At 67.4% G+C, this 42,961-nt stretch carries 43 protein-coding genes (1 of these 43 only partly in view); 33 read left to right on the forward strand and 10 right to left on the reverse strand.

Annotation, left to right across the window (positions count from 1 at the left end):
* The 4 genes in view from QRM96_RS18365 to QRM96_RS18380 are tightly spaced (each overlapping or abutting the next) and all read left to right on the forward strand, a layout consistent with a single transcriptional unit that may run on beyond the window.
* Positions 1 to 722, forward strand: partial view of a CoA transferase subunit A gene (locus tag QRM96_RS18365; protein WP_285320535.1) — the 3' portion only. Its footprint begins 85 nt before the window's first position; 722 of the gene's 807 nt are visible here — the last part of the coding sequence; the start codon falls outside the window, past its left edge; it ends in the stop codon at positions 720 to 722.
* Positions 719 to 1,498: a CoA transferase subunit B gene (locus QRM96_RS18370; protein ID WP_502934907.1), complete on the forward strand. Its 780-nt coding sequence runs from the start codon at positions 719 to 721 to the stop codon at positions 1,496 to 1,498. Before QRM96_RS18365 ends, QRM96_RS18370 begins: the two co-directional genes overlap by 4 nt.
* The gene (locus QRM96_RS18375; protein WP_285320517.1) at positions 1,495 to 2,061 is read left to right on the forward strand and encodes a MaoC family dehydratase; all 567 of its coding nucleotides are present in this window, start codon (positions 1,495 to 1,497) and stop codon (positions 2,059 to 2,061) included. The genes QRM96_RS18370 and QRM96_RS18375 overlap by 4 nt, the downstream gene beginning before the upstream one ends.
* Entirely contained in the window at positions 2,058 to 2,897 is an 840-nt protein-coding gene (locus QRM96_RS18380; protein ID WP_285320518.1) for an HpcH/HpaI aldolase/citrate lyase family protein, read from the forward strand. The genes QRM96_RS18375 and QRM96_RS18380 overlap by 4 nt, the downstream gene beginning before the upstream one ends.
* Here the strand turns inward: QRM96_RS18380 and QRM96_RS18385 are convergent.
* On the reverse strand, positions 2,894 to 4,360 hold the full coding sequence (locus QRM96_RS18385; RefSeq protein ID WP_285320519.1) for a lipase maturation factor family protein: 1,467 nt from the start codon (positions 4,358 to 4,360) through the stop codon (positions 2,894 to 2,896). The two genes, QRM96_RS18380 and QRM96_RS18385, sit on opposite strands and share 4 nt — an antisense overlap.
* Before the next feature lie 73 nt (positions 4,361 to 4,433).
* Here QRM96_RS18385 and dxr point away from each other — a divergent pair, with 73 nt between their 5' ends.
* The 8 genes from dxr (at position 4,434) to QRM96_RS18425 (ending at position 11,476) form a co-directional block, all read left to right on the forward strand.
* A complete protein-coding gene (dxr, locus tag QRM96_RS18390) occupies positions 4,434 to 5,618 on the forward strand; it encodes a 1-deoxy-D-xylulose-5-phosphate reductoisomerase (RefSeq protein ID WP_285320520.1) in 1,185 nt (394 codons plus the stop codon).
* Positions 5,619 to 5,635: 17 nt separating this feature from the next.
* Positions 5,636 to 6,964 carry a M50 family metallopeptidase gene (locus QRM96_RS18395; protein ID WP_109044929.1) on the forward strand — a complete coding sequence of 443 codons (1,329 nt, stop codon included), beginning with the start codon at positions 5,636 to 5,638 and terminating at the stop codon, positions 6,962 to 6,964.
* A gap of 79 nt (positions 6,965 to 7,043) precedes the next feature.
* Positions 7,044 to 7,781 carry a hypothetical protein gene (locus QRM96_RS18400; RefSeq protein WP_026265062.1) on the forward strand — a complete coding sequence of 246 codons (738 nt, stop codon included), beginning with the start codon at positions 7,044 to 7,046 and terminating at the stop codon, positions 7,779 to 7,781.
* Positions 7,778 to 8,260 (forward strand): hypothetical protein, encoded by a 483-nt coding sequence (locus QRM96_RS18405; protein ID WP_018763460.1) that lies wholly within the window; start codon positions 7,778 to 7,780, stop codon positions 8,258 to 8,260. Before QRM96_RS18400 ends, QRM96_RS18405 begins: the two co-directional genes overlap by 4 nt.
* Positions 8,261 to 8,331: 71 nt before the next feature.
* Positions 8,332 to 8,625 (forward strand): YciI family protein, encoded by a 294-nt coding sequence (locus QRM96_RS18410; protein ID WP_018763461.1) that lies wholly within the window; start codon positions 8,332 to 8,334, stop codon positions 8,623 to 8,625.
* A gap of 34 nt (positions 8,626 to 8,659) precedes the next feature.
* On the forward strand, positions 8,660 to 9,826 hold the full coding sequence (ispG, locus tag QRM96_RS18415) for a flavodoxin-dependent (E)-4-hydroxy-3-methylbut-2-enyl-diphosphate synthase (protein ID WP_018763462.1): 1,167 nt from the start codon (positions 8,660 to 8,662) through the stop codon (positions 9,824 to 9,826).
* Positions 9,789 to 10,679, forward strand: coding sequence for a GNAT family N-acetyltransferase (locus QRM96_RS18420; RefSeq protein ID WP_109044927.1), 891 nt, complete (start codon positions 9,789 to 9,791; stop codon positions 10,677 to 10,679). The genes ispG and QRM96_RS18420 overlap by 38 nt, the downstream gene beginning before the upstream one ends.
* A 38-nt stretch (positions 10,680 to 10,717) precedes the next feature.
* Complete coding sequence (locus QRM96_RS18425; protein ID WP_018763464.1) at positions 10,718 to 11,476, forward strand: hypothetical protein; 759 nt, start codon at positions 10,718 to 10,720, stop codon at positions 11,474 to 11,476.
* Here QRM96_RS18425 and QRM96_RS18430 read toward each other — a convergent pair.
* The 3 genes from QRM96_RS18430 to QRM96_RS18440 form a co-directional block, all read right to left on the reverse strand.
* Positions 11,469 to 12,035 carry a TetR/AcrR family transcriptional regulator gene (locus QRM96_RS18430; RefSeq protein WP_285320521.1) on the reverse strand — a complete coding sequence of 189 codons (567 nt, stop codon included), beginning with the start codon at positions 12,033 to 12,035 and terminating at the stop codon, positions 11,469 to 11,471. The genes QRM96_RS18425 and QRM96_RS18430 overlap by 8 nt on opposite strands.
* 143 nt (positions 12,036 to 12,178) lie before the next feature.
* Positions 12,179 to 12,934, reverse strand: a complete 756-nt coding sequence (locus QRM96_RS18435) for an ABC transporter permease (protein WP_165837995.1) — start codon at positions 12,932 to 12,934, stop codon at positions 12,179 to 12,181.
* Positions 12,934 to 13,749 (reverse strand): ABC transporter ATP-binding protein, encoded by an 816-nt coding sequence (locus tag QRM96_RS18440; protein ID WP_018763467.1) that lies wholly within the window; start codon positions 13,747 to 13,749, stop codon positions 12,934 to 12,936. Before QRM96_RS18440 ends, QRM96_RS18435 begins: the two co-directional genes overlap by 1 nt.
* A 437-nt stretch (positions 13,750 to 14,186) precedes the next feature.
* On the opposite strand from QRM96_RS18440, the gene QRM96_RS18445 reads away from it, so the two are divergent.
* From QRM96_RS18445 to QRM96_RS18455, 3 genes are read left to right on the forward strand one after another with little or no spacing between them, the layout of a single operon-like run.
* The gene (locus tag QRM96_RS18445) at positions 14,187 to 15,998 is read left to right on the forward strand and encodes a proline--tRNA ligase (protein ID WP_285320522.1); all 1,812 of its coding nucleotides are present in this window, start codon (positions 14,187 to 14,189) and stop codon (positions 15,996 to 15,998) included.
* Positions 15,995 to 16,789 (forward strand): sulfite exporter TauE/SafE family protein, encoded by a 795-nt coding sequence (locus QRM96_RS18450; RefSeq protein ID WP_285320523.1) that lies wholly within the window; start codon positions 15,995 to 15,997, stop codon positions 16,787 to 16,789. The genes QRM96_RS18445 and QRM96_RS18450 overlap by 4 nt, the downstream gene beginning before the upstream one ends.
* Before the next feature lie 55 nt (positions 16,790 to 16,844).
* Complete coding sequence (locus tag QRM96_RS18455) at positions 16,845 to 18,236, forward strand: pyridoxal phosphate-dependent decarboxylase family protein (protein WP_285320524.1); 1,392 nt, start codon at positions 16,845 to 16,847, stop codon at positions 18,234 to 18,236.
* Positions 18,237 to 18,275: 39 nt separating this feature from the next.
* On the opposite strand, the gene QRM96_RS18460 is transcribed toward QRM96_RS18455, so the two are convergent.
* The 3 genes from QRM96_RS18460 to QRM96_RS18470 all read right to left on the reverse strand — a co-directional run bounded on the left by QRM96_RS18460 (position 18,276) and on the right by QRM96_RS18470 (position 21,277).
* Entirely contained in the window at positions 18,276 to 19,307 is a 1,032-nt protein-coding gene (locus QRM96_RS18460; RefSeq protein ID WP_018763471.1) for an aminoglycoside phosphotransferase family protein, read from the reverse strand.
* A 4-nt stretch (positions 19,308 to 19,311) separates the two neighbouring features.
* Complete coding sequence (locus QRM96_RS18465) at positions 19,312 to 20,079, reverse strand: VIT1/CCC1 transporter family protein (RefSeq protein WP_285320525.1); 768 nt, start codon at positions 20,077 to 20,079, stop codon at positions 19,312 to 19,314.
* Positions 20,080 to 20,176: 97 nt separating this feature from the next.
* A complete protein-coding gene (locus tag QRM96_RS18470) occupies positions 20,177 to 21,277 on the reverse strand; it encodes a DUF4439 domain-containing protein (protein WP_285320526.1) in 1,101 nt (366 codons plus the stop codon).
* A 106-nt stretch (positions 21,278 to 21,383) separates the two neighbouring features.
* Here QRM96_RS18470 and rimP point away from each other — a divergent pair, with 106 nt between their 5' ends.
* From rimP to rbfA, 5 genes are all read left to right on the forward strand, one after another.
* On the forward strand, positions 21,384 to 21,998 hold the full coding sequence (rimP, locus tag QRM96_RS18475) for a ribosome maturation factor RimP (protein WP_018763474.1): 615 nt from the start codon (positions 21,384 to 21,386) through the stop codon (positions 21,996 to 21,998).
* Positions 21,998 to 22,978 carry a transcription termination factor NusA gene (nusA, locus tag QRM96_RS18480; protein WP_018763475.1) on the forward strand — a complete coding sequence of 327 codons (981 nt, stop codon included), beginning with the start codon at positions 21,998 to 22,000 and terminating at the stop codon, positions 22,976 to 22,978. Before rimP ends, nusA begins: the two co-directional genes overlap by 1 nt.
* 180 nt (positions 22,979 to 23,158) lie before the next feature.
* On the forward strand, positions 23,159 to 23,506 hold the full coding sequence (locus tag QRM96_RS18485) for a YlxR family protein (protein ID WP_285320527.1): 348 nt from the start codon (positions 23,159 to 23,161) through the stop codon (positions 23,504 to 23,506).
* A 152-nt stretch (positions 23,507 to 23,658) separates the two neighbouring features.
* The gene (gene infB, locus QRM96_RS18490; RefSeq protein WP_018763477.1) at positions 23,659 to 26,544 is read left to right on the forward strand and encodes a translation initiation factor IF-2; all 2,886 of its coding nucleotides are present in this window, start codon (positions 23,659 to 23,661) and stop codon (positions 26,542 to 26,544) included.
* 288 nt (positions 26,545 to 26,832) lie between these two features.
* Positions 26,833 to 27,333: a 30S ribosome-binding factor RbfA gene (rbfA, locus tag QRM96_RS18495; RefSeq protein ID WP_018763478.1), complete on the forward strand. Its 501-nt coding sequence runs from the start codon at positions 26,833 to 26,835 to the stop codon at positions 27,331 to 27,333.
* Between the two features lie 116 nt (positions 27,334 to 27,449).
* On the opposite strand, the gene QRM96_RS18500 is transcribed toward rbfA, so the two are convergent.
* Positions 27,450 to 28,577 (reverse strand): ScyD/ScyE family protein, encoded by a 1,128-nt coding sequence (locus tag QRM96_RS18500; RefSeq protein ID WP_285320528.1) that lies wholly within the window; start codon positions 28,575 to 28,577, stop codon positions 27,450 to 27,452.
* 173 nt (positions 28,578 to 28,750) lie between these two features.
* Between QRM96_RS18500 and QRM96_RS18505 the strand changes: the two genes are divergently transcribed.
* Together QRM96_RS18505 and trxA are read left to right on the forward strand one after the other, a co-directional pair.
* Complete coding sequence (locus tag QRM96_RS18505) at positions 28,751 to 29,233, forward strand: nucleoside deaminase (RefSeq protein WP_018763480.1); 483 nt, start codon at positions 28,751 to 28,753, stop codon at positions 29,231 to 29,233.
* 2 nt (positions 29,234 to 29,235) lie between these two features.
* Complete coding sequence (gene trxA, locus QRM96_RS18510) at positions 29,236 to 29,673, forward strand: thioredoxin (protein WP_285320529.1); 438 nt, start codon at positions 29,236 to 29,238, stop codon at positions 29,671 to 29,673.
* Positions 29,674 to 29,701: 28 nt separating this feature from the next.
* Here the strand turns inward: trxA and QRM96_RS18515 are convergent, their stop codons facing one another.
* The gene (locus QRM96_RS18515; protein WP_285320530.1) at positions 29,702 to 30,859 is read right to left on the reverse strand and encodes a pyridoxal phosphate-dependent aminotransferase; all 1,158 of its coding nucleotides are present in this window, start codon (positions 30,857 to 30,859) and stop codon (positions 29,702 to 29,704) included.
* 78 nt (positions 30,860 to 30,937) lie between these two features.
* Between QRM96_RS18515 and truB the strand changes: the two genes are divergently transcribed.
* The 10 genes from truB (at position 30,938) to QRM96_RS18565 (ending at position 41,081) form a co-directional block, all read left to right on the forward strand.
* Positions 30,938 to 31,873, forward strand: coding sequence for a tRNA pseudouridine(55) synthase TruB (truB, locus tag QRM96_RS18520; protein ID WP_285320531.1), 936 nt, complete (start codon positions 30,938 to 30,940; stop codon positions 31,871 to 31,873).
* 2 nt (positions 31,874 to 31,875) lie between these two features.
* Complete coding sequence (locus tag QRM96_RS18525; protein ID WP_285320532.1) at positions 31,876 to 32,229, forward strand: hypothetical protein; 354 nt, start codon at positions 31,876 to 31,878, stop codon at positions 32,227 to 32,229.
* Positions 32,230 to 32,248: 19 nt separating this feature from the next.
* Positions 32,249 to 32,698 (forward strand): hypothetical protein, encoded by a 450-nt coding sequence (locus tag QRM96_RS18530; RefSeq protein WP_018763485.1) that lies wholly within the window; start codon positions 32,249 to 32,251, stop codon positions 32,696 to 32,698.
* 78 nt (positions 32,699 to 32,776) lie between these two features.
* Positions 32,777 to 33,760, forward strand: a complete 984-nt coding sequence (locus QRM96_RS18535; protein WP_285320533.1) for a bifunctional riboflavin kinase/FAD synthetase — start codon at positions 32,777 to 32,779, stop codon at positions 33,758 to 33,760.
* 36 nt (positions 33,761 to 33,796) lie between these two features.
* Positions 33,797 to 34,651, forward strand: a complete 855-nt coding sequence (gene kynA, locus QRM96_RS18540; RefSeq protein ID WP_018763487.1) for a tryptophan 2,3-dioxygenase — start codon at positions 33,797 to 33,799, stop codon at positions 34,649 to 34,651.
* A complete protein-coding gene (locus QRM96_RS18545) occupies positions 34,648 to 35,907 on the forward strand; it encodes a kynureninase (protein ID WP_018763488.1) in 1,260 nt (419 codons plus the stop codon). The genes kynA and QRM96_RS18545 overlap by 4 nt, the downstream gene beginning before the upstream one ends.
* A 212-nt stretch (positions 35,908 to 36,119) precedes the next feature.
* Positions 36,120 to 36,389 carry a 30S ribosomal protein S15 gene (gene rpsO, locus QRM96_RS18550; RefSeq protein ID WP_018763489.1) on the forward strand — a complete coding sequence of 90 codons (270 nt, stop codon included), beginning with the start codon at positions 36,120 to 36,122 and terminating at the stop codon, positions 36,387 to 36,389.
* 244 nt (positions 36,390 to 36,633) lie between these two features.
* Positions 36,634 to 38,892 (forward strand): polyribonucleotide nucleotidyltransferase, encoded by a 2,259-nt coding sequence (locus QRM96_RS18555; protein ID WP_109044966.1) that lies wholly within the window; start codon positions 36,634 to 36,636, stop codon positions 38,890 to 38,892.
* Between the two features lie 109 nt (positions 38,893 to 39,001).
* Positions 39,002 to 40,345 (forward strand): M16 family metallopeptidase, encoded by a 1,344-nt coding sequence (locus QRM96_RS18560; protein WP_018763491.1) that lies wholly within the window; start codon positions 39,002 to 39,004, stop codon positions 40,343 to 40,345.
* Positions 40,346 to 40,562: 217 nt separating this feature from the next.
* Positions 40,563 to 41,081, forward strand: a complete 519-nt coding sequence (locus tag QRM96_RS18565; RefSeq protein WP_081624209.1) for a DUF1579 family protein — start codon at positions 40,563 to 40,565, stop codon at positions 41,079 to 41,081.
* On the opposite strand, the gene QRM96_RS18570 is transcribed toward QRM96_RS18565, so the two are convergent.
* Positions 41,078 to 41,359, reverse strand: coding sequence for a hypothetical protein (locus tag QRM96_RS18570; protein ID WP_109044909.1), 282 nt, complete (start codon positions 41,357 to 41,359; stop codon positions 41,078 to 41,080). The genes QRM96_RS18565 and QRM96_RS18570 overlap by 4 nt on opposite strands.
* Positions 41,360 to 41,500: 141 nt before the next feature.
* On the opposite strand from QRM96_RS18570, the gene QRM96_RS18575 reads away from it, so the two are divergent.
* The gene (locus QRM96_RS18575) at positions 41,501 to 42,622 is read left to right on the forward strand and encodes a helix-turn-helix transcriptional regulator (RefSeq protein ID WP_133832592.1); all 1,122 of its coding nucleotides are present in this window, start codon (positions 41,501 to 41,503) and stop codon (positions 42,620 to 42,622) included.
* Positions 42,623 to 42,961 lie beyond the last annotated feature (339 nt).

Genomic DNA, 42,961 nt, shown 5'->3' on the forward strand with positions numbered 1-42,961 from the left:
TGTGCGGCATCCCGGTGGCCCTGATCGACGCCCTGCACCGCGCCGGAACCTCCGGCCTGGAAACGGTCAGCAATAACTGCGGCGTGGATGACTGGGGCTTGGGCATCCTGCTCCGCGACGGCCGCATCCGCCGCACCATCAGCTCCTATGTGGGGGAGAACAAGGAGTTCGCCCGCCAGTACCTTGCCGGTGAGCTCGAGGTGGTGTTGACACCGCAGGGCACCCTGGCCGAGAAGCTGCGCGCCGGCGGCGCCGGCATCCCCGCGTTCTACACCAAGGCGGGGGTGGGGACCCAGGTGTCCGACGGCGGCCTGCCGCAGAAGTACGACGCCGACGGCGGCATCGCGATCGCCTCCGCGGCCAAGGAAGTGCGTTCCTTCGGGGGAGTGGACTACGTCCTGGAAGAATCCCTCACCCCCGACTACGGGCTGGTGCACGCCTGGAAGGGTGACCGGCACGGCAACCTGGTCTTCCATGCCACGGCCATGAACTTCAATCCGCTCTGCGCCATGGCCGGACGCATCACCATCGCCGAGGTGGAGGAACTCGTCGAACCCGGCGAACTGGACCCCGGACACATCCACACCCCCGGGATCTTCGTCCAGCGGGTGGTCCTGGCGTCCGGCGGGGAAAAGCGCATCGAAAAGCGGACGGTGGCCCTGGCGGCCCCGGCCGCGGCGGGCGGGAACCCCGCCGGCAGTGACCAGCAGGCAGGAGCATGACCATGGATCCCAACAGCCCCGAGGCGCCCCGCCCGGAAGCGGTCCGTCCGGAATACCGGCGCGGCGGCGGGCACCAGCCCGGGCCCGGCGGGGCCGCCGCCGCAGCAGGCGGCAAAGGCTGGACGCGGAACGAACTGGCCGCCAGGGTTGCCCGGGAACTCCGCAACGGCCAGTACGTCAACCTGGGCATCGGCATGCCCACCCTGATTCCCAACTACATTCCGGCCGGGGTGGAAGTGGTGCTGCACTCGGAGAACGGGATCCTGGGCGTCGGCCCCTACCCGGCAGAGGATGCGGTGGATCCGGACCTGATCAATGCCGGCAAGGAGACCGTGACGGTCAACCGGGGTGCGGCGTTCTTCGACTCGGCGACGTCGTTTGGCATGATCCGCGGCGGCCACGTGGACCTGGCCGTCCTGGGCGCGATGGAAGTGGCCGCCAACGGAGACCTCGCCAATTGGATGGTCCCGGGAAAGATGGTCAAGGGAATGGGCGGCGCCATGGACCTGGTGTTTGGCGCCAAGCGCGTGATCGTGATGATGGAGCACGTGGACCGGAACGGCAATCCCAAGATTGTCAGGGAGTGCTCGCTCCCGCTGACCGGCAAAGGCTGCGTGGACCGGATCATCACCGACCTCGCCGTGATCGACGTCGTCCGGGACGGCGGCCCCTCCCGGCTGGTGCTGCGCGAGCTGGCCCCCAACGTTTCCGTCGAAGACGTGGTGGCCGCCACCGGCGCGGAATTGTACGAAGAAGACCAGGAACTTACCGTATGACCGGCACCGACCCCACTGATAGGCTCCCGGCCGGCCCAGCGGCCCCAGGGGGCGGCCGGCGCGTCATCGAGCAGCGCGGGCTCTACTTCGACGAGCTGGAGGAGGGCGTGCTGTATGCCCACCGGCCTGGACGCACCGTGACGGAAACGGACAACGTCCTTTTCACCACCCTCACCATGAACACGCAGGCGCTGCACCTGGATGCTGCCTGGAGCGCGGGGCAGCCTTTTGGCCAGCGGCTGATGAACTCGATGTTCACCCTCGCCACCATGGTGGGGCAGTCCGTCACCCAGTTGACCCAGGGGACCATCATCGCCCAGCTCGGGCTGACCGATGTCTCCTTTCCGCACCCGCTCTACCACGGGGACACGCTCTACACAGAGACCGTGATCACCGGCAAACGGCTTTCGGCCTCCCGGCCGGGCCAGGGCATTGCCGCCATGGAGCACACCGGGCGCAACCAGGACGGAGCCGTGGTGGCACGGGCCACGAGAAGCTGCCTGATGTGGACCCGGGCCGCCCACCAGGACCAGCCCGACGCACAGGGGAGAATGCCCGTATGACATTTGTGATGGGCCCGGCCCTGCTCTTTTGCCCCGCCGACCGCCCCGAGCGCTACCTGAAAGCCGCAGCGCGGGCGGACGCCGTGATCCTGGACCTCGAGGACGCCGTGGCGCCACCGGACAAGCAGCGGGCGCGCGGGGCAATCCTGGCCCAGGCGGGCGCTGCAGGAGACGATCCCGAACTTGACCCCAGCCGGACCATCGTCCGGGTCAACCCGGTCGGCACGGACGACTTCGCGAAGGACCTGCACTGCCTGGCGCACACGCCGTACCGCACGGTGATGCTCGCCAAGGCGGAATCGGCTGAACAGCTCAAGGCGCTGGAAGGCTACCAGGTCATTGCGTTGTGCGAAACGGCCCTGGGCGTGCTGAACGCCCCCGCCATTGCGGCTGCCCCCAACGTGGTGGCCCTGATGTGGGGAGCAGAGGACCTCGTGGCCACGTTGGGCGGCACCTCCAGCAGGAAGGACGACGGCGGCTACCGGGCGGTCGCCCTGCACGCCCGCTCCTCGGTGCTGCTGGCCGCCAGGGCCTTGGGCAAGGAAGCCATCGACGCCGTGTACACCAACATCCCCGACCTCGACGGGCTGGCGGACGAAACCGCCGACGCCGTGGCCTCCGGGTTCGGCTCCAAGGCGTGTATCCATCCCGGCCAGGCTGCCGTGGTCCGCAAAGCCTTCGCTCCCTCCGGGGAGGAGGTGGCCGCGGCGCGTGAACTGCTGCACGCTGCCGCGGCGGCCGGGAGCGGGGTCTTCCAACACCACGGAAAGATGATCGACGGGCCAATCCTGAAGCACGCCGAAGGCATCCTGCGCCGTGCAGGCAGGGACGCCTAGCTGCCCTTCCGTCCCGTCGGCCGGCGAAGGGACGTGGGCGGAATGGGCTCGTACAGCAGCGTCCGCACCCAGCGGTTCCCGGTCTCCCGGAGCTCCTTCCGGGTGGCGAAGCGGTAATGGAAACTTCGCACGCGCACCAGGCGCGGCGCGGCGCCGTCGAACGGGTCATGCCGGAGCAGCCGCAACACCTGCCGGTCCGCCACGAGCAGTTTGCCCAGGAAGGCATAGAACCATTCCTCGTGCACGCTCCGCAGCGGCAGGAACCACATCAGCCAGTCCAACCGCAGGTGGTACGGAGCCCACTGCCGGGGAATGCGGCTGACATCGCCGGGTTTGCCCTTGAAGCCATACTCGCGCCAGTCCGACGCGTCCCCGGGGTTCCCGTCCAAGGTTCCTTCCACCACGATCTCGATGCGCTGCCTGGTCACCGTGCCGAAGGCGCCGTAGGCATTGACCAGCTGCCACCGGTTGAAGCTGGCATTCATGAGCTGCCGGCGGGAGAAGAGGTTCCGCAATGGCCAGTAGCTAAGGACCAGCAGCAGGAGGGACGCCGCCAGCGTTATGGCCAGCCACCACAGGGGAGTGGCCGGTGCTGCGCCGGCGTGCCAGTCCGCCGGGACGGCCGGGATCACGGCGTGGGCCACGGGATCGCTGACCGCGGCAAACGCCAGGATGATCGCCATCCAGTTCAGCCATGCAAAGTTGCCGCTCGCCACCAGCCACAGCTGGGTGGCCACGACGACGGCCGCCGCCACGCCCGCCACCGGCTGCGGGGCGAACAGCAGGAACGGCACCACCAGCTGGGCGATGTGGTTGCCCACCACTTCGATCCGGTGCAGCGGCTTCGGCAGCAGGTGTGCCTGCCTGCTGAGGGGGCCCGGCATGGGCTGGGTTTCATGGTGGTAGTACAAGGCCGTCAGGTCCCGCCACTCGCGGCCGCCGCGGATCTTGATCATGCCTGCCCCGAATTCCAGCCGGAACACCAGCCACACCACCAGGATCAGGATGGTCCGCGGCGGTTCCGTCTGGTCCGATCCGAGGAAGGCCACGGTGAAACCGGCCTCCAGCAGCAGCATCTCCCAGCCGAACCCGTAGAAGGTCTGCCCCACGTTCACGATGGACATGTACAAAAGCCACAGGGCAAGGAACGCAAGCAATGGAACCCAGGGCGGTCCGGCCTGGGGGAGCCCGGCGACGAGCAGCGCCGAGACCGCCAGGCCTGCGGCGCAGACACCGCGCAGCAGCCGGTCGGAATACCGCCAACGGAACAGCGTGGGCCGGGACAACCGGGAAAACGCGGCCAGGAAGTCCGGCACCGGAAGGAGGCCGCGCTCTCCGAGCAAGGCCGGGAACTGGTTCAGCGTGGACAGGAACGCAACAAAGTACAACGCTGCGACGCCCCGTTGCAGCACCTGCCGGGCAAATTCATACTCCGGCGCATCGAACCAGGTGAGCCAGTCCACGGTTTCCACGTTACGCCCGGCCGCCCGGCGGTCAAGGCGCAGCAGGCCCGGCCGCGTGCGGGATACTTAACGGATGCAGCCACGCAGAATCGTCTTCCTCGGATCCACCGGTTCCATCGGCACCCAGGCGATCGACGTCGTCGACGGCGCCCCGCACCTGTTCGAGGTGGTGGCACTCAGTGCCGGTGGCGGCAACCTTGAACTGCTGGCCCGCCAGGCGGTCCACACCGGTGCCGCCGTGGTGGGCATCGCCGCCGGTGACCCCGGCCGGCTGGAATCCCTTATCCGGGAAGCAGCAGCCGCCGCCGGCCGTCCCGGGTACCGCCCGGAAATCGTGGCCGGACCTGACGCCTCGGCCCGGATCGCCGCGGTGGAAGCGGATGTGGTCCTCAACGGCATCACCGGTTCCATTGGCCTGGCGCCCACCCTTGCGGCACTCCGCTCCGGGGCCACCCTGGCCCTGGCCAACAAGGAATCGCTGATCGTTGGCGGCAGCCTGGTCAAGGCTGCGGCCAAGGAAGGCCAGATTGTGCCCGTTGACTCGGAACACTCGGCGATCGCCCAGTGCCTGCGCGCAGGTACGGCAGCCGAGGTGGACCGGCTCATCCTGACGGCCTCGGGGGGGCCTTTCCGCGGCAGGAGCCGGGAGCAGCTGCATTCCGTCACGCCACGCGAGGCGCTGGCGCACCCCACCTGGGACATGGGGGTCATGGTCACCACCAATTCGGCCACCCTGGTCAACAAGGGACTGGAAGTCATCGAAGCCCACCTGCTGTTCGATATCCCGCTCGACCGGATCGATGTGGTGGTGCACCCGCAGTCCGTCGTCCATTCGATGGTCCAGTTCGTTGACGGCTCCACCATTGCCCAGGCCTCCCCGCCGGACATGCGGCTTCCGATTGCCCTTGGCCTGGGCTGGCCGGCCCGGGTACCCATGGCCGCGCCCGCCTGCGACTGGACCCAGGCCGCCACCTGGACCTTTGAACCCCTGGATGCTGCAGCCTTCCCGGCCGTTGACCTTGCCAAGGACGCCGCCAAGCAAGGCAGCACCTTCCCTGCTGTTTTCAATGCGGCCAACGAAGAGGCCGTTACGGCGTTCCATGCGGGCCGGATCCGGTTCACCGACATCGTCGATACCGTGGACGGGGTGCTCAGCGAACACTCAGGTTCCTCCGGGCTGACAGTGGAGTCGGTGCTGGATGCTGAAAGCTGGGCACGCGCCCGCGCCCACGAACGTTTAGCAGTCAGCAGTCTCTAGGAAGCAGCAGCACCTCCATGACCCCTGTCCTACTTTTCATCCTCGGCGTCGTCTTCGTGGCCGTCGGCATTGCCGTGTCCATCGCCCTCCACGAGGTGGGGCACCTGGTGCCGGCCAAGCTCTTCAAGGTGCGCGTCACCAAGTACATGATCGGCTTCGGGCCCACCCTCTGGTCACGCCGCAAGGGTGAAACCGAGTACGGCGTGAAAGCCGTTCCGCTGGGCGGCTACGTCTCGATGATCGGCATGTACCCGCCCAACAAGGAGGACGGCTCGGTCCGGCCCTCCAGTACCGGGATGTTCCAGACGCTGGCTACGGAAGCCCGGTCACTAGCCCACGAAGAGGTAGGACCCGGCGACCACGACCGCGTCTTCTACCGGCTGCCGGTCTGGAAAAAAGTGATCGTGATGCTGGGCGGGCCGGCCATGAACATGGTCCTTGGGGTGGTGCTGACGGCCGTCCTCCTGATGGGATTTGGCATTGCCACCGCCACCACCACCATCTCCGACGTCTCCAAATGCCAAGTGGCCGCAGGGCAAACCGTCGATCCCGACTCTGCCGACTGCCAGCTGACCCCCGCGGCAGCGGCGGGACTCAAACCCAATGACACCATCACCTCCTTCGACGGCAAGGCCGTCACCAGCTGGGACCAGCTGACGGAGTGGATCCGCGCCTCTGCCGGCAAGGAAGTGGCCATCACCGTTCAGCGGGACGGCGCTGCCGTGTCAACCACGGTGACGCCGGTCCTGTCTTCCCGGCCCGTGATGGGCGCCGACGGGCGGCAGGCCACCGATGCTGCCGGCAACCTCCAGTACCAGGACGTCGGTTTCCTTGGCATCGGCGCGCAAACGGCGCTCGTGTCCCAGCCGGCGTCGTCCGTCCTGCCCATGGCCGGAGAGAACATCCGGCAGGTGGCCGGCGTGGTGTTCAACCTGCCCGCCCGTGTGGTGGGCGTAGCCAAGGCCGCTTTCAGCGAGGAACCCCGGGACCCCAACGGCCCCATCAGCGTGGTGGGCGTGGGCCGGGTGGCCGGCGAGGTTGCCGCCATGGAAGCTGTCCCGCTCCAGTCCCGGCTCGCCACCCTCGTGGGCCTGCTGGCTGGCCTGAACTTCGCACTGGCCGTATTCAACCTCATCCCGCTGCTGCCCCTTGACGGCGGCCATGTGGCCGGAGCCCTGTACGAAGGAGCGCGCCGCGCCGTAGCCAGGCTGCGCGGCCGGCCGGACCCGGGAGCCTTCGACATCGCGAAACTGCTGCCCGTGACCTACGTCGTGGCGGCCTTGTTGATGGGCATGAGCGCCCTGTTGATCTACGCGGACATCGTCAAGCCCGTCAATCTGTTCTGACATCAGCCGATTTAGGCTGACTTTGCTAAATCAGTCAGATTTGATTGATTGTTATGAATCACCCGCCTATGGTTGATCTATGTTCGTAATGACGATCGACCAGCGTGGCAGCACGGGTGACCTGGACCGGGTCCCGGGTTTCATTGAGCAGATCGCGCGCCTCGAACCTGCCGGGGCCGGCAGGCCGGCTTTCGAGCGGTCGGTCGGCGACGAAGTCCAAGGGGTGGTGCGGGACGCTGATGCCGTCGTGGACATCGCCCTGTACGCGCTCCGCGAAGGGCACTGGTACGTCGGCATCGGCGTCGGAACCGTGACGCTGCCGGCGGGTGCCAGCCCGCGGGAAGGCACCGGAACCGCGTTCGTGGCTGCCCGGAAGGCCGTTGAGCGCGCCAAGGCCGCCGCTTCCCAAGTGCCGGTGTCAGTGGTGGCCGGCATCATGGCGGGGGAGGCGGGCGGGAATACCCCGGCCGGGGAAGGGGAGCGGACATGCGCCAAAGCCGAAGCGGTGCTCCGGCTGCTGGGCCGCCTGGTCCAAGAGCGGACGGAAGCCCAGTGGCGGGTGGTTGACGCGCTGCGGCACCTGGACGCCGGCGCGCCCGGAGCCGGCCGGCCTGGTCCGGCCCGGCACGGCAGCCAAAAGCAGGTGGCCAGGGAACTTGGAATATCGGAGCAGTCCGTGAGCCGTACCGTGCTTCGCTCCGGATGGCAGGAAGAATGGGCAGCACGGCCGGCCGCATCGCTGCTGCTTGATCTCGCCCAAGCACAGGTGGTCCCGGCCGTACAGGAAACCGGAGCCGGCGATGGAGGAGTCAAGTGACCGCAGTGTGGGTGGCCGTGGCCTTGGCGGTGGCAGGTTTCGTGGGATGGCCGGTGACGGCCTTGGTGTTCAAGCTCGCCAGGACCATTGACGACAAAGCCGATGCCGCCACGACGGCAACGGACGCCGGCTCCGCTGCCCAGGACCCGTCTGCCGACGTCACGGTGGACGGCGAGCTGACGGCGCAACCCGGGCCGGCGGCGTCGAACGGAACGGACGCAGCCGCGTCGGCTCCGGGCCAGCGCATCCTGCGCGGCGGCGCCATCATCGGCGTGCTGGAACGGCTCGGCGTATGCCTTGCCATCCTGGCCGGCCAGCCGGTCGCCATCGCCTACATCGTCGCGATCAAGGGCCTCGGCAGGTTCGCTGAACTCAAGGAGACCCCTGTGGCCGCGGAGCGCTTCATCATCGGAACCCTCACCTCCATGCTCTGGGCGGCAGGAACCGCAGCCGCCGCCAAAGTCCTTTTCCTGCAGTAAACGTCCACCGCGTCCTCGAACCGGGACAGCCCGGATGGGTACGAAGGCAGCCATGGCGATAGGGTAGCCGTATGACAGTTTTTGCCGTTGAGTACGTTTACGCCGCCAACTCCACCGAAACCCGCAACGAGGTCCGGCCCGCGCACCGCGAATGGACAGGCGGCCTGGCGCAGGACGGTGTCATCGTGGCCAGCGGACCCTACGGCGACGGGGCCGGTGCCCTCCTGATCTTCACGGCAACAGACGAAGCTGCCCTGAACTCGATCCTTAAGCAGGACCCGTTTGCCGCGGCCGGCGTCATCGCCGGGACCCGCATCACTGAATGGTCACCGGTCACCGGCATGCTTGCCGGGCTCGCCGCGTAACCGCATCCCTACCCTTTCAACCCAAGGAGTCCACGTGACCTCGGTCAGCCTGGGAATGCCGTCAGCACCGCCGCCCGTCCTGGCACCCCGCCGCAAGACGCGCCAGATCAAAGTCGGCTCGGTAGGCGTGGGATCTGATTTCCCCATCAGCGTGCAGTCCATGACCACCACGCCCACCACGGACATCAACGCCACCCTCCAGCAGATTGCTGAGCTGACGGCGTCCGGCTGCGACATCGTGCGCGTCGCGTGCCCGTCCGCAGACGATGCCGAGGCGCTGCCCATCATCGCCCGCAAGTCCCAGATCCCGGTGATCGCAGACATCCACTTCCAGCCCAAGTATGTCTTCGCCGCCATCGAGGCCGGTTGCGCGGCAGTGCGCGTGAACCCCGGGAACATCCGGAAGTTCGATGACCAGGTCAAGGAAATCGCGGCCGCCGCGAAGGACCACGGCACCTCGATCCGGATCGGCGTCAATGCAGGCTCCCTGGAACCGGGCATCCTCAAGAAGTACGGCAAGGCCACCCCCGAAGCGCTCGTCGAGTCCGCTGTCTGGGAAGCGTCCCTTTTCGAGGAACACGGCTTCCACGACTTCAAGATCTCGGTCAAGCACAACGACCCCGTGATCATGGTGGCCGCCTACGAAATGCTCGCCGAAAAGGGCGACTGGCCGCTGCACCTCGGCGTCACCGAGGCCGGCCCCGCGTTCCAGGGGACCATCAAGTCCGCCACCGCGTTCGGGGCCCTGCTGTCCCGGGGGATCGGTGACACCATCCGGGTGTCCCTGTCCGCCCCGCCGGTGGAGGAAATCAAGGTGGGCAACCAGATCCTCCAGTCCCTCAACCTTCGTCCCCGCAAGCTGGAAATCGTCTCCTGCCCCTCCTGCGGACGGGCCCAGGTGGACGTCTACACTTTGGCCGAGCAGGTCACCGCCGGGCTGGAAGGGATGGAGATCCCGCTGCGCGTCGCTGTCATGGGCTGCGTCGTGAACGGTCCGGGCGAGGCCCGCGAAGCGGACCTCGGCGTTGCGTCCGGAAACGGCAAGGGCCAGATCTTTGTGAAGGGCGAGGTCATCAAGACTGTCCCTGAGAGCCAGATTGTTGAGACACTGATCGAAGAGGCCATGCGTATCGCGGAAGAGATGGGGGAGGCCGATGGCGAAGATGCTGTCAAGGGTAGCCCCGTGGTTAGCGTCTCGTAGGGACGATCCCGACCCTGCGGGTATTTCCGTCCGAACGCTTGACGGCCAGGACACCGCGGCGCTGGCCAGTCTGGCGCAGCAGGATCCCGTTACCAACGTGTTCATCCTGGCGCATTTGCGCGCCACGGGCACCGCAGCACCCACCGCCGGAGGCGCCGGCGTTCTGGGCGTCTTCGACAACGGCGTCCTTTCCGGTGCCTGCTGGGCCGGGGCAAACCTGGTGCCGGTCCAGCTTGACCCCGCCCTTGCGCCGCTGGTAGCCGGGGCCGCGAACAGCTCCGGGCGCCGGTATGCGTCCGCCTTTGGCCCCGCAGAGGCAGTGCTGGCCCTTCATGCGGAACTCGCCCAACTGGGCCACCGTGCCCACGAAGTGCGGGCGGACCAGCCGCTGATGGTCATCGCGGAGCGGCCACGGGTCCAGCCCCACCCGGGTTTGGCCCAGGGCAACCTGGCCGACTTTGACCGTATCCTTCCGGCCTGCGCCGCCATGTTTGAGGAAGAAGTAGGGTACTCGCCATACTTGGGCGGCCGGGAGTTCTACAGCCGCCGGGTGGAAGGCCTCATCCGGCAGGGCCACTCATTGGTCCACCTGAACGAGGCACATGAAGTGGTTTTCAAGGCCGAACTGGGGGCCGTCACCGCGGACGTCACCCAGGTCCAGGGCGTGTGGATGAATCCCCGGTACCGCGGCCAGGGGCTGAGCTCCGGCTACATGTCCGCCGTGGTGGAAAGAGCGCAGAAGATCGCGCCCGTGACCAGCCTGTACGTCAACGGCTTCAACACCAAGGCCCGGTCCACGTACGAACGTGTCGGCTTCCGGCAGGTGGGTACGTTCGCTACAGTTCTTTTCTAGCGGCGTCCGCCGGAGGAGAACTGAAAATTGGGGGAAAAATGAAGAAGACCGTGCTGGGAACATTCGGGGCTTCTGCCCTCCTGGCCATGGCGGTATCCGGGTGCGGGGGACCGGCCACCCCGCAGGCCGCGGATTCCCCGACCGCAGCGCCAGCGGCGTCACAGACCACAGCCGCCCCAACTCCCACGGCAACGCCCACGCCTACCGCCAAGGCCTATACGTCCGAACAGCTTGCTGCCATCGTGGGGCAGGTCAGGGACTCGGCGGACCGCAGGCTGACAGTCCTGCCCGCCGTTGATATCACCAAGACGCTGGACCAGACCAAGACTATGCTCGCGTCGATCGACGTCAAGCCCGCGGAGTGCAAGGAACTCGCAGCTGCCAGCGCCGTGCCGAACGTCGATGGCGCCACCATGGCCATCGGCATGAGCACCGACGCCGGCACCGGCGCGGCGACCGCGCTATCGCTGATCGCCGGCCTGGACCAGAGCCTGCTGGGCAAGGTGGCCAGCTCCGCGGACCAGCTGGCCAAGTGCTCCTCCATGACCATGACGGCCTCGGGCATGGAGGTATCGGTCACCGTGAAGGCCCTGCAGGGCGTGGGCTCTGTTCCCGGCGTCTTCGCATATCGTACGGACGCCACCTTGCCGGACGGCCGTACGCAGTCCACGGTCACGGCGCAGGCGGTGCAGCAGGGCGTGGTGCTCACTTCCGTCGCCTCCGGGGGCGCGAGCGAGGACGACGCCGTCCAACGGGCCGGTGCGCTCCTCGACTCGGCTGCTGCCCTGGTCAAATAGGGCCGGTGAGGTAGCGCTGCACCGTGGGTGCCACCAGCCGCACCACATCATCCGCGGGTGCTGACGCGAGCGGTTCCAGCCGCACCACGTAACGGACCATCATCAAACCCACGATCTGGGTTGCCACGAGGCTTCCGCGCAGCGCCACTTCCTGCGGCGGCCCGGGAACCGAAGCCGTGATCCTGGTGATCACCCGGCGTGCCACCGCCTCCCGAAGCTGCGACGTCCTGGCCGTGGACCCGATGGTTCCGCGCAGGAAGGCCAGGAGGCCGGCCTGGGCGGGGCTTTCCCAGAGCCGGAGGACCGTGCGGACCATCAACTCGGCCCGCTGGTCAGGGTCCGATTCCGCCATGCCCGCAAGGACCTGCTCCGGGTCGGCAGGCAGTTCCACGCTGAGGGCAAAGAGTTCGTCCTTGCCGTTGAAGAAATGGTGGATCATGGCCGGATCCACTCCCGCGGCGCGGGCCACCTGGCGCAGGCTGGTCCCGTCAAAGCCGTGTTCGGCGAAAAGCCTCCGGGCGGCGTCGAGGATGTGGTCGCGGGACGCGGTGGCGCCCACGCGGCGTCCGCGGCGCCCGGAACCCGCCGGGCGGCCGGAGCCCGCCGGGCGGCCGGAGCCCGCCGGGCGGCCGGCGGAACCCGCCGGACTCCCTGCCGGATCCGCTGCCGGACTCCCTCCCGGATCCGCTGGCCCGGGAAAGGTCACGCTGTCCGCCGGCGGAGCGTCAACGCGGCAAGCACCAGCACGCCGAGCGAGATGCCGGCCATGGCCGCCGCGTCCTGCCACAACCGGCTGGTTGCCTCAGTATGGGCGGCGACCTCTTGGAGGGCGTCCACCGAGTACGTCAGGGGGAGCACGTTGGAGATGGCTTCCAGTACGTCATTCATCCGGTCCCGGGCAACGAACAGTCCACACAACAGGATCTGCGGCACCACCACTACCGGCATGAACTGGACGGCCTGGAATTCGGTCCTGGCAAAGGCCGAACAGAACAGGCCCAGCGCGACGCCCAGGACCGCGTTGATCACCGCGATCAGCACCACGTAGCCGGGGGCGCCGGCGATGTCCAGGCCAAAAATCCAGTAGGCCACCGCTGTGGCCACGAGTGACTGGAGTGCGGCCATCAGGGAGAAAGCCACGCCGTACCCGAACAACAGGTCCGCCTTGTGCACCGGCGTGGTGAGCAGCCGCTCCAAGGTCCCGGACGTGCGTTCCCGCAGCATGGTGATGGACGTGACCAGGAACATCACCACGAACGGAAAGATGGCCAGCATCATCAGGCCAACCCGGTCGAACGTCCGGGGAACACCCGGCGGCAGCACCTCATTCTCATAGAGGAAGTACACCGCCGTGAGCAGCAGCGCCGGCACCACCAGGATCAGGGCGATGCTGCGGTGGTCGTGGCGGAGCTGGCTGAGCACCCGGCGGGTGGTGGCGAGCATCATCAGGATGTCCATCAGTGCACCGTCCCCTCCGGGCGGGACGATGCCACGGCTTCCGGTTCATCGCCTGTCCCGGCGTGGTCCGCGTTCCGGATGATGGCCAGGAAGGCCTGTTCCAGGTTGCTGCTGTGCCCGCGCCTGCTGAGCTCGTCCGGAGTGAGCTGCGCGAGGAGCCGGCCCTCCCGCAACAGCAGCAGCGTGTCGCAGCGGCTGGCCTCCTCCATGACGTGGCTGGAGACCAGGAGGGTGGTCCCGGCCCGCGCCATGGCCCGAAACCGTTCCCACAGGTCGGCCCGGAGGACAGGGTCCAGGCCGACGGTGGGCTCGTCCAGCACCAAAAGGCGGGGGTGGGCCACCAGTGCGCAGGCCAGGGAGACGCGGTTGACCTGGCCGCCGGAGAGGTCGGCGGTCTTGCGGCGTGCCAGGGCTTCGAGGCCGACGGCGGCAACCGCCTCGGCCACGTCGGCTTTCCCTTTCCGGTGCATGGCACCGAAATAGCGGACGTTCGCTTCGACGGTCAGGTCCGGATAGACACTGGGGGACTGGGTGACGTACCCAACCTGCCGCCGCAAGGTGGCACTGCCCGCCGGCAGGCCCAGCACCTCGACGGTGCCGCCGGCTATGCGCTGCGCTCCCACGATGGTGCGCATGAGCGTGGTCTTGCCGCTTCCGGAGGGTCCCAGCAGACCGGTGATGCGTCCTGCTGGAATGCTGAAGTTCAGCCCGGCCAGCACGGTACGCCGTCCCAGTTTCACGGTCAGTGAGGACGCCGCGACGGCCGGGATGGCCTGCCGGCGGACCTCCGCCAGGGGTGCTTCCGGGTGGGTCATAACGCCTCCGTCGCCGCGCAGGGCTTCCCCTGACGGATCCGCCGGGGAATTCATCACCTGGTGAATTAAATGTAGGCCGGGGTGGCCGAGGGGGCAAGGGAATCCTCCGGCGCAGAAACACTTGTCAAACGTGTTCACCATCACATAGGTTCAATCTAGCTGCGCTGGAAGTGGGGTGGGCGGTCTCACCAGTCCTCACCAGTACTTAGGCGATAACGGCGTTGGGCCACGCCCGGATGCGATGACCAGCCTCACTGGGGGGCCAGGGGCTTTGTATTTTCCGGGCGTGGCCCTACTGTTTCCCGGCGCAGCGGGCTTCCCGGCCCGGGCGGGCTGCCCCTCCAGTCAGTGCCGCAGGGCGTGTGCCGGTAGATTAGTACCCAGACGAATTGTCCGGCCCTGCTGACCCAGCACTTCCCCAGAAACGGATACCACCCGTGGTCCTACGACTGTCCCAGCTTTTCCTGCGCACGCTGCGCGAAGACCCCGTCGATGCCGAGGTTGCCAGCCACAAACTGTTGGTCCGCGCCGGCTACATCCGCCGCGCGGCTCCCGGAATCTACACGTGGCTTCCGCTGGGGCTGAGCGTCCTGCGCAAGGTCGAGGAGATCATCCGCCAGGAAATGGCCGCCATCGGCGCCCAGGAAGTGCACTTCCCGGCACTCCTCCCGCGCGAACCGTACGAGGCCACCAACCGGTGGACCGAATACGGTGAGGGCCTGTTCCGGCTCCAGGACCGCAAAGGCGCCGACTACCTGCTGGCTCCCACGCACGAGGAAATGTTCACGCTCCTGGTCAAGGACCTGTATTCCTCCTACAAGGACCTCCCGCTGAGCCTGTACCAGATCCAGAACAAGTACCGCGATGAAGCACGCCCGCGTGCGGGCCTCCTGCGCGGCCGTGAGTTCATCATGAAGGACTCCTACTCCTTCGACGTCGACGACGCCGGCCTGGATGCCAGCTACGCAGCCCACCGGGGCGCCTACCTGAAGATCTTCGAACGCCTGGGCCTCGAGGTGGTTCCGGTGGCAGCCACCGCCGGTGCCATGGGCGGGTCCAAGAGCGAGGAATTCCTGTTCCCCACCGAAATCGGGGAGGACACTTTCGTCCGTTCCGCCGGCGGGTATGCAGCCAACGTCGAGGCCGTCACCACCGTGGTTCCCGACGAGATCGACTTCAGCAACGCCCCGGCCGCCGAAGTCCTGGACACCCCGGATACGCCCACCATCGAGACGCTGGTGGCGGCTTCGAACCAGATTGCCCCGCGGGCAGAGGCCGACGGCGGCGCCTGGAGCGCCTCTGACACGCTGAAGAATGTGGTCCTCGCCGTGACGCTGCCCACCGGCGAGCGGCAGCTGGTGGTCATCGGCGTTCCCGGCGACCGCGCCGTGGACCTCAAGCGCGTGGAAGCCAACATTGGTGCGTTCCTGCCGATCGCGGGCGAGATCGGCCTCGAGCAGGCCGGCGAGGAAGACCTCAAGAAGCAGCCCCTGATCGTCAAGGGCTACCTGGGCCCCGGCCTGTCGCTCGACCAGCCGCTCCTGGGCACCGAGAGTGCCACCAAGCTGCTGTACCTGGTGGACCCGCGCGTGGTCAGCGGAACAACGTGGATTACCGGTGCCAACCAGGCAGGCAAGCACGTCTTCGGCCTGGTGGCCGGACGCGACTTCACCTGGGACGGCGTCATCGAGTGCACCGAAGTCCGCGCAGGGGACCCCTCACCTGACGGTTCCGGCCCCCTGGAGACGGCCCGCGGCATCGAGATGGGCCACATCTTCCAGCTCGGCCGCAAGTATGCCGAAGCCCTTGACCTCAAGGTCCTGGACCAGAATGGCAAGCAGGTGGTGGTCACCATGGGCTCCTACGGCGTCGGCGTCACCCGTGCCGTTGCCGCGCTTGCCGAAGCCAACCATGACGAGCGCGGCCTGGTCTGGCCCCGCACGGTGGCTCCGGCCGACGTCCACGTCGTGGCCGTGGGCCGCGGGGACGAAATCTTCCAGGCAGCGGAAAAGTTGTCCGCAGAACTCGAAGAGGCCGGCCTCTCCGTGATCTACGACGACCGCCCCAAAGTCTCGCCCGGCGTGAAGTTTGGCGATGCCGAGCTTGTGGGCGTGCCCACCATCCTGGCCGTAGGCCGCGGACTGGTGGACGGCGTGGTGGAGATCAAGGACCGCCGCAGCGGCGAGGCCGAGAACGTTGCAGTGGACAAGGCCGTCGACTACGTGGTCAACGCCGTCCGCAACCGGTGATCTCCGGCTTCGAATCGATCCAGCTCACCACCATCATCCTGATCGTGGTAGCTGGGTTCGCGGCCGGCTGGGTTGATGCGGTAGTGGGCGGGGGAGGCCTCATCCAGCTTCCGGCGCTGCTGTTGGTTCCCGGCATCGCGCCGGTGCAGGCATTGGCCACCAACAAGATGGGCTCCATCTTCGGAACCGCCACGAGTGCAGCGACGTACTACCGGCGGGTGGGACCAGACCTTCGGACCGCCGTTCCCATGGCAGCCATTGCCTTGGCGGGCAGTTTTGGCGGCGCCAGCCTGGCCGCTTCCCTGCCCGCCGGGGTGTTCAAGCCGATCATCGTGTTGGCGCTGGTCGCCGTCGCGCTCTTCACCGCGCTGAAGCCCACTGTGGGCGACCTGACGGCGCTGCGGCACGACGGCCACAAGCACTACGTCGTCGCCTGCCTCATCGGTGCCGTGATCGGCTTCTACGACGGACTCATCGGTCCCGGGACGGGGTCCTTCCTGGTCATCGCCCTGGTGTCCGCCATGGGCTACGCGTTCCTGGAGGCCAGCGCCAAAGCCAAGATCGTGAACATGGCCACCAACGCCGGTGCGCTGCTGTTCTTCCTGCCGCACGGGTCCATCCTGTGGGGCCTCGGCCTGCTGCTCGGGGCAGCCAACATGGCCGGCGGCTACCTTGGCGCCCGCACCGCTGTGAACCAGGGCAGCAAGTTTGTCCGGGTGGTCTTCCTGGTGGTTGTCGCCGCGCTGATCGTCAAGCTCGGCTACGACGTCTGGGAGGACAACTTCGCCTGACCGGTGCGCAAAACTGCTCCTCGTGGCGGAACCCGCCCGGGCGTAGCATGCAGGTATGGCACCCGGGGATGACGAGTACGCACCGGCACTCGCGGCCGCGGCGAGGCACACCCAAGCCTGGCTGGCCAGCCTTCCAATCCGGCCTGTGGGGCCCAGCCTGCACGCGTCCGAGCTTGCCGCAGCCTTTGGCGGGCCGCTCCCGGACGCCGGCATGCCGGCAGCAGAGGTCATCGACCTGCTTGCCGCAGCGGCCGAACCCGGACTCATGGCCATGCCCTCGGGCCGGTTTTTCGGCTGGGTGATCGGCGGCACCCTTCCCGCTGCCCTTGCCTCGGACTGGCTGGTCAGCGCCTGGGACCAGAATGCCGGCCTGCGCTATGCCACTCCGGCCACGGCTGCCATAGAGGAAGCCGCCGGCACCTGGCTGCTGGACTTGTTGGGGTTGCCCGGCGCCGCGGACGTCGGGTTCGTCACCGGCGCCACCATGGCGAATTTCACTGGCATGGCTGCCGCCCGGTGGCGGCTGCTGACCGGCGCAGGCTGGGACCTGGACCGCGACGGGCTGTCCGGCGCACCCCGGATCCGCTGCTTCGTGGGCAAGGAGCGCCACGACACCGTGGACCTCGGCCTGCGGTACCTTGGGCTGGGACAGCCGACGGCGGTGGACGCCGACGGTCAAGGGCGCCTGGTCCCTGCCGCGCTGGATGCCGCCCTCGCGTCCGGCACGGGACCCGCCCTGGTGTGCCTCCAGGCCGGGAACCTGCACTCCGGCGCCTTCGACCCGTTTGCGGACGCCATCGCCGTCGCGCGCAAGCACGGGGCGTGGGTGCACATCGATGGTGCGTTCGGATTGTGGGCGGCTGCCGCGCCGGAGCTGCGGCACCTCACCGCAGGCTTCGAGGAAGCGGACTCGTGGGGCACCGATGCCCACAAGACCCTGAACGTGCCCTATGACTGCGGCATTGCGATTGTCCGGGACGCCGCGGCGCTCCGGGCAGCCATGGGCCTGCACGCCAGTTACCTCGTGCACGACGCCGAAGGCCCGGGGGACCCGTTCGAGAAGGTCCCGGAGTTGTCGCGGCGCGCCCGCGGAGTGCCGGTCTGGGCAGCCCTGAAAAGCCTGGGCCGCGATGGGGTCGCAGCCCAGGTGGCCGCGCTGGCGGCTGCTGCCGCCGCGATCGCCGACGGCCTGGCAGCGCTGGACGGCGTGGAGGTCCTCAATGACGTCGGCTACACCCAGGTGTGCATCGCGTTCGGAGACGACGAGACCACCCGTGCGGTGACGGCCCGCATCATCGAGGACGGGAAAGTATGGATGTCCGGTTCGCGTTGGCAGGACCGCGACATCCTCCGCGTCTCCGTGAGCAACTGGCATACCGGCGGTGGGGACGTCGCCACCGCCGTGGAAGCTGTCCGCTCAGCCCTGGCCGCCGTGCGGACTTCGTGACCATCTCCGGGGCGGGACGTTCCGGCCGGCTGCCGGCTCCTATCCGCCCTGGCCCGGCTCCGGCAGGGCATGGGGGTGCGGCAAGCCCTCCAGGGTGCCCCCGGCCAGCGTGCTGGCAACCCAGAGCGACCGGGCCAGGTCGCCGTCGTGCCCGTGCGCGGCGTACCACAGCGCGTTGTCCACCTCCCTGGCGATGCCCCATTGCCGGGCCGCGTCCGGGTCGAGGCCGGCGGCCGTGCTGAAGTCGTGGCACCGCCGGAGCAGGCCGCGGCCGGCATCTTTTGCCGGCAGGTCCGCCAGGCGGTTCCACAGCAGGGGCGCGACGGCGAATTCCGGCTCGCCGATCATTGGCTGCGGGTCGATGGCCGCGTAACCGTCCCGCCCGTGTGGCCCATCCGGTGCCGCAGTCCCGGGACGGGCCAGGACATTCAGGAAATGCAGGTCTGTGTGGACCAGCAGGTCCCGGGCAGACCTCCGCCCGACCACGCCGCGGGTCTGGCACACTTCCAGGGCGGCTTCCAGCAGCCAGCGGGGAAAAGGCCGTCCAAGCTGCTCCCAATCCGCGGGAAAGTCGTCGCTCCACTGCTCCGCCCGCGCTGCAATGTGGCCGAACTCCAGCCACTGCGGGCGCTCATCCGGGACCAGCCCCAACTGCCGGACCAAGGCACCCCACAACGGGACGGCGTCGTCCACCGGCAGGGCAGCCAGCGACCGCCCGGCGTCAAGGCGTTCCAGGAGCATGGCGCATGACCCGGTGTCCGAGGCCAGCAGGGTCACGGCACCCAGCCCGTTCCAAAGCGCCAGCGCATGGCGCTCCACCATGGCCTCGTCGTGGGGAAAAGCGATCTTGAGCGCCGCAGGGCAGCCGTCCTCCTGCCGGACCGGGACCACCATGCCGCCGTGCCCGCTCCAGGGGAGGCTGGCGGGGGCCAGGTCGACCTCAAGGTGCCACTGCGCCAAGCGGTCCTCCAGCAGCCCGGTCAAGGCGCCGATCCAGGCCCGGCCGGCGCTGGTGCGTGCGTACCGGGACTCGAGGTCCGGAGGGATGGAGACTGCCTGCGCCCTGGTCACCGGATCAGACAACGCCCGAGGCGCCGAGCAGGTTGCCGATGAGGAACGTCGCAGCCAGCGCCAGGGCCCCGCCCACCACCACCCGGACGGCCGCCTTGGTTCTTGACCCCCCGCCAATCCATGCCCCCAGGGCTCCCGTCAACGCCAGGGCCACCAAAACCGACACGAACGTCAACGGGATCCGGAGCTCCGGCGGCGGAAGGAGAATAGCCAGCATGGGCAGGATGGCGCCGATGGTAAAGGCGAGCGCCGAGGCGAACGCCGCGTGCCAGGGACTGACGATATCCGTTTCGTCAATGTTCAGTTCCGCGGACAAGTGTGCTGCCAGGACATCATGGGCCGTAAGTTCCCGGGCCAACTTGGCTGCAGTCTCGGGGGTCAAGCCCTTGGCCTGGTAGATGGCGGTCAACTCGGCCAGTTCCGCGTCCGGTTCTTCCGCCAGTTCCCGGCGTTCCTTCTCGATGAGGGCCCGCTGGCTGTCACTTTGGCTGCTCACGGAAACGTACTCGCCCAACGCCATGGACACCGCACCGCCCACCACGCCGGCGACACCCGCCGTGAGGATGGGGCCGGACGCGGCGGTGGCACCTGCCACGCCCACCACGATCGCCGCCACGGAGACGATGCCGTCGTTGGCGCCCAGGACACCGGCACGCAGCCAGTTCAGCCGGTGGGCTGTATCGTCGCCGTGGGGTTCGGTCTCACGGTGGCGGTTCAGCTCCGGGGTTTCCGGGGTGGTGCCCCGGGCGTCGGCCGGTTCGTCCGCGTTCATGCCTTCAGCAAACCACCCCGGACGCCCCGGTGCCACCCCTCCGGCGTGGTCCCCTGCGAGCCGGCGCCTTTGGGAGTCAACGGGGCACAGTTTGCGGTCAGGATGGTGTGGGGGATGCCGTGGCGGATTCGCCGCCACGAAGCGCAGGCAGTTGCCCCACGTCCAGGATGAGGCCTGGGACCGGTCCCGGGTCTGCGCCCCACCGCGCGGCCCGGACCGCCGTGGACTCCAGCGCCCCCAGCGCCCAGGCCCGGTCCTGGCCTTGGGTCAGTGCCACGGCATCGCCGTAGGCCGCCAAGGTTGACGCTTCGATCCGGCCCAGCCCCGCCACAGGTGCGGCCAGGAAGCCGCCATCGAGGATAAAGCCCGGCTGCTGCGGCACGGGTACTCCGCAGGCACGCCGGAAGCGTGCTTCCGCGGACGCGGCAAGGCCTTTGTGCCGGCCCAGGAATTCAGACGCAGGGCCCGCCTCCGCCGGTGCGAGGCGGGGGAGGGCCGCCTGGTAGGCATAGATGGCCTGCTGCTCGGCGACAGTTACGGCTGCCAAGGCCTGGCGCGCGCCGGCAGGAGCGCCGGACCCGGTGGACTCCGGCGCGGCCGCAGTGGCAGGTGGCGCCACGCAGGGTGACGCGCTGGCGGCAGCCCCGGAAGCATCCGCGTCGGGTAATGGTGCCGTGCCCTGCGGCGCCGGCAGCCCGGCCGCCGCAGCGAGCCTCCCGGCCGCGAGCAGCTGGGCGGTGCCGGTCCCGGCCAGGAGGCGGGCCAAGCCGCCGTCGGCCTCGCCTGCGTCCCTGATGCGGACGCGGCCGCTCGCGGCGAGTGCCTGGACCACCTCTGCCGCCCCCTTGGCAGGGGTGGCAGAGGCTGGCGACGGGGACCCCGACCCCTGCGCGCCAGCTTCGGGGGAAGGGGACTGGAGGGCCCTGGCCTGGATGGTCAGCAACGTCACAACGGCGTCCACCGTGGTCGAATCCACGGCACCGTCGACCGTCAGGCCCTGTCCCGCAGCCCGCAGTTCCAGGGCGTCCGTGAGCGCCGCCGCCCGGGCCTGCTCCGAAAAGGAAGGAACCGCCGGCGCGGGCTTTTCCGCGGGAACCATGGCGAAACCGAGGCTCAGGACAACCAGCGCCGCCAAGGCGAGGGCGGCAACACGGAACAGACGCAGGCGCGGGTGGCTGTCATGGCGGCGGTCATTCACAACAGACCATGGTGTCACGCTGCGGGGGAACCCCGGTGCACCACTGGGCCGGTAAAATAGCTACGCTAGTAAACACACATCATCTATAGGGAGGGCGGCCGGCATCGTGAGCAATGCAGAAGCCACGGCTTCACCAGACCACACCGGTACGGGAAGCGGATCCGCACCGGCCCACAACCCGGAAGCCGCCCGGCTCCGGGCTCTTTTGGAGCCCGCCGTCCAGGCCAACCGGCTCTACCTTGAGGACGTGGCCATCAACATCGCCGGCTCGCACCGGGTGGTCAACGTCGTGGTGGACCTCCCGCAGGAGGAAACGGGCGGTGTCAGCCTGGACGTCATTGCAGACATCTCGAAGGTGCTCTCCGACGTCCTGGACAACGACCCCAGCGCCGACACGCGCCCGTACGACCTCGAGGTGTCCTCGCCCGGCGTCGGGCGTCCCCTGACCGAACCACGCCACTGGCACCGTGCCCGTGGCCGGATGGTCAAGGTCAACGTGGTCCAGGGTGAGAACGTCACCGGGCGCATCCAGTCGGTGGACGACGACGGCGTGACCCTGGTCCCCGAGGTCGCCGTCAAGAAGGGCATGAAGCCCCGGCAGGGCGAACCCGTAAAGCTTCCTTTCGACAGGATCCGCAACGGAAAAGTCGAGATCGAATTCAGCCACCTCTCCGGGGATGGTCTGGAACCTGAACACAATGGACCTTCCGAGGAGGCCTGATGGATATTGACATGAGCGCACTGAGGCTTTTGGAGCGTGAGCGTGAAATCCCGCTGGACCTCCTGATCCCCACCATCGAGCAGGCGCTCCTGGTGGCCTACCACAAGTCGCCCGGCGCCTTCGAAAAAGCGCGTGCCGAGCTGGACCGCAAGAGCGGCCACGTGACCATCTGGGCTGTCGAAATTGACGACGACGGCGCTCCGATCGGCGAATTCGAGCACACCCCCGAAGGGTTCGGCCGGATCGCTGCCAGCACCGCGCGCCAAATCATCCTGCAGCGGCTCCGCGACGTCGAGGATGACAACGTCCTGGGCGAGTTCAAGGGCCGCGAGGGCGAGCTGGTGTCCGGCACCATCCAGCAGGGCAACAACCCGCACATGATCCAGGTCAACCTCGGATCGCTGGAGGCGCTGCTGCCGCCGCCGGAGCAGGTCCCCGGGGAAAAGTACATCCACGGCAACCGCCTGCGCGCCCTGGTGATCGACGTCCACCGCGGCACCAAGGGTCCGTCGGTCACGCTGTCCCGCTCGCACCCGGGCCTGGTCCGGAAGCTTTTCGAACTCGAAGTGCCCGAGATCGCCGACCACTCGGTGGAAATCGTGGCACTGGCACGCGAGGCCGGACACCGGACCAAGATTGCCGTGAAGGCGAACACTCCCGGGATCAACGCCAAGGGCGCGTGCATCGGGGAAATGGGATCGCGGGTCCGGGCTGTCATGACCGAACTCAACGACGAAAAGATCGACATCGTCGATTTCAGCGAGAACCCGGCGACCTTCATCGCCAGCGCCCTCTCGCCGTCGCGCGTGAATTCCGTCACCATTACCGACGAAGCAACCCGGTCCGCCCGGGTGGTGGTCCCCGACTACCAGTTGTCCCTGGCCATCGGCAAGGAAGGCCAGAACGCCCGACTGGCGGCAAAGCTGACGGGCTGGCGGATCGACATCGTCTCCGACGCCGCGGCCCCCCGCGACAAATAACGTTCAAGGCAGGGTGGCTGCCGGACTCCGGCAGCCACCCGGTTTCGGGCAGAAGGGCCCAAAGGGGCTAGAATAGATAAGACCGCGCCTAACGGCCGGCAGCCGTGTGCCCTGTGCATGCCAGTTTTCCGGGACTCCGGAGGCGGGTATTCGAGGGCCAGCAGAATGAACGTCAGGACGATGACCGTGGCAGAAGTGCTTTCCACCGGGAGTCAGCCCGAACGTACCTGCATCGGATGCCGGAAGAAAGGCCTGCGGTCGCAGTTGCTCCGGCTCGTCGCCGAAGGCAGCGGGTCAACCGCTGTCCTGGTGGATGAACGACGCCGGATGTCTGGCCGGGGTGCATGGCTGCACCCCAGCCAATCGTGCCTGGCTCTGGCGATCAAGCGGCGAGCATTCGGACGTGCCCTTCCGGGCGCGACCGGAACAGCCGCCATCGAACACTGGATCATGTCAGGTCCGAGCGTTGACGCCGCCCCGGTGGCTGCAACACCAACCGTCCAACCTGAAAGCGGGTCAGAAATCTGATGGAAACCCGATGAGTTCCCAGCGATGAGTGCGTAACGATGACAACTTTGTTGCGCTCTGCAATGGGCCCCTTCGCATCAACAGCGGCTGGGGTCCGCAGTAAGAAGTAGACGGTTCGTGCCTGGCTCGGTGCGGACCGAGACAGGAGAAATGTGGCCAAGGTCCGCGTACATGAGCTCGCCAAAGAGCTCGGTATAACTTCCAAAGATGCAGTGACAAAACTGCAGGAACTGGGCGAATTCGTTCGCTCCGCCTCATCCACCATTGAGGCCCCCGTTGTGCGGAAACTGCGCAACGCCTTCCCCGACGCCGCTGCCAAGTCGGCAGCCCCTGCCGCGACGCCCGCAGCCGCCCCCAAGGCGCCCGCACCCGCAGCAGGATCACGTCCTTCGGCACCCGCACCCGGCCCGGCCGCGCCCAAGGCTCCGGCCCCCGCGGCACAAGCACCGGCAACGCCTGCCCAGGCTGCCCCGGCAGCTCCTGCAGCTGAAACCCCCGCGCCGGCCGCCCCCGCGGCTCCGTCCACGGGAGCCAAGCCCGGCGCCCGCCCTGCCCCGAAGGCAGAGACCCCCGCTCCCTCCACCCGTCCGGGTGGTTCCACGCCGGGTGCCTCCAGCCCCCGGCCCGGCGGTCCCCGCCCGGGCAACAACCCCTTCGCCACCTCACAGGGCATGCCCCGTGGCCGCGGCGGAGACGGTGAACGCGCTCCGCGTCCGGGCAACAACCCGTTCGCCACCTCACAGGGCATGCCCCGACCGGGCGGCGGCCGCGACGGCGACCGTCCCGGCGGTCCCCGTCCCGCAGCCGGTGCAGGCGGACCCCGTCCCGGTGGTCCGCGCCCCGCAGCCGGTGCCGGTGGACCCCGTCCCGCGGCAGGTGCCGGTGGACCCCGTCCCGGCGCCCCGCGCCCCGGCGGTCCCCGTCCCACTCCCGGCATGATGCCTAACCGCACCGAGCGTCCCGCACCCGCAGGTGCCGGCCGTCCCGGCGGCGGCCGCGGGCCCGGACGCCCCGGCGGCGCTCCCGGTACCGGTGGCCCCGGTGGCGGCGGCGGTGCTCCCGCCGGTGGCGGGTTCGGCAAGGGCGGCCGCGGCCGCGGTGGCACCCAGGGTGCCTTCGGCAAGGGCGGCGCAGGCCGTGGCAAGCAGCGCAAGTCCAAGCGCGCCAAGCGCCAGGAACTTGAGCAGATGAGTGCCCCGTCGCTGGGTGGCGTGAGCGTACCCCGCGGCGACGGCAACACTGTGATCCGGCTCCGCCGCGGCTCGTCCATCACGGACTTCGCCGACAAGATCGAGGCGAACCCCGCTGCACTGGTGACCGTGCTGTTCCACCTTGGTGAAATGGCTACCGCCACCCAGTCCCTGGACGAAGACACCTTCGCCCTCCTCGGCGAGGAACTGGGCTACAAGCTCCAGGTCGTCTCCCCGGAAGACGAAGAACGCGAGCTGCTCTCCAGCTTCGACATCGACTTTGACGCCGAACTCGAAGCCGAAGGCGACGAGGAACTTGAGGCACGTCCTCCTGTAGTCACCGTCATGGGTCACGTCGACCACGGTAAGACCCGACTGCTCGATGCCATCCGCAAGTCCGACGTCATGGCGGGCGAACACGGTGGCATCACCCAGCACATCGGTGCCTACCAGGTCACGCACAACCACGAAGGCGACGACCGGAAGATCACCTTCATCGATACCCCGGGCCACGAGGCGTTCACCGCCATGCGTGCCCGAGGTGCCAAGGTCACCGACATCGCCATCCTGGTGGTCGCAGCGGACGACGGCGTCATGCCCCAGACCGTTGAGGCGCTCAACCACGCCCAGGCGGCCAACGTACCGATCGTCGTGGCAGTGAACAAGATCGACAAGGAAGGCGCCAACCCGGAAAAGGTCCGCGGCCAGCTGACCGAGTACGGACTGGTTCCCGAGGAATACGGTGGCGACACCATGTTCGTGGAAGTTTCTGCCCGCCAGAACCTCCACATCGACGAGCTGCTCGAGGCCGTCCTGCTCACCGCGGACGCTGCCCTGGACATGCGCGCCAACCCGAACAAGGACGCCCGCGGTATCGCGATCGAAGCCAACCTGGACAAGGGCCGCGGTGCGGTTGCCACCGTCCTGGTGCAGTCCGGCACCCTGCGCGTCGGCGACACCATCGTGGCAGGCACGGCCCACGGCCGCGTCCGTGCGATGTTCGACGACGACGGCAGCGCCCTGACCGAGGCAGGCCCGTCCCGCCCCGTGCAGGTGCTGGGTCTGTCCAACGTCCCGCGCGCCGGTGACACCTTCTTCGTGACCGCTGACGAGCGCACCGCCCGCCAGATCGCCGAGAAGCGTGAAGCCGCCGACCGCAACGCCGCCCTGGCCAAGCGCCGCAAGCGGATCAGCCTGGAAGACTTCGACCAGGCCGTCGCCGAAGGCAAGATCGACACCCTCAACCTCATCCTCAAGGGTGACGTGTCCGGTGCCGTGGAAGCCCTCGAAGACGCGCTGCTCAAGATCGACGTCGGCGAAGGCGTGCAGCTGCGCGTCATCCACCGCGGTGTGGGTGCCATCACCCAGAACGACGTCAACCTGGCAACGGTCGACTCCGCCGTCATCATCGGCTTCAACGTCAAGCCCGCCGAGCGGGTTGCCGAACTGGCAGACCGCGAAGGCGTGGACATGCGCTTCTACTCCGTCATCTACGCAGCAATCGATGACATCGAAGCAGCCCTCAAGGGCATGCTCAAGCCGGAGTACGAAGAAGTCCAGCTTGGCACCGCCGAGGTCCGCGAAGTGTTCCGCTCCTCCAAGTTCGGAAACATCGCCGGCTCGATCGTCCGCTCGGGCATCATCCGCCGCAACGCCAAGGCACGCGTCACCCGCGACGGCAAGATCATTGGTGACAACCTCACGGTCGAGTCGCTCAAGCGGTTCAAGGACGACGCCACCGAGGTCCGCACGGACTTCGAATGTGGTATCGGTCTTGGCTCGTACAACGACATCACCGAAGGCGACATCATCGAGACCTTCGAGATGCGCGAGAAGCCGCGCGTCTAGGCTGTCTGTTTCGGGGCCGTCGGGATCTCCCGGCGGCCCCCGCTTTTCCGCCGTAAAGGGGGCCCCGCCCCTACGACGGGTGGCCGACGATCTGCGATCGTCAGCCACCCGTCTCCGGCAGGCCCGATGCCACTCCCGGGCCCCCTTCACGGCTCCAAAGCGCCGCCGGAAGATCCCGACGGCGTCGTCCCTGGCTTACCAAGGCGCGCACCACCCGGGGCGACGTAATCGCCCAAGTAGCGGCGTCGCCGTCGTACGTCCCAAATTTTTCTTCTTTAGGAGTTGTTCATGGCTGATCCGGCACGTGCTGCAAAATTGGCGCAGCGGATTAAGGTTGTTGTTGCTGAGGCTCTGGGCCGGAAGGCCAAGGATCCCCGGCTTGAGGGCATTACTGTTACCGACGCCCGGGTGACCAATGATCTGCAGCACGCCACTGTTTACTACACGGTCTTCGGTGACGAGGCTGTCCAGGCCGACGCCGCCAAGGGGCTTGAAAAGGCCAAGGGTGTGCTGCGGCAGGAAGTCGGCCGGAACATCACCGTCCGGTTGACCCCCACCCTGGAGTTCGTGGCAGACCAGATCCCGGTCAACGCTTCGAACCTCGAGGAACTCCTGCGGGAAGCCCGCAAACGTGACGCCGAAGTGGCCGCGCTGGCCGCCAATGCGCAGCACGCCGGTGACGCCGACCCCTACAAGTCCGACGACGTCGACATCGACGAAGACGACTTCGACGAAGAGGACACCGACCTCAGCAGCGACGGCGACGTCGACGAGGACAGCAACAAGTAAGACACCGGCCTCAGCAGCGACGGCGACGTCGACGAGGACAGCAACATGCAGGACGCCAGCAGGGCCCGGGAGCTGATCCCGGGCCCTGCTGCTTTTAACCCATCAGTGCTGCATCCCTAGTGCAGGTCAGCTTTGATGACCTTCCCGGACGGCGGCTGCGAGGGATCCCCGAGCGCGTCAGCCGTGGCGTAGAGCGTGTTGCCGCTGATGTCGACGTCCGCGGGCATGTTTACAGCCAGGAACTGGGAACGGCTGCCCTCACACGTGAACTTCAGGATCTCGCCGCCGAACAGGGACGCCACATACACATCACCATTGCCGGCGACCGCCAGGCCCGTGGGGCTGAGGATGTGGTCCGCCCAGAGGTCGGTGTCACCGTTCCACGGGTTGATCTTGAAAATCGCACCGCGGGCACCAAGCTCCGGTCCTTCCGGTCCGCCCGGCAGGGACGTCACATACAGCATCCCGTCCGGGCCGATCACCACATCGGTAGGCACGGGCTCGAAGGCGTACTTGTGCCCCACCACGCAGTCCGGAACCGTCATGGTGTTCCCCTCCATGTCCACAGGGATCTTCAACCCCGCCGGAATGGTGGCCGGCCGTGGCGGCAGGACGGCGATTGTATCGATGTCGCCGTCCTTCAGGTTCACCTTGAGCACGGCGTTCATCCCTGCGTCGGCCACATAGGCGGTGTCATCCTTGACCGCCAGGGCATAAGGGTGGGAGTCAACCGTGCCTTTGTACTTTGCCGGCGGGAACGCGGGCCAACCGGCCAGGCACTGATCGCTGACGTCACGGCCAAACCCGTAGCGCTGGTCTCCGTCCGGGTTGTGGCGCCGTTCGTAGTCGGCAAAATTGGCGATGGTGTCCACATCGCCCTTGGCGTCGATCGACTTGAGGTATCCGTGCAGTGCGGCGGGGTCTCCCTGGCCGGCGCCCACACTTTCAAGGTAATACGTGGTGCTGCCGTGGGTGTCGGAGCCGGCCACCTCCCAGCCCTGGGGCGTCTCGGTCGCCAGGTCCTTCGTGGCGCCGTCCCTGCTGATGCGGGTGAGTTTTCCGGCAAAGTCCTGGGACACCAGGACCGATTTTCCGGTCCCTGCAGCGACATGCAGGGGAGAGACGAGTTCATCTGCAAGGACATCGTAGTCGTGTGTGCGGGTGGATGCAGAGGCGGGGCCAGCGGACGCCATGGCGGCGGCGGTGGCCGCGATACAGGCTAAGAGTGCGAGTCTTTTTTTCATTGGGATCTCCGGGTGCGGGGCCCTTGACGGGCTGGATAGGAAGCCTCCGAGGAGGCGAAATGTTCCCCCGCGCGCAAGCGTAGGCTCCTACCAGCGGGTAGTCGTTGGGGGAATCCCCCCTGCGTTGCCCCCTTTCTATCCCCCAACAGCGCCCGCGTGGCTAGGATCGTGCTATGACCTCGGACGAGCACGGCATCCCCTCCACGTACCTCGAGCAGGCAGTGGACCTGGCAACGCGGAACGTCGGCCTGGGCGGGGGACCGTTCGCTGCCGTGGTGGTGACCCCCGACGGGAAAGCCCACGCCGGTGTCAACCGCGTCACCCGGGACAACGATCCCACCGCCCACGCGGAGGTCGTGGCCATCAGGGCAGCGGCGGCGGCAACGGCAAACTTCGACCTCACCGGATCCGTGCTCTACGCAAGCTGCGAGCCGTGCCCCATGTGCCTGGCCTCGGCCCTGTGGGCCAGGATCGGCCATGTCTACTTTGCCGCAGACCGGCACGGGGCGGCGGCTGCGGGCTTCGATGACGCCCTCTTCTACGACTACTTCAACGGCACCCGGCCGGACCTGATGCCGGTCACCCGTGGTGACATCCCGACGTCGGACCTCCCCTTCCAGGCGTGGGGCGCCTTCGCCGGCAGGAAGGACTACTAGCCATGGAAACCGCACTCATCGCCTGCCCTGCCTGCGGAAAGACCAACCGGGTGCCGGTCCGGGCAGTCGGTCATCCGCGCTGCGGCAACTGCAAGGCTGACCTTCCGTGGATTGTGTCTGCCGGCGACGCGGACTTTGCCGAGGTCGCCGAGCAATCGGCAGTGCCGGTCCTGGTGGACTTCTGGGCCGCATGGTGCGGGCCCTGCCGGATGGTCAGCCCGGTCCTGGACAAGCTGGCGCGGGAGCGGCCGGGAAAGATCAAGCTGGTGAAGGTGGACGTGGACACGTCTCCCGGTTTGTCGCGGCGGTTCGATGTCCAAGCCATTCCGACACTGATGGTGATCGTGGACGGCAAGGTGGTGGCCCGCCAAGCCGGCGCCGCACCGGCGGACGTCCTGCGTTCCTGGCTGGACCGGGCTCTCGCCGGCGCGCAAACCTGACGCCGGCCGCCAGGTCGTGCGGGCGCCGCTACCGGGACGCGGCAGGAAGCCGCGACACGCCCTCAAGGAGTTCCTGCTTCCGGCCGCACAACGCGATCCGCACCCAACCCTCGCCAATGGAGCCGAATGCGGTCCCCGGCGCCAGCGCCACACCGGCGTCCGCCAGGAAGCGCCGCACCCAGGCCCGCACATCGCCGCCGGTCGCGTGGGACAGATCGGCCCACAGGTAGAACGCACCCTGCGCCGGGAGGAAACGGATCCCCTTGGCAGCCAGTACCGCCGAGGCGGCATCCCGGTTCTCCCGGTAATGCTGATGTGCGTGCCGGACGTAGTCCTGCGGCCCGGTCAGGGCGGCGAGCGCCGCATACTGCGGGGCGGACGCCACACACGACACGATCGACTCCATGACGTTGTCCATTTTCTGCTTGAGGCCCGGCGGGCAGATGAGCGCGCCAATCCGCAGTCCGGTGAGGCCGTACGTTTTCGACAGCGTCAGGGAGGTGAACACGCGGGCCCCCTCCGGGGAGCCGGCGTCGAACCGTGCCGGGCTCACGTGCGGCACATCGTAGGTGAACGCCTCGTAGCACTCGTCGGAGATGACCCAGAGATCGTGCCGGCGGGCCAGGTCCATCAGGTCCCGGACCAGGTCCTCGCCCAGCACGGCCCCCAGCGGGTTTGACGGTGAGTTGAGCACCAGCACCCGGGTGCGGCCGGTAATGAGGGCCTCGACGTCGGCCACCCGGGGTTGGAAGTTGTGGTCCGGGTGCAGCGGGTACTGCACGGGCACGGCATTGAGCAGCCGGCTGGTCATGGCAAAGGTGGGATAGCCCGGGTTGGGGATCAGGATCTCGTCACCCGGGGAGAGCAGCAGGCTCATGGCCAAGTGCAGGCCCTGCTGCGCGCCGGACACCACGTAGACCTGGTCGGCCCCGACATCGACGCCCTGGTCCTGGCGGAACCTGGCCGCGAACGCCTCGCGCAGGGCCGGGATCCCCGCGTTGGGCGTGTAGTTGGTTTCATCGCGGTCCAGGCAGGCGATGCCGGCGTCCAGGACGTGGCGGGGGAGCGGGAAGCCGGGCTCGCCGATGCTCAGCACCAGCGCGTCCGGCGTGCGCCAGGCGGCCTCGGTGATCTCGCGGATCTGGTTGACGGGCACGTCGCGGACGTGGGCGGCAAGCTCGGGCATGCCAGCCATCCTAGCCGTCCATGTCCGCCCTCCGCCTGGCGTGCGGGCGCCCCAACCTGCGCCGATATACTGGGAGGCGTGCTTTCTGGACTGGTGATAGTGGACAAGCCGCAGGGATGGACCAGCCATGACGTGGTTGGCCGGATGCGGCGCCTCGCAGGGACCCGGAAAGTGGGGCATGCGGGCACCCTCGACCCCATGGCCACCGGCGTGCTGGTCCTCGGCATCAACAAGGCCACCCGCCTGCTGACCTACATTGTGGGCACCTCCAAGACCTACACGGCCACCATTCGGCTGGGCCAGTCCACCGTGACGGACGACGCCGAAGGGGAGGTCACCGCCACGGCCGGCACGTCCGGGGTGGGCGAGCAGGCAATTTACGACGGCGTCGCTGCCCTCACCGGCAGGATCGAGCAGGTGCCCAGCAGCGTCAGCGCGATCAAGGTCAACGGCGAACGCGCCTATGCGCGGGTGCGCTCCGGCGAGGACGTCAAGCTGGCCGCCCGCCCCGTCACCATTCACCGCTTCGAGGTCCATGCCGTCAGGCGGGATCCGGACGCGGACGTCATCGACCTCGATGTCACGGTTGAATGCTCCTCCGGTACATATATCCGTGCCCTCGCCCGGGACCTCGGCAACGCCCTCGGCACCGGCGGGCACCTCACCGCCCTCCGCAGGACCCATGTGGGCCCCTACTCGCTGGACCAGGCGCGGACCCTTGAAGAGCTTGCCGAGGAACTCACCATCCTGGAAATGTCACAGGCCGCCCGGGCCCTGATGCCCAACCGTGAGCTGACCGCGGAGGAGACTACGGAAATCTCCTTCGGCCGGCGGATCGCTTCCGGAGCCTCCACAGGTACCGCGGGCGCTGCCACGGCGGAACACCCGGCCGCAGCCTTCGCCCCCGACGGCACCTTGGTGGCCCTCCTCGCCGACGCGGGCAGCTACGCCAAACCGGTGCTGGTCTTCGCCCCCGGCACCGGCCCGGCAGCGACCGCCGCCGCGGAGGCATAGGCGTGGATGCATATTTTTGGATCATCCTGGTGGTCGGCCTGGTGTCCACGGTGCTTTGCCTCGGTGCCGGAATCCTGAAGCAAGCGCCCAACGACGTCACCATCCTGTCCGTCGCCGCGGTCGAACTGGCCCTCGTGGTCTACCTGGTGGGTTCCATCGTGCGGGTCATTGCCGGCGAACACATTGCAGGCGAAGCCTGGGAATTCTGGGGCTACATGGCCACGGCCATGCTCCTGCCCCCGGCAGCGGCGTACTGGTCCATCCTGGAACGGACCCGGTGGAGCAACTTTGTCCTGGCCGCCGTCGGCGTCACCGCACTGGTGATGGCCGCGCGGATGAACCAGATCTGGTACTGAAGTGGAAGAAGCAAAACAAATGAAAGACCAGCAGGCCCGCCCGGCCGAGGACGCACCCGCCCGCAACACCCGCAATACCGGGCCCGGCAGGCTGCTGATCGCGGTCTATGGGGTGTTCGCGATCTCCGCCACGGCCCGCGCCGGGTACCAGATCCTCACCAAATTCTCCGAGGCCCCGCTGGCCTACCTGCTCTCGGCCTTCGCCGCCCTGGTCTACGTAGTAGCCACCGTCTCCTTGGCCAAAGCAGGCAGCACCTGGTTCAAGGTCTCCGTAGCGGCCGTCCTGGTGGAACTGGCGGGTGTCCTGGTGGTGGGGACCCTGAGCGTCCTGGACTCCGTGCAGTTCCCGCACGAGACGGTCTGGTCGCTGTTCGGCCGGGGCTACGGCTTCATCCCGCTGCTGCTGCCCATCCTCGGGCTGGCGTGGCTGTACCGCCGCCGCCCGTCCCAGGCCAAGGCCGCGCAGTGAATCCGGGTAACCTTGAAGAGTTCCGCGGCCGGCCTGGCCCCGGAACACAGATTTTGCAGGCAGCTTAAGGCGAGGGTGATGGTCTACATCTGGAACGATCCGTCCGATGTCCCGGCGGACTTCGGCCCATCCGTTGTCACGTTCGGCAATTTCGATGGCGTTCACCGCGGCCACCAGCAGGTGCTCTCCCAGTTGATCCGCTCGGCCCGCCTCGCGCATGCCAAGGCCGTGGCCGTCACCTTCGACCCCCACCCTGCGCTGATCCACCGCCCCGAGGCCGCGCCGGAACTGATCATGGGCCTGGAGGACAAGCTTGAGGCCCTGGGCGAGCTCGGCCTGGACGCCGTCCTCGTGATCAAGTACTCCCTGGACCTCGCCAGCCTGACGGCCGAGGAATTCGTGGAGCAGTACCTGGTGGACTGCCTGCACGCGAGCCACGTTGTCATCGGCCACGACGCCCGATTCGGCCGTGGCAACTCCGGTGACCTGGACACCATGAAGGCGCTGGGCAAAAAGTTCGGCTTCGATGTCCAGGTGATCAGCGAATTCGGCTCAGAGGGCTACCCGCTGCACGGCGACGAAGCCACCGACCGGCGCTGCTCGTCCACCTGGGTGCGCGAGGCGCTGCAGGAGGGCGACGTCGCCACCGCTGCCGCGGTGCTGGGGAGGGCCCACCGGATGCGCGGCGAAGTGGTCCACGGTGCCGCCCGCGGCAGGGCGCTCGGTTTCCCCACCGCAAACCTCGCCTCCAATGCCTCGGGACTGATCCCGGCCGACGGCATCTACGCAGGCTGGCTGGTGGACCAGGCCGGAACGCGCTGGCCGGCGGCGATTTCGGTGGGCTCCAATCCCACGTTCGATGGCGTCAGCCGGCAAGTCGAGGCACACGTCATCGACCGGCCCAAGGAAGCCGTGGAGGACTTCGATCTGTACGGCCAGACAGTGATCGTGGAATTCGTCGAACGGTTGCGGGGCATGGTGGCCTATCGTGGCCCTGAGGCCCTGGTGGAACAGATGCGGCTGGATGTGGCGCAGGCCCATCAACTCCTCGCCGCCCGCTGACAGCACTGCCGGGGCCCTGACAACGAAAGGCAGTGCGTGTCCGTCGAAAAGAACACCCGCAAGCTCGATGAAGGGATTGTCCGCGACTTCAGCTCGCGGATGAGCTACGCCTCCTACCTGCAGTTGCCCACGCTGCTTAGTGCCCAAAAGCCGGTCAGCGAGCCGGAACACCACGACGAGATGCTGTTCATCATCCAGCACCAGACCACCGAGTTGTGGCTGAAGCTGGTCCTGCACGAGCTGCGCAGCGCCGCCGCCTGGCTGCGGGCCGACGACCTCGGCTCGGCGCTGAAGGGCATTGCCCGGGTCAAGCACATCCAGAAGACCCTCACCGAACAATGGTCCGTACTGGCCACCCTGACCCCCACCGAGTATTCGCAGTTCCGCGGCTTCCTGGGGAATTCCTCGGGCTTCCAGTCCGCCCAATACCGGGCGGTCGAATTCGTGCTGGGAAACAAAAACCGCAAGATGCTGCCGGTCTTCGAATCCGATCCCGAGGCCCACGCCATGCTGGCGGAACTGCTTGCGGCCCCCAGCATCTACGACGAGTTCCTCGCCTATCTGTCCCGGCACGGATTCGACGTGCCCGCTTCCGTCCTGGACCGGGACGTGACGCGCGCCCATGAGTTCACCCCGGACCTGGTCCCACTCTTCAAGCACATCTATGAAAACGCGGCAGAGAACTGGGCCGCTTACGAGGCGTGCGAGGAACTGGTGGACCTGGAGGACAACTTCCAGCTCTGGCGGTTCAGGCACCTGCGCACCGTTCAGCGGACCATCGGCATGAAGACAGGCACGGGTGGTTCCAGCGGGGTTACCTTCCTGCAGAAGGCGCTGGAGCTGACATTTTTTCCGGAACTATTTGCCGTCAGGACGGAGATCGGACAATGAGCATCCACCAGGACGGCCCCACCGGCGTGACCACTGAGGCGCTCCACCGCCGGGCGGCGGAGCTGGACCGCCAAGACCCGCTGGCAACGTACCGGGACCATTTCATCGGAACGGACACCCCGCTGTCCTACCTTGACGGCAACTCCCTGGGCCGGCCCCTGAAACGGACCGCCGACGACGTCGCCGCCTTCGTCCGGAACGAATGGGGCGGCCGGCTCATCCGCGGCTGGGACGAACAGTGGCTCGCCATGCCGCAGGCCATCGGAGACCAGCTGGGCCGCGCCGTCCTGGGCGCGGCCCCGGGACAAACGATCATTGCCGATTCCACCACCGTGGTGCTCTACAAGCTGCTCCGCGCCGCGCTGGCCGCCGTGCCGGACCCGGACCGCAACGAGCTTGTGCTCGATACCGGGAACTTTCCCACGGACCGCTACCTGGTGGAGGGCATTGCCCTGGAAGAGGGGCTGACCCTCCGGTGGATCGACCCCGATCCGGCAGCCGGGGTGACCCTTGACCAGGTGCGCCAGGCCACCGGGCCGCGGACCGCCGTCGTGCTCCTCAGCCAGATCGCCTACCGTTCAGGGCACCTGGCTGACCTGCCCGGAATCACCGCGGCAGTGCACGACGCCGGCGCCTTGGTGGTGTGGGATCTTTGCCACTCCGCGGGGTCGGTAGAGATCGGCCTGGACGGCGCGGACGTGGACTTCGCCGCCGGCTGCACCTACAAGTACCTCAACGGCGGCCCGGGCTCACCTGCCTTCGCGTACGTCAACGCCCGCCACCTGCCGGCGCTCAACCAGCCCATCTGGGGTTGGATGGGCCGCAAGGACGCTTTTGAGATGGCCGCCGGCTATGAACCGGCGGCAGGTATCCGCGGCTTCCTCAGCGGCACTCCCGCCATCTTCGGCATGATCGCCATGCAAGGCACCCTGGACCTCATCGAGGAAGCCTCGATGGCTGCTATCCGGACGAAGTCAGTGGCACTGACCGCCTTCGCCATCGATGTCTTCGACGCCTGGCTCGCCCCGCTGGGTGCCGAACTGGCTTCGCCCAGGGACGCGGGGGAGCGGGGCGGCCACATCACCGTGGACCACCCGGACTTCAGCAAAGCCACCGTGGAAGCGCTCTGGGACGGCGACGTCATCCCGGACTTCCGCTCACCGCACGGGATCCGGGTTGGGTTGTCGCCGCTGAGCACCAGCTTCGCCGAGGTCCTCGACGGCATGGCCGCCATCCGGGACCGGCTGCAGGGCTGACGCCCGGCGCCGGAGCGGGCCGCGGGTCCGCCCGGACTGTTTCGACAAGGTTAGGCCCGGCCCGGTAAACTGGACGATGGATCCGGCTGCAGTCCGTGGCGGCTGGGTCCTGTCGTTGCGGCTTTCCCGGGTTTCCGGGACAGGACGTGCATGGCAGACCCGGCAGTGAACTTCTGACCTGGGCCCTCACGGCACATTCCCAAGGAGTTATTGTGGCACTTGACGCCGCTGTAAAGCAGTCCATCATCAAGGAATACGCAACCGCCGAAGGCGACACCGGTTCACCCGAGGTCCAGGTTGCCGTCCTGACCCAGCGGATCAAGGATCTGACTGAGCACATGAAGGAGCACAAGCACGACTACCACACCCAGCGCGGTCTGCTGGCCATGGTTGGTCGTCGCAAGCGTATGCTGAGCTACCTCAAGAAGACTGACATCGCCCGCTACCGTACGCTCATCGAGCGTCTCGGCCTGCGCCGCTAGTCTGGCTTTGGGGCGGCCCTTTCCCTCCGGAACGGGCCGCCTTCTTCAAATGAAAAACTAAACAGGAGGATCAACCGCATCACGCATTCGCGGTCCTCGGTAGTGATCCCCGGGAACGGCTTCGTTGACTGAAGCCAGCGGCCCGTGGGTCTCGATCGATGACCGGGTGCAAGGGCCAGTAGACAGATGCTGGGCTGGGTTGATGCGGCTGGACTTCCGTGAAACAGAAACGGAGGTGACTCTCTTGGAGGGTCCCGAAATCCAGTTCTCAGAGGCTGTCATTGACAATGGCCGCTTCGGCAAGCGTGTAATCCGCTTTGAAACCGGCCGCCTCGCCAAGCAGGCCGCCGGCGCAGCCATGGTGTACATCGACGACGACACCGCGCTGCTGTCCGCCACCACCGCAGGCAAGCACCCGCGTGAAGGCTTCGACTTCTTCCCGCTGACGGTCGACGTCGAAGAGCGCATGTACGCTGCCGGCCGCATCCCGGGCTCGTTCTTCCGCCGCGAAGGCCGCCCCTCCACCGAAGCCATCCTGGCCTGCCGCCTGATGGACCGCCCGCTGCGCCCCGCTTTCATCAAGGGCCTGCGCAACGAGGTCCAGATCGTCGTCACCGTCCTGGCCATCAACCCGGACGAGCTCTACGACGTTGTGGCCATCAATGCCTCCTCGATGTCCACGCAGCTGTCCGGCCTGCCGTTCTCCGGCCCGATCGGCGGCGTCCGCGTTGCCCTCGTTGCTGACGAGCACGGTTCGCAGTGGGTTGCGTTCCCCAAGCACTCCCAGCTGGAGAACTCGGTCTTCAACATGGTGGTTGCCGGCCGCGTTGCCGGCGACGACGTCGCCATCATGATGGTTGAAGCCGAAGCCACCGACAACTCCTGGAACCTCATCAAGGAACAGGGCGCCACCGCCCCCACCGAAGAGGTCGTGGCCGAAGGCCTCGAGGCCGCCAAGCCGTTCATCAAGGCTCTCTGCGACGCCCAGGCCGATCTCGCCGCGCGTGCCGCAAAGCCCACGGTCGAGTTCCCGGTCTTCCTGGACTACGAGGACGACGCTTACGCCGCCGTCGAATCCGCTGCCGCCGACAAGCTGGCAGCTGTCTTCCAGATCGCCGACAAGCAGGAACGCGACAACGCCTCCGACGCGCTCAAGGACGAAGTCCTGGCGGGCCTGGCCGGTCAGTTCGAAGGCCGCGAAAAGGAGCTGTCCGCTGCTTTCCGCTCGGTCACCAAGCACGTTGTGCGCCAGCGCATCCTCAAGGACCAGGTCCGCATTGACGGCCGCGGCCTGACGGACATCCGCCAGCTCACCGCCGAGGTCGAGGTCCTGCCCCGCGTTCACGGTTCGGCCATCTTCGAGCGCGGCGAGACCCAGATCATGGGTGTCACCACGCTGAACATGCTCAAGATGGAACAGCAGATCGACTCGCTGTCGCCGGTAACGCGCAAGCGCTACATGCACAACTACAACTTCCCGCCGTACTCCACCGGTGAAACCGGCCGTGTGGGCTCGCCCAAGCGTCGCGAAATCGGCCACGGCGCCCTGGCCGAACGCGCCCTGGTGCCCGTCCTGCCGTCGCGCGAGGAGTTCCCCTACGCCATCCGCCAGGTGTCCGAGGCCCTCGGTTCCAACGGCTCGACGTCGATGGGTTCCGTCTGCGCCTCCACCCTGTCCCTGCTGAACGCCGGTGTGCCCCTGAAGGCCGCCGTCGCCGGTATCGCCATGGGCCTGGTGTCCGACCAGGTTGACGGCCAGACCCGCTACGCGGCACTGACCGACATCCTCGGCGCCGAAGACGCCTTCGGCGACATGGACTTCAAGGTTGCCGGTACGGCCGAGTTCGTCACCGCCATCCAGCTGGACACCAAGCTCGACGGTATCCCCGCCTCGGTGCTGGCTGCAGCGCTGAAGCAGGCCCGCGAAGCCCGCCTGCACATCCTCGAGGTCATCAACTCGGCCATCGACACCCCGGACGAGCTCTCCGAGTTCGCACCGCGCGTCATCGCCGTCAAGATCCCCGTGGACAAGATCGGCGAGGTCATCGGCCCCAAGGGCAAGATGATCAACCAGATCCAGGAAGACACCGGCGCCGACATCTCCATCGAGGACGACGGCACGGTCTACATTGGCGCCACCAACGGTCCGTCTGCAGATGCAGCACGCTCCGCCATCAACGCCATCGCCAACCCGCAGGTCCCGGAAATCGGCGAGCGCTACCTGGGTACGGTCGTCAAGACCACCACCTTCGGTGCCTTCGTGTCGCTGACCCCGGGCAAGGACGGCCTCCTGCACATCTCCGAACTCCGCAAGCTGGCCAACGGCAAGCGCGTGGACAACGTCGAAGACGTCGTCTCCGTGGGCCAGAAGGTCCAGGTTGAGATCACCAAGATCGATGACCGCGGCAAGCTCTCGCTCGCCCCGGTCGTCGCCGAGGAAGAGGCTCCGGCCGACACCGAGCGCGTCCACGCCACGGAGCCGGCTGAAGGCGCTGACGTCTAACAGCCCTCGCTTGGCACCAGCATGAATCGGCGGGACCGGTGGATGATCCACCGGTCCCGCCGCTGTTACGATGGCAGCCAGATCCGGCTGCCCGTCCTGAAAGGCTTCAATGACTGTTGTACCCCTGCCGCTTGAGCAGAACCACGCCGGCGACACCCTGGTCCATGGCTCCGACGGCGGGTCCGAAGTCCGCCGTTCCGTGCTGCCCGGGGGAGTGCGGGTACTGACGGAAGCGATGCCGGGCCAACGGTCGGCCACGATCGGCTTTTGGGTGGGCGTCGGATCCCGTGACGAGGCGCCCGGCCAGCACGGTTCCACGCACTTCCTTGAGCACCTCCTGTTCAAAGGCACCCGCCGGCGCACCGCCCTGGAGATCGCCTCGGCGTTTGATGAGGTGGGCGGAGAATCGAATGCCGCCACCGCAAAGGAAAGCACGTGCTACTTCGCCCGTGTCCTGGATTCGGACCTGCCCATGGCGATCGATGTCATTGCGGACATGATCACCGGCGCTGTCCTGGACCCGGATGAGATGGAGCAGGAACGTGACGTCATCCTTGAGGAAATCGCCATGGACAGCGATGACCCCACCGACGTTGCGCACGAACACTTTGTGGCCGCCGTCCTGGGCAGCCACCCCCTGGGACGGCCGATCGGCGGGACCCCCGCAGCGATCAAAGCCGTGGCCCGCGACTCCGTGTGGGACCACTACCGCAAGTACTACAAGCCCCAGGAACTGGTCATCACCGCCGCGGGCGGCCTGGACCACGACGTTGTCTGCGGACTCGTGGTGGACGCCCTCGAATCCGCCGGATGGTCGCTTGAGCCGGATGCGGCCCCGGTCAGCCGGCGCCCCACCGAACGCGCCCAAATCACCGGAACGGCGGGACTGCACGTGGTCAAGCGCGCAGTGGAACAGGCCAACATCATCATGGGGTGCCCCACCATCGTTGCCACGGATGAGCGCCGCTACGTCATGAGCGTCCTGAACGCCGTCCTGGGCGGCGGCATGTCCTCCCGGCTTTTCCAGGAAATCCGCGAGAAGCGCGGTTTGGTGTACTCCACCTACTCCTTTGCCTCGTCCTACGCCGACGCCGGCTACTTCGGGATGTACGCCGGCTGCACTCCGTCAAAGGTCCGCCAGGTGCTGGACCTGCTGGGCGTGGAGTTGGACAAACTCGCGGAGCACGGTATTTCAGGCGATGAATTGCGCAAGGCCGTGGGACAACTCGGCGGCGGGATCGTCCTGGCGCTGGAAGACACCGGGTCCCGGATGTCCCGGCTGGGCCGGGCCGAACTGGTCTCCGGCGAATACCAGGACATCGACGAAACCCTGCGCCAGATCAAAGCCGTCACTGCGGAGCAGGTCCAGGAACTGGCCGCCGAACTCGCCGCCGCGCCGCGCACTGTCACCGTGGTGGGCCCGTTCGACGAAGACGAGACGTTCGGGTTGTAGCTTCCGCGCCGCGCACCGTCACCTTGGTGGGCCCGTTCGACGAGCGCACCGTCACCTTAGTGGGCCCGTTCGACGAGCGCACCGTCATTTTGGTGGGTCCGTTCGACGAGACCGAAACCTTCGGCCTGTGGCACCCTGCGCCGCGGAGACGCTGGCGGCCCGGCTCTGCAGAGTACATCCTGAGTAGGAATGATCTTCGGCAGGGGAAGGCGGAACGGTGAACGGGCCAGGAGCGAAGCACGGACATCCGGAGTTAACGAACCTGCTGGGTCACTGGGAGGGCTACACACACGTTGCTGCCGGCCCTTGGGGGCCGGAACACCGCGTGAGCGCCCAAGTGTCCTACACGCAGGTTGCCGGGGGTCTCGGCGTGGTGCAGAGCTACCGGCACGTCGAACCGGACGGCAGCCACTTCGAGGGCCACGGCATATTCACGATCGATCCGGTCCACAACGACGTGCTGTGGTATTACGTTGACAGCACCGGCGTGCCGCCCGGCAACGCCGCCCGCTGCACCTCGCGCGACGGTGTCATCCGTGTTGAACGCCGCAATGCCGGAGGCTGGACGCGCCACTCGATCGAGGTGGCGAACGGTGTCCTGACACACGTCACCGAATTGCGTTCGCACGGGCGTAACGACGGCGACGATGCCCCGGAGGCGGGTGTGGACGGCAAGGCTTCGTCCTACTCACCATTCATGCGCTCGGAATTTCACCGCGCCGGAGGCGGGGGCTAGGACGCCGCCTCGAGGATGCGCGATTTTGGCGCGCCGGCGAGCGCAGGGGCGTCCGCCGGCGAACGCCATACCTGTGTTTGGAGGTTCGAGAGCAACTGCTCTGCCTGGGCCAGGTCCGCGAAGTCGAGTTCCACAACAACATATTGCGGTTCGCCCACGGGCCGGCCTATCCGGTGCGCGAGAACCCCTGACGCGGACCGGCCAACCGGATCCCGGTCGAATGCCGCCTTCCATGTGCTGAAATCTGTGATTCTGTGTTCGATCTGCAGGGTGAACATTCCAGTCTCCTTACTCGTCCCGCCAGGTTGGAGGACGCTCCACGCTGCTAAAGCTAGATGGTCCGGGCTGCGGCGGGTATCCCAGAATTCTGGGTGGCAGCGCCGCCGGGTCGCGCAGGATTGCCGGAGCATACTTGGAACATGACCAAGGGCTGGGCTGCAGACCGGAGCCAGGAGCGCATCCGACTCCTGGCAGGCTCGGACCTGGATCACCAAGCCCTCCGGACAGCGATTCTGGCAGAAGTGGCCACCATGGTGCCTTTCGATGCATTCGTTTGGCCGTTGTGTGATCCCGTCACGACGGTGGGGATGGCGCCGAGGGCCAGGACTCCCTGCCCCCAGGAATTGCCCACACTTATCCGCCTCAAGTACCTCTCCCGGGCGGGCCGCTGGACCGAGCTGATGCGTTGGCCGGAGCCGGCGGAATCCCTCCTGAAGGCAACGCAGGGAGAGCCCTCCCGCAGCCCGGTGTGGAGTGGCGTGTTGCAACGCTATGGCGTCCGCGATGTCCTGTCCGCCGTGTTTGCCGACAAGTATGGGTGTTGGGCCTGGCTCGATTTGTGGCGGACCGGCGATTCGGTCCCCTTCACGGACGAAGAATCTGCCTACCTGGGCGAGCTGGCAGCGGTAGTGACCGCCGGCCTGCGGAGGTCCGTAGCCAGGCAATTTTGGATTCGACCGGATCCGGAACCTGGCCCGGACCAGGCATCCGGGACAGGATCCGGGCAGCCCGGATTGCCGGAGCAGGCTGTCCTCACCCTGGACGACGATCTGGCGATAGCTGGCCGAACGGCGTCCGTGCACGACTGGCTCAAGCTGCTTCAGCCTGGTCCGGTCCCTCACCATCAGGTGCCGGCTGAGGTGTTGAACGTTGCGGCCCAGCTGGCGGCACGGGAAGCGCTGGTGGACACCCACCCCGCGGAATGCAGGGTCTACGTCGGGGCGGGCCGCTGGGCCTCCCTGCGGGCCAACCGCATGGAGTCGGAGGTGTCCGGACCCACTCCACCGGTGGCCGTGACGATTCAGGCCAGCACGCCTGCCGCGAGGCTTGACATGTTTGCCCGGGCGTTTGGCCTGTCACCCCGGCAGGGGGAACTGCTCTGGCTCACTGCGGCAGGGGCCGATACGGCAGCCATGGCGGACGCCCAGGGCGTGACGCCGTACACGATCCAGGACCAATTCAAGCAACTCTTCCAGACATGCGGAGTCCACAGCCGGGTGTCCCTGCTGGCCATGGCCCTGGGCACGGGAGCCAGGGCCTAGCGGTGGGCTGTTGGCTTCCGGAGCCACCGCCTGAGACACATTCGTTCATCGGAAGTTCCTACCACAAGACGACGTCCCATCGCCTCGCCGGGTCTGGCGGCAGGAGGAACGGCATAGCGTAGAAGTCGTCCCACACAGGATCTGTTGGAGGGAGTTGATCCGGCTCAATCAAGTTCCCGTCAGGCTCCTCTCTTTCCGGCTCCTCCGCTTCCGGATCCGGGCACGCTGGGAGTTCGGCAAGCGGGAGGGTTCCTGGTGGCCAGTGGGTTGGTTGGGGGTCTGGGTGTTCGGGTTTGTAGTGTCGGCCGGTGGGTGAGGTCCAGCCGGGTGGTTTGTTTT

Origin of the sequence: Pseudarthrobacter sp. lyk4-40-TYG-27 (genome assembly GCF_030209295.1) — a bacterium.
GTDB lineage: Bacteria > Actinomycetota > Actinomycetes > Actinomycetales > Micrococcaceae > Arthrobacter.

Excerpts from the sequence above, each read along its gene's own strand:
- QRM96_RS18370 (WP_502934907.1), top strand. The coding sequence starts at position 719 with ATGACCATGGATCCCAACAGCCCCGAGGCGCCCCGCCCGGAAGCGGTC.
- QRM96_RS18375 (WP_285320517.1), top strand. The coding sequence starts at position 1,495 with ATGACCGGCACCGACCCCACTGATAGGCTCCCGGCCGGCCCAGCGGCC.
- QRM96_RS18380 (WP_285320518.1), top strand. The coding sequence starts at position 2,058 with ATGACATTTGTGATGGGCCCGGCCCTGCTCTTTTGCCCCGCCGACCGC.
- dxr (WP_285320520.1), top strand. The coding sequence starts at position 4,434 with ATGCAGCCACGCAGAATCGTCTTCCTCGGATCCACCGGTTCCATCGGC.
- QRM96_RS18395 (WP_109044929.1), top strand. The coding sequence starts at position 5,636 with ATGACCCCTGTCCTACTTTTCATCCTCGGCGTCGTCTTCGTGGCCGTC.
- QRM96_RS18400 (WP_026265062.1), top strand. The coding sequence starts at position 7,044 with ATGTTCGTAATGACGATCGACCAGCGTGGCAGCACGGGTGACCTGGAC.
- QRM96_RS18410 (WP_018763461.1), top strand. The coding sequence starts at position 8,332 with ATGACAGTTTTTGCCGTTGAGTACGTTTACGCCGCCAACTCCACCGAA.
- QRM96_RS18420 (WP_109044927.1), top strand. The coding sequence starts at position 9,789 with ATGCTGTCAAGGGTAGCCCCGTGGTTAGCGTCTCGTAGGGACGATCCC.
- QRM96_RS18425 (WP_018763464.1), top strand. The coding sequence starts at position 10,718 with ATGAAGAAGACCGTGCTGGGAACATTCGGGGCTTCTGCCCTCCTGGCC.
- QRM96_RS18435 (WP_165837995.1), bottom strand. The coding sequence starts at position 12,934 with ATGGACATCCTGATGATGCTCGCCACCACCCGCCGGGTGCTCAGCCAG.
- QRM96_RS18440 (WP_018763467.1), bottom strand. The coding sequence starts at position 13,749 with ATGACCCACCCGGAAGCACCCCTGGCGGAGGTCCGCCGGCAGGCCATC.
- QRM96_RS18455 (WP_285320524.1), top strand. The coding sequence starts at position 16,845 with ATGGCACCCGGGGATGACGAGTACGCACCGGCACTCGCGGCCGCGGCG.
- QRM96_RS18465 (WP_285320525.1), bottom strand. The coding sequence starts at position 20,079 with ATGAACGCGGACGAACCGGCCGACGCCCGGGGCACCACCCCGGAAACC.
- nusA (WP_018763475.1), top strand. The coding sequence starts at position 21,998 with ATGGATATTGACATGAGCGCACTGAGGCTTTTGGAGCGTGAGCGTGAA.
- QRM96_RS18485 (WP_285320527.1), top strand. The coding sequence starts at position 23,159 with ATGACCGTGGCAGAAGTGCTTTCCACCGGGAGTCAGCCCGAACGTACC.
- rbfA (WP_018763478.1), top strand. The coding sequence starts at position 26,833 with ATGGCTGATCCGGCACGTGCTGCAAAATTGGCGCAGCGGATTAAGGTT.
- QRM96_RS18500 (WP_285320528.1), bottom strand. The coding sequence starts at position 28,577 with ATGAAAAAAAGACTCGCACTCTTAGCCTGTATCGCGGCCACCGCCGCC.
- QRM96_RS18505 (WP_018763480.1), top strand. The coding sequence starts at position 28,751 with ATGACCTCGGACGAGCACGGCATCCCCTCCACGTACCTCGAGCAGGCA.
- trxA (WP_285320529.1), top strand. The coding sequence starts at position 29,236 with ATGGAAACCGCACTCATCGCCTGCCCTGCCTGCGGAAAGACCAACCGG.
- QRM96_RS18515 (WP_285320530.1), bottom strand. The coding sequence starts at position 30,859 with ATGCCCGAGCTTGCCGCCCACGTCCGCGACGTGCCCGTCAACCAGATC.
- QRM96_RS18530 (WP_018763485.1), top strand. The coding sequence starts at position 32,249 with ATGAAAGACCAGCAGGCCCGCCCGGCCGAGGACGCACCCGCCCGCAAC.
- QRM96_RS18535 (WP_285320533.1), top strand. The coding sequence starts at position 32,777 with ATGGTCTACATCTGGAACGATCCGTCCGATGTCCCGGCGGACTTCGGC.
- QRM96_RS18545 (WP_018763488.1), top strand. The coding sequence starts at position 34,648 with ATGAGCATCCACCAGGACGGCCCCACCGGCGTGACCACTGAGGCGCTC.
- QRM96_RS18560 (WP_018763491.1), top strand. The coding sequence starts at position 39,002 with ATGACTGTTGTACCCCTGCCGCTTGAGCAGAACCACGCCGGCGACACC.
- QRM96_RS18570 (WP_109044909.1), bottom strand. The coding sequence starts at position 41,359 with ATGTTCACCCTGCAGATCGAACACAGAATCACAGATTTCAGCACATGG.
- QRM96_RS18575 (WP_133832592.1), top strand. The coding sequence starts at position 41,501 with ATGACCAAGGGCTGGGCTGCAGACCGGAGCCAGGAGCGCATCCGACTC.